This window comes from Pontibacter sp. 13R65 (assembly GCF_047525655.1).
Lineage (GTDB): Bacteria > Bacteroidota > Bacteroidia > Cytophagales > Hymenobacteraceae > Pontibacter.
The window spans coordinates 57672-115342 of the sequence record NZ_JBLIQL010000016.1 but is presented as its reverse complement, the minus strand read 5'-3'; the positions used below and the strand labels follow the sequence as shown (position 1 = coordinate 115342).

Annotated in this window: 52 protein-coding genes and 2 tRNA genes (2 of these 54 cut by a window edge); 38 read left to right on the top strand and 16 right to left on the bottom strand. The window is 46.0% G+C overall.

Translation table 11 applies throughout. From position 1 onward, the window contains the following. Together ACMA1I_RS17175 and ACMA1I_RS17170 are read left to right on the top strand one after the other, a co-directional pair. Positions 1-882: the 3' portion of a glycosyltransferase family 2 protein gene (locus ACMA1I_RS17175; RefSeq protein WP_337069650.1), read on the top strand. 96 nt of this gene lie to the left of the window's left edge; 882 of the gene's 978 nt are visible here — the last part of the coding sequence; the start codon falls outside the window, past its left edge; it ends in the stop codon at positions 880-882. Positions 883-885: 3 nt separating this feature from the next. Beyond that, positions 886-1956 (top strand): glycosyltransferase, encoded by a 1071-nt coding sequence (locus tag ACMA1I_RS17170; protein WP_337069649.1) that lies wholly within the window; start codon positions 886-888, stop codon positions 1954-1956. A 262-nt stretch (positions 1957-2218) separates the two neighbouring features. Here ACMA1I_RS17170 and ACMA1I_RS17165 read toward each other — a convergent pair whose 3' ends face one another. Beyond that, positions 2219-2626, bottom strand: coding sequence for a hypothetical protein (locus tag ACMA1I_RS17165; protein ID WP_337069648.1), 408 nt, complete (start codon positions 2624-2626; stop codon positions 2219-2221). A gap of 384 nt (positions 2627-3010) precedes the next feature. Here ACMA1I_RS17165 and ACMA1I_RS17160 point away from each other — a divergent pair, with 384 nt between their 5' ends. Further along, on the top strand, positions 3011-3694 hold the full coding sequence (locus ACMA1I_RS17160) for a 3-hydroxyacyl-CoA dehydrogenase family protein (RefSeq protein ID WP_337069647.1): 684 nt from the start codon (positions 3011-3013) through the stop codon (positions 3692-3694). Positions 3695-4043: 349 nt separating this feature from the next. On the opposite strand, the gene glmS is transcribed toward ACMA1I_RS17160, so the two are convergent. The 3 genes from glmS to ACMA1I_RS17145 all read right to left on the bottom strand — a co-directional run bounded on the left by glmS (position 4044) and on the right by ACMA1I_RS17145 (position 8113). After that, entirely contained in the window at positions 4044-5879 is a 1836-nt protein-coding gene (gene glmS, locus ACMA1I_RS17155; protein WP_337069646.1) for a glutamine--fructose-6-phosphate transaminase (isomerizing), read from the bottom strand. Positions 5880-5943: 64 nt separating this feature from the next. Further along, the gene (locus ACMA1I_RS17150; RefSeq protein ID WP_337069645.1) at positions 5944-7317 is read right to left on the bottom strand and encodes a DUF4270 family protein; all 1374 of its coding nucleotides are present in this window, start codon (positions 7315-7317) and stop codon (positions 5944-5946) included. Next, a complete protein-coding gene (locus tag ACMA1I_RS17145; RefSeq protein ID WP_337069644.1) occupies positions 7301-8113 on the bottom strand; it encodes a glycogen/starch synthase in 813 nt (270 codons plus the stop codon). Before ACMA1I_RS17145 ends, ACMA1I_RS17150 begins: the two co-directional genes overlap by 17 nt. Before the next feature lie 136 nt (positions 8114-8249). Here ACMA1I_RS17145 and panC point away from each other — a divergent pair, with 136 nt between their 5' ends. The 7 genes from panC (at position 8250) to ACMA1I_RS17110 (ending at position 14229) form a co-directional block, all read left to right on the top strand. Beyond that, positions 8250-9107, top strand: a complete 858-nt coding sequence (gene panC / locus ACMA1I_RS17140) for a pantoate--beta-alanine ligase (RefSeq protein WP_337069643.1) — start codon at positions 8250-8252, stop codon at positions 9105-9107. Between the two features lie 89 nt (positions 9108-9196). Continuing rightward, positions 9197-9544 carry an aspartate 1-decarboxylase gene (panD, locus tag ACMA1I_RS17135; protein ID WP_337069642.1) on the top strand — a complete coding sequence of 116 codons (348 nt, stop codon included), beginning with the start codon at positions 9197-9199 and terminating at the stop codon, positions 9542-9544. Positions 9545-9552: 8 nt separating this feature from the next. Then, positions 9553-10596 carry a lysylphosphatidylglycerol synthase transmembrane domain-containing protein gene (locus ACMA1I_RS17130; protein ID WP_337069641.1) on the top strand — a complete coding sequence of 348 codons (1044 nt, stop codon included), beginning with the start codon at positions 9553-9555 and terminating at the stop codon, positions 10594-10596. Then, a complete protein-coding gene (gene rfaE2, locus ACMA1I_RS17125) occupies positions 10580-11077 on the top strand; it encodes a D-glycero-beta-D-manno-heptose 1-phosphate adenylyltransferase (RefSeq protein ID WP_337069640.1) in 498 nt (165 codons plus the stop codon). The genes ACMA1I_RS17130 and rfaE2 overlap by 17 nt, the downstream gene beginning before the upstream one ends. Before the next feature lie 8 nt (positions 11078-11085). Then, positions 11086-11763, top strand: a complete 678-nt coding sequence (locus ACMA1I_RS17120; protein WP_337069639.1) for a zinc metallopeptidase — start codon at positions 11086-11088, stop codon at positions 11761-11763. 232 nt (positions 11764-11995) lie between these two features. Next, positions 11996-13135 carry an acyl-CoA dehydrogenase gene (locus tag ACMA1I_RS17115; protein ID WP_337069638.1) on the top strand — a complete coding sequence of 380 codons (1140 nt, stop codon included), beginning with the start codon at positions 11996-11998 and terminating at the stop codon, positions 13133-13135. A 170-nt stretch (positions 13136-13305) separates the two neighbouring features. Continuing rightward, positions 13306-14229 (top strand): AraC family transcriptional regulator, encoded by a 924-nt coding sequence (locus tag ACMA1I_RS17110; protein WP_147923157.1) that lies wholly within the window; start codon positions 13306-13308, stop codon positions 14227-14229. On the opposite strand, the gene ACMA1I_RS17105 is transcribed toward ACMA1I_RS17110, so the two are convergent. Genes ACMA1I_RS17105 through ACMA1I_RS17095 form a run of 3 tightly spaced genes read right to left on the bottom strand, consistent with a single transcriptional unit; the run spans position 14212 to position 15921 of the window. Continuing rightward, complete coding sequence (locus ACMA1I_RS17105) at positions 14212-14997, bottom strand: geranylgeranylglyceryl/heptaprenylglyceryl phosphate synthase (RefSeq protein ID WP_414703932.1); 786 nt, start codon at positions 14995-14997, stop codon at positions 14212-14214. The two genes, ACMA1I_RS17110 and ACMA1I_RS17105, sit on opposite strands and share 18 nt — an antisense overlap. Continuing rightward, positions 14969-15544, bottom strand: coding sequence for a hypothetical protein (locus ACMA1I_RS17100; RefSeq protein WP_337069636.1), 576 nt, complete (start codon positions 15542-15544; stop codon positions 14969-14971). The genes ACMA1I_RS17105 and ACMA1I_RS17100 overlap by 29 nt, the downstream gene beginning before the upstream one ends. Next, on the bottom strand, positions 15541-15921 hold the full coding sequence (locus ACMA1I_RS17095) for a phage holin family protein (protein WP_337069635.1): 381 nt from the start codon (positions 15919-15921) through the stop codon (positions 15541-15543). The genes ACMA1I_RS17100 and ACMA1I_RS17095 overlap by 4 nt, the downstream gene beginning before the upstream one ends. Positions 15922-16073: 152 nt before the next feature. Between ACMA1I_RS17095 and ACMA1I_RS17090 the strand changes: the two genes are divergently transcribed. Beyond that, positions 16074-17168 (top strand): J domain-containing protein, encoded by a 1095-nt coding sequence (locus ACMA1I_RS17090; RefSeq protein ID WP_337069634.1) that lies wholly within the window; start codon positions 16074-16076, stop codon positions 17166-17168. A 147-nt stretch (positions 17169-17315) separates the two neighbouring features. Here ACMA1I_RS17090 and ACMA1I_RS17085 read toward each other — a convergent pair whose 3' ends face one another. Both ACMA1I_RS17085 and ACMA1I_RS17080 read right to left on the bottom strand, forming a co-directional pair. Continuing rightward, positions 17316-18458: a putative sensor domain DACNV-containing protein gene (locus tag ACMA1I_RS17085; RefSeq protein WP_337069633.1), complete on the bottom strand. Its 1143-nt coding sequence runs from the start codon at positions 18456-18458 to the stop codon at positions 17316-17318. Positions 18459-18840: 382 nt separating this feature from the next. Beyond that, positions 18841-18913, bottom strand: a tRNA-Phe gene (locus ACMA1I_RS17080). Between the two features lie 167 nt (positions 18914-19080). On the opposite strand from ACMA1I_RS17080, the gene ACMA1I_RS17075 reads away from it, so the two are divergent. The 8 genes from ACMA1I_RS17075 (at position 19081) to ACMA1I_RS17040 (ending at position 27884) form a co-directional block, all read left to right on the top strand. Continuing rightward, complete coding sequence (locus ACMA1I_RS17075; protein ID WP_337069632.1) at positions 19081-20454, top strand: (Fe-S)-binding protein; 1374 nt, start codon at positions 19081-19083, stop codon at positions 20452-20454. Between the two features lie 234 nt (positions 20455-20688). Beyond that, positions 20689-21471 carry a (Fe-S)-binding protein gene (locus tag ACMA1I_RS17070; RefSeq protein WP_337069652.1) on the top strand — a complete coding sequence of 261 codons (783 nt, stop codon included), beginning with the start codon at positions 20689-20691 and terminating at the stop codon, positions 21469-21471. A gap of 362 nt (positions 21472-21833) precedes the next feature. Further along, a complete protein-coding gene (locus tag ACMA1I_RS17065) occupies positions 21834-22316 on the top strand; it encodes a hypothetical protein (protein WP_337069631.1) in 483 nt (160 codons plus the stop codon). Between the two features lie 17 nt (positions 22317-22333). Further along, on the top strand, positions 22334-24283 hold the full coding sequence (locus tag ACMA1I_RS17060; protein WP_337069630.1) for an OmpA family protein: 1950 nt from the start codon (positions 22334-22336) through the stop codon (positions 24281-24283). A gap of 490 nt (positions 24284-24773) precedes the next feature. After that, complete coding sequence (locus tag ACMA1I_RS17055; RefSeq protein WP_337069629.1) at positions 24774-25943, top strand: AIR synthase related protein; 1170 nt, start codon at positions 24774-24776, stop codon at positions 25941-25943. Positions 25944-26117: 174 nt separating this feature from the next. Beyond that, complete coding sequence (locus ACMA1I_RS17050; protein ID WP_337069628.1) at positions 26118-26375, top strand: hypothetical protein; 258 nt, start codon at positions 26118-26120, stop codon at positions 26373-26375. A gap of 75 nt (positions 26376-26450) precedes the next feature. Next, complete coding sequence (locus ACMA1I_RS17045; RefSeq protein ID WP_337069627.1) at positions 26451-26981, top strand: class I SAM-dependent methyltransferase; 531 nt, start codon at positions 26451-26453, stop codon at positions 26979-26981. Positions 26982-27128: 147 nt separating this feature from the next. After that, positions 27129-27884: a DUF4476 domain-containing protein gene (locus tag ACMA1I_RS17040; RefSeq protein WP_337069626.1), complete on the top strand. Its 756-nt coding sequence runs from the start codon at positions 27129-27131 to the stop codon at positions 27882-27884. Positions 27885-28045: 161 nt separating this feature from the next. Here the strand turns inward: ACMA1I_RS17040 and ACMA1I_RS17035 are convergent, their stop codons facing one another. Continuing rightward, complete coding sequence (locus ACMA1I_RS17035) at positions 28046-28546, bottom strand: DUF4293 domain-containing protein (RefSeq protein WP_337069625.1); 501 nt, start codon at positions 28544-28546, stop codon at positions 28046-28048. A gap of 237 nt (positions 28547-28783) precedes the next feature. Here ACMA1I_RS17035 and ACMA1I_RS17030 point away from each other — a divergent pair, with 237 nt between their 5' ends. The 7 genes from ACMA1I_RS17030 to ACMA1I_RS17000 all read left to right on the top strand — a co-directional run bounded on the left by ACMA1I_RS17030 (position 28784) and on the right by ACMA1I_RS17000 (position 38026). After that, positions 28784-29983: an acetyl-CoA C-acyltransferase gene (locus ACMA1I_RS17030; RefSeq protein ID WP_337069651.1), complete on the top strand. Its 1200-nt coding sequence runs from the start codon at positions 28784-28786 to the stop codon at positions 29981-29983. Between the two features lie 209 nt (positions 29984-30192). Then, complete coding sequence (truA, locus tag ACMA1I_RS17025; protein WP_337069624.1) at positions 30193-30942, top strand: tRNA pseudouridine(38-40) synthase TruA; 750 nt, start codon at positions 30193-30195, stop codon at positions 30940-30942. Between the two features lie 982 nt (positions 30943-31924). Next, a complete protein-coding gene (locus ACMA1I_RS17020; protein ID WP_337069623.1) occupies positions 31925-32119 on the top strand; it encodes a hypothetical protein in 195 nt (64 codons plus the stop codon). A gap of 137 nt (positions 32120-32256) precedes the next feature. Then, on the top strand, positions 32257-34440 hold the full coding sequence (locus ACMA1I_RS17015; protein WP_337069622.1) for a T9SS type A sorting domain-containing protein: 2184 nt from the start codon (positions 32257-32259) through the stop codon (positions 34438-34440). A 266-nt stretch (positions 34441-34706) separates the two neighbouring features. Beyond that, complete coding sequence (locus tag ACMA1I_RS17010; RefSeq protein WP_337069621.1) at positions 34707-36476, top strand: ABC transporter ATP-binding protein; 1770 nt, start codon at positions 34707-34709, stop codon at positions 36474-36476. Continuing rightward, positions 36473-36994 carry a GyrI-like domain-containing protein gene (locus ACMA1I_RS17005; RefSeq protein WP_337069620.1) on the top strand — a complete coding sequence of 174 codons (522 nt, stop codon included), beginning with the start codon at positions 36473-36475 and terminating at the stop codon, positions 36992-36994. Before ACMA1I_RS17010 ends, ACMA1I_RS17005 begins: the two co-directional genes overlap by 4 nt. Positions 36995-37336: 342 nt before the next feature. After that, positions 37337-38026 carry a DNA alkylation repair protein gene (locus tag ACMA1I_RS17000; RefSeq protein ID WP_337069619.1) on the top strand — a complete coding sequence of 230 codons (690 nt, stop codon included), beginning with the start codon at positions 37337-37339 and terminating at the stop codon, positions 38024-38026. A gap of 245 nt (positions 38027-38271) precedes the next feature. On the opposite strand, the gene ACMA1I_RS16995 is transcribed toward ACMA1I_RS17000, so the two are convergent. Beyond that, positions 38272-38703 carry a hypothetical protein gene (locus tag ACMA1I_RS16995; protein WP_337069618.1) on the bottom strand — a complete coding sequence of 144 codons (432 nt, stop codon included), beginning with the start codon at positions 38701-38703 and terminating at the stop codon, positions 38272-38274. Positions 38704-38828: 125 nt separating this feature from the next. Next, positions 38829-40613, bottom strand: coding sequence for an ABC transporter ATP-binding protein (locus ACMA1I_RS16990; protein WP_337069617.1), 1785 nt, complete (start codon positions 40611-40613; stop codon positions 38829-38831). A 150-nt stretch (positions 40614-40763) separates the two neighbouring features. Here ACMA1I_RS16990 and ACMA1I_RS16985 point away from each other — a divergent pair, with 150 nt between their 5' ends. The 8 genes from ACMA1I_RS16985 to coaE all read left to right on the top strand — a co-directional run bounded on the left by ACMA1I_RS16985 (position 40764) and on the right by coaE (position 47084). Further along, positions 40764-41864, top strand: a complete 1101-nt coding sequence (locus tag ACMA1I_RS16985) for a Glu/Leu/Phe/Val dehydrogenase (RefSeq protein WP_337069616.1) — start codon at positions 40764-40766, stop codon at positions 41862-41864. A 220-nt stretch (positions 41865-42084) separates the two neighbouring features. Continuing rightward, positions 42085-43227 (top strand): transcription antitermination factor NusB, encoded by a 1143-nt coding sequence (gene nusB / locus ACMA1I_RS16980; protein ID WP_337069615.1) that lies wholly within the window; start codon positions 42085-42087, stop codon positions 43225-43227. 60 nt (positions 43228-43287) lie between these two features. After that, positions 43288-43593, top strand: a complete 306-nt coding sequence (locus tag ACMA1I_RS16975; protein WP_187262831.1) for a YtxH domain-containing protein — start codon at positions 43288-43290, stop codon at positions 43591-43593. A 4-nt stretch (positions 43594-43597) separates the two neighbouring features. Then, the gene (locus ACMA1I_RS16970) at positions 43598-44599 is read left to right on the top strand and encodes an isocitrate/isopropylmalate dehydrogenase family protein (RefSeq protein WP_337069614.1); all 1002 of its coding nucleotides are present in this window, start codon (positions 43598-43600) and stop codon (positions 44597-44599) included. 19 nt (positions 44600-44618) lie between these two features. Next, positions 44619-45158, top strand: coding sequence for a DUF1573 domain-containing protein (locus tag ACMA1I_RS16965; protein WP_337069613.1), 540 nt, complete (start codon positions 44619-44621; stop codon positions 45156-45158). Between the two features lie 36 nt (positions 45159-45194). Beyond that, positions 45195-45494, top strand: coding sequence for a preprotein translocase subunit YajC (gene yajC / locus ACMA1I_RS16960; RefSeq protein ID WP_337069612.1), 300 nt, complete (start codon positions 45195-45197; stop codon positions 45492-45494). A gap of 109 nt (positions 45495-45603) precedes the next feature. Further along, on the top strand, positions 45604-46488 hold the full coding sequence (locus ACMA1I_RS16955) for a hypothetical protein (protein ID WP_337069611.1): 885 nt from the start codon (positions 45604-45606) through the stop codon (positions 46486-46488). Positions 46489-46490: 2 nt separating this feature from the next. After that, positions 46491-47084 carry a dephospho-CoA kinase gene (coaE, locus tag ACMA1I_RS16950; protein WP_337069609.1) on the top strand — a complete coding sequence of 198 codons (594 nt, stop codon included), beginning with the start codon at positions 46491-46493 and terminating at the stop codon, positions 47082-47084. Between the two features lie 520 nt (positions 47085-47604). On the opposite strand, the gene ACMA1I_RS16945 is transcribed toward coaE, so the two are convergent. Beyond that, positions 47605-47679: transfer RNA gene (locus ACMA1I_RS16945), tRNA-Val, on the bottom strand. Positions 47680-47864: 185 nt separating this feature from the next. On the opposite strand from ACMA1I_RS16945, the gene ACMA1I_RS16940 reads away from it, so the two are divergent. Next, positions 47865-50444 carry an AsmA-like C-terminal region-containing protein gene (locus ACMA1I_RS16940; RefSeq protein ID WP_337069608.1) on the top strand — a complete coding sequence of 860 codons (2580 nt, stop codon included), beginning with the start codon at positions 47865-47867 and terminating at the stop codon, positions 50442-50444. Between the two features lie 347 nt (positions 50445-50791). Here ACMA1I_RS16940 and ACMA1I_RS16935 read toward each other — a convergent pair whose 3' ends face one another. Then, positions 50792-51934: a mechanosensitive ion channel family protein gene (locus ACMA1I_RS16935; RefSeq protein WP_337069607.1), complete on the bottom strand. Its 1143-nt coding sequence runs from the start codon at positions 51932-51934 to the stop codon at positions 50792-50794. A 475-nt stretch (positions 51935-52409) separates the two neighbouring features. Further along, entirely contained in the window at positions 52410-53480 is a 1071-nt protein-coding gene (locus ACMA1I_RS16930; RefSeq protein ID WP_337069606.1) for an anhydro-N-acetylmuramic acid kinase, read from the bottom strand. 111 nt (positions 53481-53591) lie between these two features. Between ACMA1I_RS16930 and ACMA1I_RS16925 the strand changes: the two genes are divergently transcribed. After that, the gene (locus ACMA1I_RS16925; protein ID WP_018476478.1) at positions 53592-53900 is read left to right on the top strand and encodes an ArsR/SmtB family transcription factor; all 309 of its coding nucleotides are present in this window, start codon (positions 53592-53594) and stop codon (positions 53898-53900) included. 186 nt (positions 53901-54086) lie between these two features. Here ACMA1I_RS16925 and hemA read toward each other — a convergent pair whose 3' ends face one another. Beyond that, positions 54087-55361, bottom strand: a complete 1275-nt coding sequence (hemA, locus tag ACMA1I_RS16920) for a glutamyl-tRNA reductase (RefSeq protein ID WP_337069604.1) — start codon at positions 55359-55361, stop codon at positions 54087-54089. 114 nt (positions 55362-55475) lie between these two features. Here hemA and ACMA1I_RS16915 point away from each other — a divergent pair, with 114 nt between their 5' ends. After that, positions 55476-56651: a HAMP domain-containing sensor histidine kinase gene (locus ACMA1I_RS16915; RefSeq protein ID WP_337069603.1), complete on the top strand. Its 1176-nt coding sequence runs from the start codon at positions 55476-55478 to the stop codon at positions 56649-56651. Positions 56652-56895: 244 nt separating this feature from the next. Further along, positions 56896-57671, top strand: the 5' portion of a protein-coding gene (locus ACMA1I_RS16910) for a GNAT family N-acetyltransferase (RefSeq protein WP_337069602.1). Its footprint extends 175 nt past the window's final position; only the first 776 of its 951 coding nucleotides appear in the window; the start codon lies at positions 56896-56898; the stop codon falls past the right edge of the window.

The following is a 57671-nucleotide window of genomic DNA, read 5'->3' as shown; positions in this document are numbered from 1 at the left end:
AGCCAGTTCTTGCAGGAGACATTAGAGAGTGTACTTACCCAAGATATACCGGAGCAGCAGATGCAAATAGAAGTGGTAGACGATGCCAGCACAGATACAAACGTAGAAGCAATGGTTTACCGCATTGGTAAGGGACGTATAAAATACTTTAGACAGGAACATAATGTAGGTAGCCTTACAAATTTTAAGACCTGTATAAATCGATCCAAAGGAAGGCTAATACACCTTTTGCACGGTGACGATAGAGTTAATTTGGGCTACTACCAGAAAATAGAGGAGCTTTTTAGCTTATATCCAGAAGCTGGTGCAGCTTTTTGCCGTTACCGCTGCATAAACGAAGAAGGCCAAAAAGTTTATGATAAAAGCCCCGAAATGAAGAAGGATGGAATCTTGCAGAATTGGCTTTTGACAATTGGGGAGCGTCAGCGTATACAGTATGCGGCAATAACCGTGCGTAGAGAAGTTTATGAGAAACTAGGAGCGTTCTATGGTATAGAGTATGGCGAAGATTGGGAGATGTGGGTGCGCATTGCACGCAATTACCCAGTTGCTTACTCACCAGCTATTTTAGCCGATTACAGAAAGCACACAATGTCTATATCTAGCAATAAGTATTTGTCTGGCGAGTACCTGCAGGATCTTCATCGTGCTATGATGCTTATTCAGCAACACCTTCCTGAAGAGAAGAAAAAAACTACATTGCAGAAATCAAGAAGGTATTATGCGCGCTATGGTATTCAGATCGCGGAGCAGCTGTGGCATAAGCTTCATAATAGACAAATCGCAAACACTCAAATAGACCACGCTTTAAGTTTGTATAGGAGCCCAATAATATACTGGATGATTTTAAGACTGCATTTGCAATTTTTTTTGAACAGATAGCTTATGAACTATGGTGTAACAGTAGTCATCTGTACCTATAATGGAGCTACACTTCTTCCTGAAACTATCCGCCACATCGCTCACTTGCGTGTACGGCCCGAGATTGAATGGGAGTTTTTAATCATAGATAATGCTTCCACAGATAACACCTCTGAAATTGCTGCTGCTGAATGGGAAAAGAGTCAATGTAAAGCACCGTTCTCTTTGCTGTATCAGCCCAAACAAGGACTAACATTTGCACGGGAGTTAGCGCTCGAAAAATCCAAATACGAATTCGTGCTGTTCTGTGATGATGATAATTGGCTTAACCCGGATTATATAAATGTAGCTTATGACCTAATGCTGCAATATCCTTCTATTGGAGTACTAGGCGGCTGTGGGGAACTGGTTTTCGAAGTATCGCCTCCTCCATGGGCAGTAAAGTATAACTTGTTTGCTAATGGACCACAAGCATCAAAATCTGGAAAAGTAACTCGTAATGTGGTGTATGGAGCGGGGTGTGTTATGCGAAAGTCAGCTTATAACATTCTGTCAAGAACTGGATTTAAGTCTATGCTCACAGACCGTCTTGGAAAAAGCTTGTGTGCAGGCGGGGATTATGAACTTTGCTATGCCATTGCCCTGGCTGGATATGACATCTGGTATGACCATAAATTAAAGTTTAAGCACTTTATGCCAAAAGAGAGAGTAAGTTGGGATTACCATGTTCGCTTTTTCAGAGATGGAGCAAAGAGCTTTGAAGTATTAGTTCCTTATCGTATCCGAATTAATAAAGGAAGTAAAAGTATGCTGTCCTTCAATATCAAATTTCTTGCTATTCTAATTTCTTATGCAAAGAAACTGCCTTCATTACTTGTAGAGAAGATTAGCTTACCTGAAGGATCTGAGGAAGAGAAAATTAATACGCTAAAACTAATCTCCCTTAAGTCTAAACTTCTCACCTTAACCAAGTATACTATTATGAAAGAGAATTTTTTAAAATTGTTAAAGTACGAACAGGGAGAATTCAATGTGTTTAGAACCCATAAAGAAAACTTAGGTCCTGTTTCTAAAAGAAACACCCAACTAAAATAGCTTATTGACTTCCGCTTATACATTTTATAAAATGCTTCTTTGCCTGCACTTTAATAGTTTGGCCTTTACCGTTACTACATCCGGCTATGAAGCTGGCAGCGATATATTACAACAAAAATAATGCAGAGTACTGTAAAACCTGAGAGTTTAACAATACCCTGCAAAATGTAAATACCTTCTCAGACTAACGTTACTCAAATAATAGCTAATTTTAATGTTGATGCTCCAATTAGACTTGCCGCCACAAGCCTGTCTGGCATCACTATTTTTCTAAGCCTGCTCTTGTCATAGCTTTGATAGCCTGTGGTGTATCTAACCATAAAGAAGCATTGATGGGATAGTTAGCAAAAGCTACCTGTTGCTGTTTATCAAGTATCTTTACAAGTTCATTTTTAAATTCAGATGTGGCTTCTTTAAGTTTAGCTTCTTGCAGTGTTGGGGCATTCTGATATTGTGAATATATTTCCTGTACAGTTAGCATGGTTTTTTCGTTAAGAGTCTTGAGTTTCAAATACTCAGCATCGTACAGGTAAAGATTCTTAGCCATCAATCTGGTTAACTCCAAACATTGTTTTGCAGTTTCGGGAGAGAGGCTTTTAGGTGCATCCTGGGCTACAGAAGCTGTGGTAATGCTAAAAAATAATACAAAAGCGAAGCATAAAATTTTCATAACAAATTAGATTTTAAAAGGTTGGAAGTTTATGATATAAATGCTCATCTAAGAAACCAGCATATTCTGACCTGATATTGTTAAAAAATTATGCCACCTTAAAAGCTTTACTTGTTGGATTAATTAATTTATATTAATGTGTGTCTTTTATAAATAAATACTTGCTATAGTTATTGATGCACACTTTAGGAATGTTCAAGTTTTTACATGATAAGTGCCAATTTGATTCTCTTTTTCCCAAATTGACCAATAGGAAAGTGCTAAGAAATATATAAGTGCTTATAAATCTTAATGATAGCTATCGCCTGATTTTGTATTTACTCTAGATGCACAAACTGTTCAATACATTTTTGATGAATAGCTTTAAACCTTATCCTATCTTCCATGAAAGTATTAGTGCTGTCTACTCCTGAAATGGCGGTAGAATTCAAAGCAAAATTTTCGCAACCATTTTTTGGTCAAGCTCCTCTTTTTATTACGAGTTATAATGATATGGCCATCTGCGTGGAAGGGGTAGATATTGTTTTCGATTTTTTGTTAGCAGGGAATAGGGAGAAGCTAGTGTTCTATACAACAACTCAAAAGTTGGTCGTCTTTTGCCATGCTGTAACAATTCAATTGGCAGAATTGCTGCGGAATTACACTGGGAGTTGCACTTTTATTGGTTTTAATGGGATGCCTTCGCTCTTTAACAGACCTGTGCTAGAGGTAACGCTGCTGCATAAAAATGATGCTGCTGTTTTAAAAAATGTCTGCCAGAAGCTTTTAACTCCTTTTATACTAACAGAGGATCGTGTTGGTATGGCTACACCCCGCATACTTTGTATGATCATCAACGAAGCGTTTTACAGCCTTCAGGAGAAAATAGCTTCAGAACAGGATGTTGATTTGGCTATGAAGCTTGGTACAAATTATCCTGCCGGACCTTTTGAGTGGGGGAGTCGGATAGGTTTAGAAAATGTTTATCAGGTGCTACAGGCGGTGTATTCCGACACAAAAGATGAGCGCTATAAAATATGCCCCCTGCTTAAGACTATGGTGCTTAAGAAAACTTCAGTAGCCATGTAAGGGTTATAGCCTGCCCTAAGCTTAGATAGGCTCTTAAGCGCTCTGGAAGGCTAGTTTCATTAGAATAATTTAGTTGTTGGTGTGCTAGTTGCTGGATTATTAAATTGCTTAACGCTTGGCCATAGATAGCCGCAAAGCTGCATAGCCCTTGCGGGTGCTTAAGAATTCCAATTCCAGAAAAAGTTTAGGGTCTAACATCTAGTTTCTAAAACTAATGAAAAGCCTCAGGAAGGCCATTTTCATTAGAATAATCAATGGAAAGTAATTGCTGTAAGAAATTTTCGGGCTAACGCATAAAAAAAGGATGCTGTAGAGGCATCCTTCTTTTATGCGTTAGTATCTGTGAACCTTATTCAACCGTAACAGATTTCGCTAAGTTACGAGGTTGGTCCACATTGCAACCACGCATTACCGCAATATGGTAAGACAGAAGCTGAAGTGGGATAACAGAAAGTAATGGAGCAAGATGTTCGCTAGTTTCTGGTATCTCAATTACATGATCAGCCATAGAAGGAATGGTGGTGTCACCTTCAGTCACGATAGCAATTACTCTTCCTTTGCGTGCACGAACTTCTTGCACGTTCGATACTATTTTCTCATAAGAGCTGTCTTTGGTGGCGATAACCACAACTGGCATTTGCTCATCTATCAAGGCAATAGGTCCGTGCTTCATTTCAGCTGCCGGATAGCCTTCTGCATGAATATAAGAAATCTCTTTTAGCTTCAGAGCGCCTTCTAGTGCTACCGGATAGTTATAGCCTCGGCCAAGGTAAATAAAGTTGGTCGCGTCTTTAAACTTCTCTGAAATGGCCTGGATCTGCTCATCAAGAGCCAGCGCTTTCTCCACTTTAGCCGGAATGTTTTCCAGTTCAGCCATCAGTTGGTGCAGCTTAGTGGTTTCTAAGGTTCCACGCTTAGCTCCCATTATCATAGCAATAAGGGTAAGCACTGTTACTTGAGCTGTAAACGCTTTTGTACTAGCTACTCCGATTTCTGGGCCAGCGTGTGTATAAGCTCCTGCATCCGTGGTGCGTGCAATAGAAGAGCCTACTACATTACAGATACCAAAAATTGTGGCTCCTTTAGATTTTGCTAATTCTATAGCTGCCAGCGTATCTGCTGTTTCACCAGATTGTGAAATAGCAATTACTATGTCGCTTTCACGGATAATCGGGTTGCGGTAACGGAACTCAGAAGCATACTCCACTTCTACCGGAATCCGGGCAAAGTCTTCTATCAGGTACTCTGCCACTAAGCCTGCATGCCAAGAGGTTCCACAGGCCACAATCAGTATACGCTCTGCGTTTACAAACTTATTCTCAAATTCTCTAAAGCCACTCATCATCAAATGATTGCTTTCAGAGATCATACGTCCGCGCATGCTATCTAAGATAGAGCGTGGTTGCTCAAAGATTTCTTTGAGCATAAAGTGCTCATAACCTCCTTTTTCAATAGACTCAAGGGCCATCTCGAGGCGTTGCACGTAAGGTGTTTGCTTTACGTCTTCCTTAGAGCGTATGTCTAACTCTCCATTTTTGATCACAGCCATTTCGTGATCTTTCAGATACACCACATCATTGGTATACTCAATAATAGGAGTAGCATCAGATGCCAGGAAGTATTCGCCTTTTCCTATGCCTAATACCAAAGGGCTTCCTTTTCTGGCAGCCACTAATTGGTCTGGATCTTCTTTTGAGAGTACTACAATGGCATAGGCTCCTACTACTTCATGCAAGGCAAGCCTTACAGCCTCAGCCAAAGAACAATTGCTGTTCTCTCTAATATCTTCAATCAGGTTTATAAAGACCTCTGAGTCAGTTTCGCTCTCAAATGTATGCCCTTTGCTTAGCAACAATGTTTTAAGAGCCGCATAGTTCTCAATAATACCATTATGGATGATGGCTATTTTTTTTGAGCTCGAAAAGTGTGGGTGCGCGTTTACATCATTAGGCTCACCATGGGTTGCCCAGCGAGTATGTCCCATCCCAATGTTACTGTGAACATCTTTATCTTTCAGGAATGCCTCTAGTTCACTTACTTTGCCCTTCTTTTTGTAAACGCTTAAGGTGCCGTTCATTAAGGCAATGCCAGCACTATCGTACCCGCGGTATTCAAGACGCTTAAGACCTTTGATGACAATAGGGCAAGCTTCTCTATGACCTACGTATGCTACTATTCCACACATGAGTATTTATTTTGTTAATAAAATCAGATCAAATTTACGAGTGCAAATCTGATGTTCAAACTTATTATTGATTAAGTTTTGAATAATAAATCAACAACTTAATAGGTGCCGTGTCAGTATTGCTGATGATGGTTCTAAAAGGACGTGAATCTGGTACAATCTGGCGAGCACCAGTTTGAGGGTCAGGTGGAGTAGTTCTTCCTGTGGTCAGCAACAAGCCATTGTTTTCCTTCTTGCCCAAAAGCAACGCTTGTATATAAGGTGTAATGTTCAGGCTATAGTGCTTTTTGCTTGCATTATAATTTACTGAAGAAGGGGCAGCTGTTGTGGTAAAACTGTAAACGTCCTGAACTGCTAATGGTACACCACTTGCATTTTGTAGAATGCGGTTTGTTTGGTTTGTCTCGTACAATACAAAGCCCGGATGAGCAGGGAAGCTTGTTGAAGACGCATTCTGTATGGGCAGAATAAGTTCCGCTCTGTTGATGATGATATTGCCATGGTGAGTTTTAAACTGCTCCAAATACGGAAATGTGAGTTTGGTGAGCAGTTGCGTGTTCGCCTGTACAAAGCTAACACCATCTGTTTCCTGCGAAGGTAAATAGCCTTCTTTAACAAGAGATGCGATGGCCGTGCCAGACCGATCTGCAGTTACGTTGTAAAAGTTTCTGTTATCGGCACCTCCCAAAGTGAAGCGGTGCTCCTTGATAGCGGTATCAGCATCAACTTTATATTTTAAGGAGAGGCTGGTACTAGCTGAGCTTAAGTTTAATGCTAAAATGCTTGCAGGTTCCACGTTAGGAGATACTATAGCAATGCCCTTCAAAAACTCATCAATAAAATTCTGACGGGTAGATAAAGCACTCGTACCCGATTTTGAAAGAATCTCACGGGCGAAATCTAAAGACATCTCGATTTTAACTACTTCTGCCGAATCTTTTGTTGCAAGCGTGAAGATTCTAGGGCGGAAAGTGCCTGTGCCAATAGGTGTGGCTTCGTAGGGTAGGGTCGTGTTAGAGTAATATGACCCTCTGCTGCTAAAGCCCTCTGTTAACCTGTGCACATTCAGTGTCAGGTCGCTGTCTTTATTTCCGTAGATTAAGGAATAGTCCAGAGTTAAGGTCATAGACACAGGCTGTGGGTTAGAGCCAAACGTAAGGTCAGTACCACCTAGCCCAACTTCAGTAAACGTAGCAGCCCTGGTAGTCCCTAGAACCGGATCAGAATAATATCCTGCCAGAAACGGGGATAGCCTGAAGGTAGAAAGAGAGTCTTCTAAAAGAACTGTTCCGGAATTTATGGTTAAAGTATCTGTAAAATCAGTCCCGATGCGGTTGTTATCCTGCAGCTCAAGCCCAATCTCAGATGGGTCTTCGCAGGCTGTTATAGCAACTAAGGAAAAAAAGAATAGAAGGTACCTCTTAACGGCTAAGTTCATTATACAAGTTAAAGTAAGAGTCTAATAAGTTGTCGTCGGCGCTTATGGTGTTGATGTTTTTGGTAAGCATAAACTCGCTGAACAAAGCATCAATGTTCTCGCTGAAATTTTCGTTTGTTTTAATTACAGAGTCCGCATATTCCATACCTACTTTAATAAAGCTATCTAAATCGCCAGACTGCAGGTTTTTCAGCATGCTGTCGTCAATATCCAGCATTTTTACTTTCTCTAACAGGCTAGTGCTAAACTTGTGCTTATACTCGTGGTTGTAAACCGTAAAGATCGATTTTGCATCCTTGAAGATCGGATCTTTCTTATAAGTTGTTTTCAGGTACATCGGGATCAAGCCTGTCATCCAATCGTTGCAATGCACGATGTCTGGCTGCCAACCAAGTTTCTTCACTGTTTCAAGCACACCTTTGCAGAAGAAAATAGCTCTCTCGTCGTTATCTTGGTGGAATTTATTGTTTTTATCAACGAAAACGGACTTTCTATGAAAATAGTCTTCGTTGTCAATAAAATAAACTTGTAATTTGGCATTCGGAATAGAGGCGACCTTAATTACAAGTGGTTTTTCGTCGTCTCCGACAGCGATGTTGATGCCAGAAAGGCGTACTACCTCATGCAAGCGGTTTTTGCGCTCATTAATAATGCCGAACCTAGGAACAAAAATGCGGATTTCCATTCCCCGCTCCTGCATACCTTGTGGCAGTGTCTCTAAAAACTCTGCTACTTTAGTGGTTTGCAAAAAAGGAAGGATTTCTGTGGCGGCGTATAATATTCGCAATTTAGACATGAGTATGTTATTAAAAATTATTAAGCAAGAGAAATGGGACGTGCAAAATTAGTAATTTTTATTCTAATTTTCAATTTTATCTGTTGCAACTTACTTTTGCAGTCTTTTATATTTTTAAAGTATAATACTATTTTATATGCAAGTTATAGAGCAGGGTAGTGCTATTCGCTCAATAGTACAGGCACTGCGGTGCAGCGGGAAGAGTATAGGCTTTGTGCCTACCATGGGAGCCCTGCACGAAGGACACCTGCAACTGGTTCGTGCCGCAGCCCTGCAAAACGATGTTACCATTTGTAGCATCTTCGTAAATCCAACTCAATTTAATAACCCGGACGATTATAAGTTGTATCCACGCTCGCTGGAGCAAGATACAGCGGCGCTAGCGGAGGCAGGTTGCCACTACCTTTTTGCGCCTTCCACCTCGGATATGTATCCAGAACAATCGGTGCTTCGGTTTAGTTTCGGAGTGTTGGAGGAGGTAATGGAGGGGGCTCACCGCCCGGGTCACTTTAATGGTGTTGCCACGGTTGTTAGTAAGCTCTTTCATTTGGTGCAGCCTCACAGGGCTTACTTCGGTCAAAAAGATCTGCAGCAAGTGGCGGTGGTGCGGCAGTTGGTTATAGGGCTTGGGTTCGACCTGGAAGTTGTTTGTTACCCTACTATCCGTGAAGCAAGCGGACTAGCCATGTCCTCACGCAACAAGCGGCTCAATTCTGAGCAGCGGGAGCAGGCTGCGCAGCTGCACCAGGCCTTATTGCGGGCGCAAGTGCAAATCAAAAACAAGTCGGCTGCTGCCATTCAGGATGACATAGCAGCTTATTTGGCTGAAGTGCCACAACTGCAGCTAGAGTATTTTGAAATAGCTGACCCAGCTACACTACAGCCTGTGCCAAACCCTGGGGCAGCAGCAGAAGTGGCATTATGTATTGCGGCCTATATAGGCCCGGTTCGCCTAATTGATAACATGATCGTGAAGCCTGGGCAAGTAATTTAAAAAACTCCACAGAGACATATCAGGTAGTTTGCGCGGATAGTAATTTTCCAGCATAATACATACCTTTGTTTTTTATTAAATACAAAGCCATGCAAATTGAGGTTTTAAAGTCTAAAATCCACCGTTGTAGGGTTACACAGGCCGAACTGCACTACGTAGGCAGTATCACAGTAGATGAAGACCTGATGGATGCCGCCAATATTGTGGAAAATGAAAAAGTGCAAATCGTAAATATTAACAACGGGGAGCGCTTTGAAACTTATGTTATAAGAGGGGAGAGAGGCACAGGCACTATTTGTTTAAATGGGCCTGCCGCCCGCAAAGTACAAGTAGGTGATATTGTCATTATCATATCTTACTGCTCTATAAACTTTGCTGATGCTAAGGCTCACAAGCCTACATTAGTATTCCCTGACCAGCACAACCGCATTGTTTAACCATTCCCATGAAAAGGGTATCATCCATCTTAAAGTACAGCTCTTTTCTAGGTTTATCCGTCTTCCTGATGTGGTATGCACTGCGGGAGTTGGACTTTGAGAGAATGTGGGTAGAATTGCAGCAGGCAAATTACATCTGGATAGCCTTATCTATGGCCATGGGAGCAGCTGCTTATGCCAGCCGCGCTTACCGCTGGAAAATGCAGATAATGCCGACAGGTATCCTTCCGTCTTTTGCCAACACCTACAATGCTATGATGGTTGGCTACCTGGCCAATCTCGTGTTACCGAGGATGGGGGAAGTAGTACGCTGCAGCATACTAAAAAGAACCGATAATCTGCCAGTAAACAAGGCATTCGGTACAGTAATAGCGGAGCGGTTCATCGACATGATCATGCTGTTGTTTTGTATAGGACTAACCTTCCTTTTCGAGTTTGATCAAGTTCTTAATTATTTTTTGGGCCTTTTCTCTGATCAGTATAACAGCCTGGAGAAAAGCTTTAGCTCCCTCTATTTGCTGGGTATATTCTTGTTAATTGGCATAGGCGTTTTGGTGGGTATTGGGGTGTTGTTTTTGAGCAAACTTAGAAATAACGCCTACTTTAAGAGGGTTGTGTTGTTTGTAAAAGGCATGCTGCAAGGTATCTTTAGTGTAACTAAAGTAAAAAATCAAACTGCTTTCTGGGGCCATACCATTTTTATCTGGCTATTATATTTTGGAACTACATTAGTTGTTTTCTATGCCTTGCCGGCAACCTCGGGGCTTCCGGCTACAGCAGGCTTAACTGTGTTGGTGGCAGGTACCTTAGGAATGGCGGCTCCTGTACAGGGCGGTGTGGGTACTTACCATCTGGCTGTACAGGCTACTCTTGTGCTATATGGTGTTCCAAAGGAGGCAGGTATGGCCTATGCCTTATTAGCACATACCTCCCAAACACTTTTGGTTGTTATAATGGGAGTGCTTAGTTTTATAGTCACTATGCTACGGCCGGTAAAACCGGTGGCAATGACAAGCGAAACTAATGCACCGATTCATGAACTCGAGCGATAAAATAGTTACCCTATCTCAACTGCAAGACCTATTGCAAACCTGGCGAAGCCAGAGCCAAAAAGTTGTTTTCACTAACGGCTGCTTCGATATCCTACACCTTGGCCACGTTGATTATTTGGAAAAAGCCAGACAACTTGGCGATAAAATGGTGCTGGGTCTTAATACAGATGCCTCAATTTGCCGTATAAAAGGGCCTAGCCGCCCATTGCAAGACGAAATGTCACGGGCACGCGTTATGGCATCCTTATTGTTTATCGATGCTGTAGTGCTTTTCGACGATGATACACCGCTTAAGCTTATTGAGGCTGTGCAGCCGGATATATTAGTGAAAGGCGATGATTATAGCGTCGAAAATATAGTGGGGCATGAGGTCGTTATAGCCAGGGGAGGAGCCGTAAAAACTGTTCCACTGGTAAAAGGATACTCTACCACCAACATCGTAAAAAAAATAGAGGGTCAAGTAAAAGTAAATAAAGGTTAAGTAGAATTATGGGAATATATGTTATTGTAATTGTCTTTATGCTAGCCAGTATGTGGGTTAGCTGGCGTTTAAAAAGTAAGTTCAAGAAGTATTCTGAAATTCCGTTGCAGTCTGGTTACACAGGCCGAGAGATTGCTGAAATGATGCTGGCGGACCACGGTATTACAGATGTGCGTGTAATATCAGTGGCGGGCCGCCTTACAGACCATTACAATCCTGCCGATAAAACTGTGAACTTGAGCGAGTATGTATACGAAGCGCGTAGCGCCGCCGCTGCGGCTGTGTCGGCACATGAGTGCGGCCATGCCGTGCAACATGCTAAAGCCTATAGCTTCCTGAAGTTCCGCTCTGCCATGGTGCCTGCACTCAGTATTGCCTCCAGGTACATGCAATGGATTATCCTGATAGGTATTTTTATGCTGCAGACAACACCTATTCCGTTGGCGATTGGTGTAGGGCTGTTCGCTCTAACCACACTTTTTAGTTTTGTAACCTTGCCAGTAGAGTTTGATGCTAGTAAACGGGCTCTGGCCTGGATCGGTACCAACAATATTGTAAACAAGCAGGAGTATGCCATGTCAAAAGACGCGCTCAAGTGGGCTGCTATGACCTATGTGGTAGCTGCTCTCGGATCTTTGGCAACTTTGCTGTATTACGCGTCGCTGCTTCTAGGCCGCCGCGATTAGCAGATTAAATTCTTAGCTTTTTAAGTAAGCGCCTTCTGCCCTGGAGCAGAAGGCGCTTTTTTTGTGTGAGTGCAAAAAACTGAAGCCTGTAATTACGTATGCAAGCATATAATTTTATATCTTTAAATTGTTCGGCTTGCATAACAAATTGTGCTTATATAGTGTATGCTGCTACAATATGTACTTTAATTTGCCTCCTAAAAAATAATGGTAGTTAACTAGTTATACAGGTATGGACTTTCAACTAACAGAAGAGCATCTGGCAGTACAGGCTGCTGCCCGTGAATTTGCACAAACAGAATTGCTGCCAGGCGTTATTGAGCGGGATGAGCATCAGAAATTTCCAGCCGAGCAGATCCGGAAAATGGGAGAGCTTGGTTTTCTTGGCATGATGGTAGACCCTCAGTACAACGGCGGTGGCATGGACACCATTTCATATGTGCTGGCTATGGAGGAGATATCGAAAGTAGATGCTTCTGCCTCTGTAGTAATGTCGGTAAATAACTCTTTGGTGTGCTGGGGCATAGAGCACTACGGAACGGAGGAGCAGAAGCAAAAGTACCTCCCGCGGCTAGCAACGGGCGAGATAATAGGTGCCTTTTGCCTTTCAGAACCAGAGGCCGGCTCCGATGCCACTTCGCAGCACACAACTGCTGAGGATATGGGTGACCATTACCTCCTGAATGGCACCAAGAACTGGATCACAAATGGCAGCACCGCCTCCGTATACTTGGTGATAGCTCAGACTCACCCTGAGAAAAAGCACCGGGGTATCAATGCCTTGATAGTGGAGCGCGGAATGGAAGGCTTTGTGGTTGGCAATAAGGAGAACAAGCTAGGTATTCGCGGGTCCGACACGCATTCTCTTATGTTTACTGATGTTAAAGTGCCAAAAGAGAACCGCATAGGCGACGATGGCTTTGGCTTTAAGTTTGCCATGTCTACGCTTGCCGGAGGCCGAATTGGTATTGCCGCACAGGCACTGGGTATTGCGTCCGGCGCATACGAACTGGCGCTGAAATACTCGAAAGAACGGAAGGCGTTTGGAGTAGAAATTGCGAAACACCAGGCCATACAGTTCAAACTCGCCGATATGGCCACAAACATTGAGGCTGCCCGGCTGTTATGCCTAAAAGCTGCCTACCATAAAGACACGCATCAGGATTACAGCATGTCCGGAGCCATGGCAAAGCTGTTTGCATCTAAGGTTGCTATGGAGACAACAGTTGAGGCAGTGCAGGTGCATGGGGGATATGGTTTCGTAAAAGAGTACCATGTAGAGCGGTTAATGCGCGATGCTAAAATTACACAAATTTATGAGGGCACCTCTGAGATACAGAAAATAGTAATTTCAAGAGAATTGCTAAAATAGAGATAACCTTAAAACAACGCTCAACGCATATTTTGCCCCTAAATATAGTTTTCTGAATTTAAATTTATTTTTAAAAAATAATAAAAATAATTTTGAATTTTATAAAGATTAACCTTAGCTTTACCCCATAATTTAAGGGTTTATAGTATTTAAGTTAGTTGGTAACACACATGGAAGATTACAATAAAATTATTGAATCGCTTGGGGTGCGATTTATTAAAGCTAAGAATCTGGTGTTGCAGCAGCCTTTCACGGTCCGCAACGCCTACGATGTCGGCAACAATTTAATATTACTTCACAAAGGAAGTATCTTTTTTGGCAATGAGGAACAAATGGTAGAAGAGGGGGAACTACTATTTATTCCGGGAGGCCGTAGCACAAGAGTAACGTATGGCTCTACTGATGGGCGTACGATCTCTAACGACGACCTAATTACAAACAGAGAAAAATTCTTTAAAAGTAATAACGATCTGGACCTGATCGGTGATGCCGAAGAGAGCCACAGCTATGTTAGCTTCGAGGCGAAAGTGTTCGACTCTGTTAACTTCTTTGCGTCTTTAGACGTGCCGGCTTTCCTGATCTCTAATAACAACAAGTTAGCCAACCTGGTTATCAAAGTGGTGGAAGAGAATATGCAGGATCTGCCAGGCAAAGAAAGATTGATCAACATCTACACTGAGAATATTGTAGTGGAGATTATCCGCCATATTCTGCGTAACAAGATGTTTGTGGAGCAACTGGCAACTAACAGCACCTACTTCAAAGATCCACGCCTGATAGACCTGTTTAACTACATTAAAGAAAACCTGGGAGGAGATCTCTCCAACAAGGTGCTTTCTAATGTGGCAAACGTATCAGAGGATTATGTAGGGCAGTACTTTAAGATGCTGACGGGCATTAACCCGCAGGATTACATAGAGTACCAGCGTATGGAGCGTGCTGTGTTCCTGTTGCGCACTACGAAGAAGAGCATCCGCGAAATAGGCAAAGACGTAGGCTACAAAGACACTGCGTACTTCTGCCGTCGCTTTAAAATGATGTTCGGTATACCTGCAGGTAAGATGCGTAGACGTGAATCAGCGATGAGCGTTTAAGGCAAGCTTGTTATAAGTAGCAACAACTTCAGAAACCTCGGCCAAAAAGCCGGGGTTTTTTTCTATGTAATTTCCTACCACCAAAACATCGGCACCAGCAGCTAGGGCAATCTGTGCCTTTTCGATTGTATTGATGCCACCACCTACAATAATAGGAACACTTACGGCCTCCCGCACAGCAGCTATCATGGCAGCGCTAACCGGTTTGTGCGCACCGCTTCCGCCATCCAGATAAATGTACTGCAGGCCCAACATTTCGCCGGCCATGGCCGTGCAGGCTGCAATAGCAGGCTTATCGTATGGGAGTGGGGTAGTACCACTCATGTAAGAGGCTGTGGTCTGGCGGCCGGTATCTACCAGCATGTAGCCAGTAGGGTATATCTGTAGTTGGCTGGCTTTTAGAATAGGGGCCGACAAAATGTGCTGGCCTATCAGAAAGTCGGGATTACGGCCAGAAATAAGCGAGAGTAGCAGAATGCCATCTGCCTGCTGATCTATGTGAAGGCTATTACTTGGGAAAAGAATAACCGGAATGGTGCTGTTCTCCTTTATAAGCCGGATAAGGGCAGCCTGATTCTGGGTAGTAACAAGGCTGCCGCCCATAAAAAAGTAATCGACCCGGTTGGCTTCGCTTAAAGCCAGTAGCTGCAGGCAAGAGGCCTCGTCCAGGTTATCAGGGTCGAGAAGCACTGCAAAGTGCTTTCTCCCCGACTCAATTTGTTGTGCTTTCTGAAGTTTCTCAAAGGGCATCCTCTTCCGGATAAACATACTCAGTAGTTTCGATCTCTGTTACCTCGATGGGTTTAACCGCAATATCGTTATTTTTAGATACACTACTTAAGTATTCTTCAACCTTTTTAGAGATATAAATCATGAGCAGCACCGCTAATTGCTGCGTAATTACCTGCATCAGTTCAGAACTCATAAAAGATTTGGCAACTCCGGTATTGGGTTGCGCAGCGGGTTGTGCCTGAAACATGGGCTGCGAAGGCATGTTGTTGTAAATATCTGCCTCGCCGGGAGGTGCTGCCTGAGGGCCTGGAAGTACGGGAGCAGGGGTAGGGTAAGCGGGGTAAGGAGTGGTATGATTGCCTTTTATCTTTTTAGTTTTTTTTTTACCGCCGCCACTAAACATACGTCTCAGCAGAAGGCCAGCTACTAACACGCCGCCTGCGAGGGCAACTTTTTTTCCTATCTCCTGCGACTGTGTTTTAATCTGATCGACGTCTCCCATCAGGGCATTTTTATACTCTTCCTTCTGCCGCTCCAAAAGCTCCCGCTCACTCTTAAACAATGGATTGCTTGATTCGCTCATATCGAATTTTCTCTTTTATCAGTTTTGTAAATGGTGTTGTCAAATGTTTTGTCGGCTATGTTGTTGAACACTTTCTTGTCGAGGCCAATAAGAAGTACTACCAGTATGATAATATAAAAAAGCGCTACAATGCCAAAGCCCCAGAAAGAACTGTTGAGCAAGTGGTTTAGGAGCAGGCCCAGGAAAATGTTTACGAAAATAAGGCTCATAAATCCAGCAAAACCTATTAGCACAGCGTGTAGTAAACCTACAAAAGAGGCTTTTAGCTTTTCCTGTATCTCCAGCTTAATTATATCGATTCTGGTATCGATATAACCCATTAAGTTTTCGATGAGGTTTGGATTTTTTTCTTTTGTGCCGTTGTCTTTATTAATCATAGTTTCAGGCTGTTTTTAATGCTGTATCAGTATACGCGTATAGATTTAAAAATTTTCCGTAAAAATTAGATAGTTTGATTGTAGTACGGAAATTGCGGTATATTGACCGAATATATTGAATTTAAGATTAAACTTTTTCAAGCCGAATTTCTTTGGACTTTAACTTATATACGGTTTTAGAGGTGAGCCCAGGTGCTACAAGCCAGGAAATAAAACTGGCTTATAAGCGGCTGGCTGTGCTCTACCATCCGGATAAAAATCCAGGAAATACGCAAGCCGAAGAACGTTTTAAATTAATAAACGCGGCTTATCAAACGCTCTCTAACCCTACCAAGCGTGCTCGGTACGACCAGCGTCTGCAATACCAACGCGACCAGGAACGCATGGCGCAACAGCAGCAGCCCTATTATAACCCACGCTACCATACCACCCGGCCCCCTGCTTCGGTGTCGGAACGGCACTACCATGCGAGGCCGGTGCACAGTAAGCGGTTTTCGCGCAAAGATCTTTATATTACTATTACGTTTACGACTTGTATTTTGCTTTTTAGCCTGTTGCTGAAAGTAGTCATGGACCATGTAACCGGCGAAGACAAATATAAAACAGCCCTAAGCTATATAGAAGGAGGGAAGTATAGTAGCGCCCACAGCTTGCTGACGGATGCTATTCATTTCTTGCCCAAGCACGCTGATGCCTACTTGACCAGGGCCAGCCTCGAGATGAATGTATATGAAAACTACGCGGCGGCGGTACGGGATATTAATCGGGCCATTATTTTTCAGGAAGACGTAAAAGCCGAGACACTGTATATGCGGGGCAAGTGCCACCTGAAGCTGGAGAACTACGAGCAAGCAGAAGCCGACCTGCAGCAGGCCCTGAAAATGGACAGTACCTTGTATGCGCCTCACCTAGAGCTCGGGGAGGTGAGGCTATTTTATCTGAATGAGCCACAAATAGCCATAAAAGATTTTAATGCTTTTCTGAACTATAGCAACGGTGGCGAGAAGTGGGTGACAGCCCTTACGTACCGTGGCTTTGGGTACTACAAGTTGGGCAACTACCAGGCCTCTGAAGCCGATTACCGGGAGGTGCTGCAAACAGACCAAAGCAACGGACGCGTTTTTTACCTGCTTGGCCGAACTGAAATAGTACAGCAACAACAAGACTCCGCTTGTGTGCATTTTAACAAGGCCTACCGCTTAGGCTACTCCGCCGCATTGCTCGAACTGCGGGCAAACTGCCTGTAATGCAAAAGCCGGGTGGAGCGCCCAAAGTCTTTTATTTATAAAAACACCTCCGGAAGAGTAAAACCATTAGAATAATTTGCTGTGCGTAGAGTAAGCTCTTGCACCTTAGGAATACCACTAGCTGATAGACCAACCCTGATTGGGCTACTACAGCAAGAGCGAATCTATACGATGGGCGTGTACCATGTTCTCGCAGGGCGACCAGGCAAAAATGGTAAAGCGGCCATCCTGTGAGGCTACTAGTGCCAGTGCATCGCGCTGGTCGTGTACAAACTGGGCCGCCGATAAATGCCGTGTGCCGCCATGTAGGGCAGGATTTGTTACCACTGCCTCGCCGCCAACAATGGGCTCTGTCATGGTAATCTGGCTCACTGGTGCACTCCCCTCCGGCCGACCTATTTTGGCCCCGAAAGCGAGCAGCTCGTAAGAGTCGCTGATAATGGTAGCGCCATCTACTGCTGTTAAGCCGGCTACGCCATCTATAGCTCGGCGTAACGTATCTTGCCAGGCACTCCCTTTCCTGTCACTTTTTTCCTGGCGCATCAGGTCGGTAAGAGCAGCATAAGCAGGAGCGACCGAATAAGTAATGGGGTGCATAATAGATTTGCGCCAGGCAGTGGTGCCGGCAGGAACAACCAGCAGAGTGCCGCCACGGCCATGGTCGCGCATAGAAATGGCGAGCTGCACCAGCACGTTTACTGAATCGCTCCACGATGCCGCCGTAGAAAGGCCCAGCAACGAGGAGAGCAGGTTAGGGCAATCAGGTTGGCTGCCGCTATTTTCGTCTACTATCTTTACCTCTTCTCCACGCAGCACGGCTACATTTACAAATTTTCCCAGTCCATCGAGCCGCCGATGCTTTACAACTAATAGCCCCGGCTCTATTACCTCCAGCACAAAACAAAGGCTTGGAATAAGGCGGGTAGCTCCCCACAGTTGCAGTTTATCACCGTTTTGCCACACGCCCAAATGGATGCCTGGCCGCTCTACGGCTGGTGCCAGTTTGGTGAGGATGCCAGGTGTAAGTGTAAAAGGTTTTTCGAATAGTAAAGGCTGCGGACTCTGCTCCGGCGAAAGATAAGCAATTGATATTTTGGGAGATAGGCCTTCCTCATGCAATAGGCTTGCCCAGAACGCTGCGTTGGCTAGTGCCTCTATTACCTCTGCCTGCGGGCCGTGCGCCAAGTCCTGCGCATCTTGTTGCCTGGCCTCCTCTAATAGACTTGCAAAGTGCTGCTCTATGGCAGGTGCCACTGCCCGGGCAGCCTGGTATGTTGTTCTGTGGCTCATGCTCCTGGTTTTGCTTTTTTCAAAGTAGCAAGTTCTGTGCTGTATCCAAAAGTAATCAGAATAAAATTATTCTAATGGTTTTGCCCTTCTGGAGGTGTTTTTGCCTGAAAAAGCATAAGGGCTGCTTGGAGCAAATTAAAAAACGAAAGCTGATTGAAAAGAAATTAAACTTGTATAGCAGGATGTACAGATAGGCCGCTTCCGCAAATATTTGCTGTTTTTTGGGTAAGACAACCACTCACACAGTGGCTGCGTTAGAATGGTGCGAGCAGGAGCTGAGGTACTTACTTGCGGTTTTATTTCTGAAGTGTCATGAGGCTGTTTCAGTGTCTAAAACAGTTTAAAAACAAAAAACCCTTGCCATTTCTGACAAGGGTCTCTGTGGTGATGATTGGAATCGAACCAACGACACAAGGATTTTCAGTCCTTTGCTCTACCAACTGAGCTACATCACCAGCTCTTGTTGTGTCCCCCTTTTCCGTAAGGGTATGCAAAAGTAGCAAGGAACTTTTAAGATGCAAACAATCGGCCAAAAAAATTTTAAAAAAAGTGGATTGCCAGTTTATTCCGAGGTTTAGGTTATATTTATTTTTAAATTAGTATGCATAACGAATAATTTGCCGTGTTTACAATAGAGAGCATCATCTTCATTATTATAGCAGGCTTAGGGATAGGGCTGTTTATATGGCAGATCCGGAAGATCCGCAAAAATATTTTGCTGGGCCGCGATACTGATTTGGCCGATAATCCATCGGAGCGCATCAACAAAACTTTGCTGGTGGCGTTCGGGCAGCAGAAAATGTTCAAGCGCATGCTGCCGGCTGTGTTGCACCTGTTTGTTTACGTCGGTTTTCTTGTCATTAACATCGAGGTAATCGAAATTCTGATAGATGGCGTTTTTGGTACACACCGGGCATTTGGTTTTCTGGGTGGGCTCTACAGTGCGCTCATGTTCATAAACGAGATACTGGCGGCGCTGGTAATTGTGGCCTGCGTTATGTTTCTGTGGCGACGCAACGTTACTAAAGTTCCCCGGCTGGCGAGTGGAGTAGAAATGCGGGCCTGGCCAAAAATGGATGCCAATGCCATTCTTGTAATAGAAATCGTGCTGATGCTGGCGCTGTTTACCTTCAACATTGCCGGCCTGAAGCTGGTGCAGCTGGAGGGAGGCGAAGTGGCAGGCAGTTACCCGATCAGCCAGTTGTTTGTAAATATTTTCGGGAGCAATCCGGAGTCGCTGCACGTGATTGAGCGCGTAGGCTGGTGGTTCCATATTATCGGCATACTAGCCTTTATGAACTACCTGCCTAGTTCCAAGCACTTCCACATTATCATGGCTTTCCCGAATGTGTACTACTCCAAGCTGCTGCCTAAAGGTAAGTTTACCACCAATGCTGCCATTACGCACGAAATTAAGGCTATGCTAGACCCTAGCTACCAGTCCCCAGCCCCGGAAGTAGATGCTGAAGGTAACCCCGTTATACAGCGGTTCGGTGCCAAAGATGTGGAGGACCTGACCTGGAAGCAGCTTATGGACGCCTACACCTGTACTGAGTGCGGCCGCTGTACATCCGTGTGCCCTGCTAACATTACAGGTAAGCTGCTCTCGCCTCGCAAAATCGTGATGGATACCCGCGACCGCATGGAGGAGAAAGGGGAGTCGCCGGTAATTTTTGATCCGGCCAAATACGGCAAAGATGCCGGTACAGAGCGCGTAAAAGCTGCTGAAGAGGAGCGAACACTGCTGCGAGGCTACATCACCCCCGAAGAACTTTGGGCCTGTACTACCTGCAATGCCTGCACCGAGTCGTGCCCTGTGAACATAGATCAGGTGTCTACCATTATGGACCTGCGCCGCTACCTGGTGCTCGAAGAGTCTGCCGCGCCAGCCTCTCTCAACGCCATGTTCACCAACATCGAAAACAACGGTGCCCCCTGGGCCTTCTCCCCATCCGACAGGTTTAACTGGGCCGAAGAGTTATATGTGCCTAATTAGATGGAAGATGCTAGATAATAGATACTAGATTTTTGTCTGAGTCTGTTGCAGTATAATTGTCAATGTAAGGTCGCCGTTCTGTTTGCAGCTTTAGGCTTAAAGGATGTAAAGAACCAGGAAGAAAATTTCAAAAAGTGAAAGTTAATGCCAGATAGGATGAATGTCTATTATCTACAATCTAGCATCTAACATCTCAAGAAAATGGAAAATAAAAGACTAGTAAAAGTGCCTACTATGGCCGAGATGGCTGCTAATGGAGAAGAACCGGAGATTTTATTTTGGGTAGGATGTGCAGGTGCTTTCGACGATCGCTATAAGCGCGTAACCCGTGCTTTTGTGCAGATACTGGAGCATGTGGGCATTAAATACGCTGTGCTGGGTACCGAGGAGAGCTGCACCGGCGACCCGGCCAAGCGTGCCGGTAACGAATTTCTGTTCCAGATGCAGGCGCTGACTAACATCGAGGTCCTGAATGCTTACAATGTGAAGAAGATTGTGACAGCCTGCCCACACTGCTTCAACACGCTCAAAAACGAGTACCCCGACCTGGGCGGAAACTACGAGGTAATTCACCACTCCACTTACCTGCAGCAGCTCATAAACGAAGGCAAAGTGCGCGTGGCAAACGGAGAGGCGTTTCAAGGTCGCCGCATTACCTTCCACGACTCCTGTTACCTGGGCCGTGCCAACGATATTTACGAAGCGCCCCGCGAGGTGCTGGCCGCTCTCGATGCCGACCTGGTAGAAATGAAGCGCAGCCGCGCCAACGGTTTATGCTGTGGTGCCGGTGGTGCCCAGATGTTTAAAGAGCCAGAGCCCGGCAAAAAAGACGTAAACATAGAGCGCACCGAAGAGGCACTGGCTGTGTTAGGCACCGGAGACAGCGTAATCGCCACCGCATGTCCTTTCTGCATGGTTATGATGACGGATGGAGTGAAGAACAAGGAGCAGGAAGAAAAAGTAAAGGTGTTTGACATTGCCGAACTTATTGCACAGGCAGAAGGCCTAAGCCGCTAAGTAAAGGCCTGGCTAGAGCATTTTATGCTCCGGAAGGCCTGTTTCATTACAATAATTTACAGCTGGTTTTTAATTGAAAGTTGTTCTTAGCTAGTTGGTTTATTGGGCAATGACCGACCTGAAGTAGAACAGGCAAGACCTTGCAGCGTGCGTAGCTCCCGCAAGCGTCTGGGCAAAGCAGCTAAAAGGGAAAGATTCTTTTAGCTGGTACCTAGTAGCTATCTATATAATCATCAGAAAAAGGGGCTTTCAACAGACGCAGCTTAGTTAATAATTCGTTAATTAAGATAACACAAAACAAAATCAGATACCTGTTGTAAATTTGCAACAGGTATTTCTATATAGTAGTATAAGCACGTAATATGTATATCCCATTCGATCAACTGCCAACCCATGCCCGCCTCTGGATCTACCAGGCCAACAGGCCATTTACAGAAAAGGAGCAGGCTGAAATAAAACCAATGTTGCAACGTTTTGCTACTGAGTGGAGTAGCCATGGAACAGGCTTGGAAGCCTCGGCCACATTGCTGCACAACCAGTTCCTGGTGCTGGCCAATAACGAGAGCGCTACCTCCGCCAGCGGATGCTCCATTGATAAGTCGGTAAACTTTGTGCGCGAAATGGAAGGGCATTTTCAGGTTTCGCTTTTTGACCGTACGCAACTTGCCTTTCTACAGGAAGGGGAGGTGCAGTTAGTGCCGCTTAGCGCAATAAAAGACAAAGTATCTGCTGGCGAGATAAACGAAAATTCATTATACTTCGATACTTTAGTGAATAATTTAGGAGAGCTTCAAGCTGCCTGGCCACGGCCTGCTGGTAGCAGTTGGCTTTCCAGGTATTTTTAATCCAAACGTACTTGTTCATGCTTCAAATACAATCATCTAAATTACCTGCTTCCTACCTGAAGCAAATGAGCGTTTTTGTGCTGCTGTTGCTTTTGCTTGGTGCCTGCGGTACCGGCCGCTACCTAAGCCAGGGCGACAAGCGCTTTGAGCAGGAACAGTATGAGCGGGCCATCTCCTATTACAAACAAGGCCTGGACAAAACCGACCGCAAAGGAGAGATCAATTATAAAATAGCTGAATCGTACCGTTTATCGAATAGGCTGGAGCAGGCGGAGCCGTTTTACAGGGCCGCGCTTAGTGCCAATTTCCGCAAGGAAGACCTGTATTACCATTACGGCATGTCGCTCAAGTCTAACGGCAAATACGAGGAGTCGCAGCGGCAACTGCAGGAGTATGTAAAAGTAGCCCGTAACCCCACTTTAAAAGCGCTGGCCACCCGCGAGGTAGAAAACTTTGCTTCCTTGTCTGATATTCTGAAAAAGCACCCTGAGTTTGAAATTCAGCACCTGGAGACCCTGAACACCGAAGGCTCAGAATTTGCGCCGCTTATTTTAAATAACGAGTTAATATTTTCTTCTACAAGAGGTGCCGGTAAGGTATACATGGGCAACGGCGAAGGCTTTATTGATATTTATGCCGCTAACCTGAGCGACTCTTTAGCGAATATTGGAACCACGGTCCGGAAGTTTGAAGGCGTAAACCTCGATGGCATGCACGATGCCTTGCCTGCGTTTACTGCCGATGGGCAGATTATGGTGTTTGCCAGAAGCAACGAAGGCACGCGCAAAGGTCGCCAAAACGTGAACCTCTTTACCTCCACCTTCCGGTCTGGTGCCTGGTCAGAACCCAAAATTCTCAGCATAAACGACTCCCGTGCCTGGGACTCATCTCCGGCTTTCTCTCCCGATGGTAAAACCATGTACTTCTCTTCGAGCCGTAGAGGAGGCCAGGGCGGTACTGATATTTACAAAACCACTCTTGACGACAAAGGCCGTTTTTCTGCGCCTGTTAATCTGGGGCCGGAAATAAACACGCCCGGTAACGAAAGTTTTGTTCACGTAGGCCCCGACGGAACGCTGTATATTGCTTCCGATGGATTGCCCGGCCTGGGTGGCCTAGATTTGTTCCGAATAGTAGATGGCAAGCCTGTGAACCTAGGCGCTCCCATTAACTCAACTGGCGACGATTTTGGCATTGTTTTCAAAGATGTAGAGAATGGCTTTTTTACCTCCAACCGTACTGGTGGTAAAGGTGGCGACGATATATACGCTTTCAGCAGGTCAGTTAAGAAGCAGGTGAATTTCTTTGTAGATGGCACCCTGTTCCAGCGCCGCGAAGGAGCCCGCCAGCAGGTGCCAGTGCCCGATAATATTGTAGTGCTGCAGGATGAAAATGGCCAGAGGCTCAGCGAAACAAGTACCGATGCAGCCGGTAAATTCACCTTCTCACTCGATAGTGCCTCTACATACTCCCTGGTAGCTGAAAAATCTGGTTTCTTTACAGCCCGCCAGCGCATTACCACCGTAGGCAAAATGCTACCACAAAGCGAGCTGACAGAGGAGGTGAATGAAGTGCGCCTTACTGCAACCCTGGTACTGAACGAAATTGTGCGCGAAAAGCCAATTGTGCTCGAAAACATCTATTATGACTTAGATAGAGCCGAAATCAGAGAGGATGCAGCCCTGGAGCTGGACAAGCTGGTGCAGATCCTGATAGACAATCCACGCATCTCTATTGAGCTAAGCTCACACACCGACGTTCGTGGCTCCGATGCTTACAACATGGACCTGTCGCAGCGCAGGGCAGAGTCTGCAGTAGCCTACATCGTTTCTAAAGGCATCGATGCAGAACGCTTAACTGCCAAAGGCTATGGCGAGAGCCGCCTCATTATAAAGAATGCCACCAACGAGGAGCAGCACCAGCGTAACCGCCGCACCGAGTTTAAAGTAATTCGGATAGCGGAGTAAGAATAAAGAGACTTTATAAGCAAAAAGCCCTGGTAACTGCATGAACTGCTGGTTGCCAGGGCTTATTGTTTGTAGCCTGACGAGGCAGCCCTGAGCCTCCGAAGCCGTGAAACACCTCCGGAAAGCTCTTTTCATTAGAAGAATTTGAACCTAAGAGAAGGTACTCTTTTCAGGCCGTGAGTCCTTTTTTGTAGTTGCTAGGTAAAGAAGCTATGGAGCAATAAGTAACTCTGCAGTCCGGATCAGGCAGCTAAATTATTCTAATGAAAAAGGCCTTCCAGAGACCTTTTAACTATGTTTAGCTAAAGGCTTTAGCGATTATTGCCTGCTTGGTTTACGTATAATCACCAGGGACAGCAGAAAAGATGTTTCGTTAGTAAGAATAAGCTTCAGTTGATCCTACTGAAGCGCACTTGTTCCTAACTTTTTAACTTAATTTCCTGTCTCCTGCAAAGGATTTGTTAAATTTACAGGCAAACCATCCAGCACTATGGAAAATAGATATTTGCGTCGTGGCGTCTCTGCTTCTAAGGAAGATGTTCACAACGCCATCAAAAACATCGATAAGGGCCTTTTTCCAAAGGCGTTCTGTAAAATTATACCTGATATTCTTACCGGCGACCCAGAGTATTGCGCCATTATGCACGCCGACGGCGCTGGCACCAAATCGTCGCTGGCCTACATGTACTGGAAAGAAACCGGCGACCTGAGTGTTTGGAAAGGCATTGCACAAGATGCCGTGGTCATGAACACCGATGACCTGCTCTGTGTAGGCGCAACCGACAACATTCTGCTTTCTTCTACCATCGGCCGTAACAAAAACCTGATTCCAGGCGAAGTAATAGCCGCCATTATAAACGGCACCGAAGAAGTACTGCAGATGCTCCGCGACAACGGCATCGGCATTTACAGCACAGGTGGCGAAACAGCCGATGTAGGCGACCTGGTGCGCACCATTATCGTAGACAGCACCGTTACAGCCCGCATGCGCCGCGATGAAGTTATCTCGAACCACAACGTTCAGGCAGGCGATGTAATAGTAGGTTTCGCCTCTTATGGTAAGGCCAACTACGAAGACGAGTACAACGGAGGCATGGGCAGCAACGGCCTCACCTCGGCCCGACACGATGTGTTCCACAGGTATCTTTCTAAGTCGTACCCCGAGAGCTACGATCCGGAGCTGCCGGTAGACCTGGTGTACTCGGGCAATTACCGTCTGACGGATGTAAACGAAGAAACCGGCCTGGAAATTGGCAAGCTGGTGCTATCGCCAACCCGTACCTACGCACCTATTGTGAGGGAGATTCTGAAAGGATACCGGCAGCACATACACGGCATGGTACACTGCAGCGGCGGCGCCCAGACCAAAGTGCTGCACTTTACTGAAAACGTACACATTATAAAAGACAATCTCTTTGCCACGCCACCGCTTTTCCGCCTCATTCAGGAGCAAAGCCACACCGACTGGAAAGAAATGTACAAGGTCTTTAACATGGGCCACCGCCTGGAGGTATACCTGCCGGAGCAGTATGCTAATGACCTGATTGCCATCGCCCGCTCGTTTGGCGTGGAGGCGCAGGTGATTGGCCACGTAGAGGGCAGCAACACCAACGAACTCACCATTAGGAGCAGCCACGGCGAGTTTTATTACAAGGGCTAATATTATTCTATTTAATTATTTATTTAAATGTTTAATCAGCGTAAAAGCCTGTGGGCGTCTATGCTGATTAAACATTTAATTTTGTCTCCACTAATTAAAACATCTACCTGCAGACCATAGATTTTTTCATTAATCTTTACCTTGGGCAAATTAACAAAACTATTGATAAAGAGAATGACCTGTCGGATTTGCAGAAATTCAGAAAATAACACCACCTATCAGGCCCGTGAAATGATGTTTGGTCTGCGGACCACCTTTACTTATTTCCAGTGTGCCGCTTGCAAGTGCCTACAGATCGCAGAAATACCCGCTGACATTGCTCCATACAATCCTCAGGATTACAATGGCCACGTAAGACCTAAAAATGACTATTACAGTGGTGTAGAAGGTAAGTTCAGAAAAATACGCTTCCTGGCCACTCTATTTACATAGAATTCCTCTAACCAAGCATTTAAAACCTCGTTCCCGGCCAGTCAGTACAAGGTGCTTGGGATGCTCTCTATGCATATGCAAACCAGGTTGTTAGATATGGGGTGTGGTATCGGAGGCTATACTTACCCGCTATATGAGCTCGGCATGAAAAAGGTAATGGGGGCCGATCCGTTTATTCCCGCAACCATAGTATACCCTAATGGCTTTAAAGTTCAGAAAAGCTATATTAGCGACATAGAAGGCCAGTGGGATGTAATTATTTATAACCATTCTTTTGAACACGTACCCGACCCACTCGAGAATCTGCTGGCAGTGGAGCAGCTTTTAGCTCCTGATGGTACCTGTGTGATACGGATTCCTACTGTTTCGTCTTACGCTTGGGAGCACTACAGCACCGACTGGTTTCAGCTTGATGCTCCCCGGCATTTCTTTCTACATTCCATTGAAAGCATGAACGTGCTAGCTGGGAAAGCAGGTCTGGAGGTAGTAGATGTGGTGTATGATTCTACGGCCGCACAATTCATTCATAGTGAGAAATACAGGCAGGATATTCCACTTCAGGAGAAGCAGCCCCGCACTTTCTCTACCTTTTTTAAGCGGAAATAAAATAAAATACAGCAGGCTAGCCAATAAATTAAATGCCGAAAATCAGGGTGACCAGGCAGCTTTTCTGCTGAAGCGGAAGAAGTAGCCAAGGCAAATTTGGCATAATATTAGCCATATCAAGAAGTATAAGTAAAGACTTATACTTCCATGAAAAAGCTTTTACTACCGTTTTTGCTTGTGCTGCTGGCGTGGCCGGTATGGGCACAGGCTTCTGCTCTCACTTTTAGTACCCGGAGAGGAGAACCGTTCCAGATGTACCTGAATGGCAGGCTGGTAAACCCGGTGGCGCAGAACGTGGTGCGGGTAGCTAACCTGCAGCCAGGGCAGCATTTAGTAGAGTTCCGAATAAGAGGGCGCTACGGCATTTACAGAACCGGCGCTACGGTGTTGCTGCCTACAGGCTACGAGTCTACCTTTGAGCTGGTAGTAGGTAGGCGAAGTGGGCGGGTGCGGGTGCAAAAGTTAGGCGATGTGCCGCTAAGGCCGCCTATAGCCAGCCCTGTGCCTCCGTCGCAAGGTCGGCCAGGAGGTAACCCTGGCGATTATAATACTCCTCAGCTCCCACAGGAGCCAGAGCCACCCCTCCAGAACCAGGACGAGGACTATTGCCAAAATGTAATAACCCGCTACGATTTCGATAAGCTGTTGGAATCGATAAAGGCTAGAGAGCAGGAGAGTACTAAACTCACTATTGCGCGCGCCGCCATAAGAAGCAACAGCATTACAGCGGAAGACTTAAAAGAACTGCTCGACCAATTCGGCTACGAAGGCTCACGGGTAGAGTTTGCCAAGTTTGCCTACGACTCTGTCTGCGACAAGGAACGGTTTTATTATGTATACGATGCCTTTGAATTCGATACCAGCATTCAGGAAATGGAACGCTATATCAATAGCAGAAGGTAGGCCTATAGCCCTCTTAAACAAGCAAGGCCCCGGCTCAACTGCCGGGGCCTTGCTTGTTTAAGAGGGCTGGTCTTTGGCATTTTAGAACAGTAATGCTTTCGGAAGGGCAAAAACATTAGAATAATTTAAAAGAAGCCCTTAACTTATTTGGCTCTAATCAGTTAGCGAAGCCTGTCTACAGAGCGTACCAGATCTTCGTCTCTTTTTATAAACCTGTTGGCTAATGCGTTTAGCAGCAGAGCCAGCACCGGCATATAAAAACCAGGTTCGTAAGTGCCCGCAACATCAGACGCTACCAAGTCGTTTGCGATATAGTTAGCCTGGTAAAAGGTAGTGCCAAACAGCGCCACCAGCACCAACGTATTAAAGAGCCCAAGTTTCATTTGGGTCAGGCGGTTCTTAAACTGGAAAATCTCGTATAGTGCAATGACAGCGGCTATTATAGCTAAAAGTCCGATAGCAATGCTTCCCTGCGAGGGTGTGGCGCCTGTGTTGGTAGTCTCACCCTGATCATTGAGGAAATGGGTGTCGAGCGAAAAAGCACTGAGAACAACAGTTTGGCCAGAAGTTGTGTCTGTTTTAGACCAGATATCAATAAAAAACATCGAAACCATGGCCAGCACCAATAAAAATAGAAATACGGATTGAATTCTTTGGATCATAAAGGCGTAAATTAACTTGCAAATTCACGCAAAAGTAGGTAAAAATCTAATGAAGGTCTTCAACTGATTATAAAATTACTGGATATATAAGCAAAAGAGTCCGTTCATTAAAGGTTGCTCAGTTGGTAAAAGTTTAATTTCAAAATTAGAACGCGGTTACCAGGGTTTTAATAGCCTATCTGCTTTGGGAGTGAGCACATTCATCTTGTACCGTACTACCTTTATTCTTGTATGAAAATGAAAACGGCTTATATTGTAGATGCAGTACGCACACCTATTGGTAGATTTGCAGGTGCCCTTAGCGCTGTTCGGCCCGATGACCTGGCAGCGCATGTGCTTAATCAATTGCTGCTGCGGAACCCGCAACTAAGCCCCGAACTGCTCGAAGATGTGATATTGGGAGCCGCTAACCAGGCCGGAGAAGACAACCGCAATGTGGCCCGCATGGCGCTGCTGCTGGCCGGACTTCCACAGGAGGTCGGTGGCTTAACCGTAAACCGGCTATGCGCTTCCGGGTTGCAGGCAATTATGGATGCTTCGCGGGCTATAGCCTGCGGCGATGGCGAAGCGTATATAGCCGGTGGCGTAGAAAGCATGACACGCGCTCCGTTTGTAATGGCGAAAGCAGCCACTCCTTATGCACGAACGGCCGAAATATACGACACCACCATCGGCTGGCGCTTTACCAACTCCAGCCTCTCAGCGCTGCACTACCCGTACAGTATGGGCGAAACTGCCGAAAACGTAGCCGATAAATACAACATTTCACGTGAAACTCAGGATGAGTTCGCCTACAATTCCCAGCTAAAATACCAGCAGGCGGCACAGGCCGGTAAGTTCAGCAGTGAGATTGTACCCGTTCGGGTACCACAACCCAAGGCAGAACCCCAGTTATTCAGTCTAGATGAGCATCCCAGGCTGGCCCCTCTCGAAAAGCTGGCTTCGCTGGCACCTGCCTTCAAAGAAGGAGGAACTGTTACCGCCGGTAACTCATCTGGCATAAACGATGGTGCCGCCGCAGCACTGCTTGTAAATGAGGACCTGGTAAAACGCCTGCACCTGAAGCCCCTGGCACGTGTAGTAGCCATGGCAGTAGCTGGCGTAGACCCAGCCTGCATGGGTATGGGGCCAGTGCCTGCTGTAACCAAAGCTCTAAAAAGGGCTGGCCTAACCATCCCAGACATTGATTTAGTGGAGCTGAATGAGGCCTTTGCCTCACAGGCAGTAGCTTGTATGCAGCAACTGGAGCTAAATCCCGACAACGTAAATGTAAACGGAGGTGCTATTGCGCTGGGCCATCCCTTGGGTGCAAGCGGCACCCGCATTACCGCCACCCTGCTCCACGAGCTGCACAAGCGCCCCCAAGCCCGCTATGGCCTCGCCACCATGTGTGTAGGAGTAGGGCAGGGAGCAGCCGTTATTTTTGAAAAGGTTTAAAACCCTAGGCCTTTAACAAACCAAATCACCTCCGGAAGGCCTTTTTCATTAGAAGAATTTAGTTTGTTACTTGCTCGTAGTAGTTATAAGGTTAAGTTATTTAATGGTTTAGGAGAAGACGGGATATCAGAAACTTAGTTTAGCGATAAATAACTTCTAACTCAGAACCCTAAACTATAAACTACACAAAGTCTTCTTACCTTTGCCCCATGCGGTACTTCCTGGAAATGGCCTATAACGGCACCCGATACCATGGCTGGCAGGTGCAGCCAAATGCGCACACGGTGCAACAAGTGCTTGACGATTGCCTGAGCAAGGTGCTGCGTCATCCGATTAGCTCTGTGGGCAGTGGGAGAACCGATACTGGCGTGCACGCCAGTCAGCAGTTCGTGCACTTTGATGTACCGGAGCCGCTGGATGTGGAACAGGCCTGCTACCGCTTAAACCGCATCTTACCACCCGACATAGCAGCAAAACATCTGTATGCCGTGTCAGACGAGGCGCATGCCCGTTTCGATGCCTTTGCCCGCACCTATCATTACCGCATTACACTCAATAAAGATCCGTTTCTGACAGAATACGCTTATTATCTGAGTCGCCAGCCCCAGGTGCAGCTAATGAACGAGGCGGCTGCCATTCTGCTGCGCTACGAAGATTTTACCACCTTCTCTAAAGTAAAAGGCGATACCAAACACTACAATTGCAATATGTATGAAGCCGTGTGGGGGCAGTACGAAAATCAACTGCTCTTTACTATTCGGGCTAATCGTTTTCTGCGGGGTATGGTAAGGCTGGTGGTGGGCACACTGCTCGATGTAGGGAAAGGAAAGCTAACAGTGGCTGAGTTTGAAGAAGCCATTGCCAGCCGCGACCGACGAAATGCTAGTGGAGCAGCGCCAGCTCAAGGCCTATATCTGGCAAAAGTAGAATACCCGCCACACCTGTTCCTTCCTTCCTGAATCAGCTCAGCTAGCTTCTGCAGCGGTAGCTAGCTGATGCAATGCAGCAGCTTTCACTCGTTTAATAGTCCCGCCAATTGTTGTACTCTTGCAATAAAGCAATTGGGTTTGTGTGCCAACAAAATAATCAGAGAGTAAAGCAATGTTATTTTGCTATAACACACGAATAGAGGCTAAAACAGGTCCTGTAAGGCATACCTAGAATCAGGTATGTTTAGCAACATAAAATTTACCCTAAAATAATTTTTATATATATAATAAATTTTATATTTACGAATAAATGAGCAAAGTGCATTAAAATTAGGACAAAATGGATGTGTTATATAATTTTACTTATTTAATGCATAAATGCCATTTGTAATTATAATAGATGTAGCTATACTTGCTGTAACATAGGACTTTCGCAAATTGGCTAGTTGGAAGCTATTATAATTAATGTATCTGTTGCTGATCTCTGCTCTGTTATAGTATTAGTAAAAAATATAGTAATCAATACTCCAATAAGGGCTTAGAGATGTTTTATTTTAAGTTAAATAACTGATTTTCTTTGAAGATGTAAGCAACTTTACACTGTTTCTGCCCTGCATTTTTACGTTGGAGGCTTGTATGAGCTTGCCAGCATTACGCAAAATATTATAACATAAAATCTTCTGCTGCTTCTTGAGCAGCACTATAACTGCGCTTTGCCCAGTACTTAATGTATAAGCTTTGTACAAGCATAGTATTCTTACACATAGTTCCTGTGGTACCTATGCCCCGGGCACTATTCCGATTACATAGTCTATTGGTTATCTCGTTATTACCCAACCTTTCTATATGAATTATAAGGGAGAGTCAAGGAAAACTGTGCTTGCTATTTTGCCCTCGCCTTCTGCAAAAAAGCTTTTCAGCTTTTTGCTTTTGCTGGGCTTTTTGGTTGCTGGAGCCATTACAGGCTTTGCCCAGCCGTCTAACAACGGTTGGACCTTACACAGTACGCAAAGTGCGTGTAAGCATTTACTACAATTCTGCCAAGTGTGAGCAGCAGGATGTGATTTTAATTAAACTGAATAACTCAGGAAGATTGGGGGTAGAAGCTACCTGGAAAGAGTGTTTTATCTTGAGCGGGAAAGAAGTGTACGTGAACGAAGGACAAGCTAAAAGCATGCCCTTAGCAGTAGGCGAGGCTATGATATAAGACTGCACCTTATCCGATAACCCCGATGCACTTCAAACGCCAGCTTACCAATACGTGTCGCTGCTTAGAAAAGGCATAACCAGCTTCGGTATCTAAGATTTTATAATTACTTCTAAATAATACTAAGCAATTTTTATATGAGGACAATTTTACGTTTTTTACTATTCCTAACTTTTGTAACAGGCAGCCTGACAGCGTTTGCCCAAGGCAAAGTTTACATCCGTACCAATACCTGCGGTGCCTTCTGGGAGCTAAGCGGCAACGAAGTAGCCATGGATGCGGTTTTTGGAGCTGGTAATTGGCAGCAGCAACATTTCGAAACAACTAACACAACCACACTATTCTCTGCCAGCAACGACTTTATTTTTATAGAAGGCAGTAACTGCGGCACCGAAGAAATGATTGAGTTTATTGAGGCTAACAGAACTGCTATAGAAGCCTGGGTAAGCAAGGGCGGTAAACTGCTTCTTAACGCTGCCCCAAGCGAGGGCCCTTATATTATTGAAATAGGTTTTGATGATGTGCAGTTAACCTGGGCCGAAGATGGTTCTTATGGCTTTTATGGAGAGAAAGCGAATGCAAAACACCCTATTTTCAGAGGACCGCTAAAAACAGTGGGTGCAGAGTGGAGTGGTAGTGCATTTGCACACCACAAAATACTTGGCTCTGGCCTTACAAGCATTATTAAAGACCTGGAGTCGGACGAAGTGTATCTGGCCGAGAAAAAGTGGGGGAACGGCACCGTTCTTTTTGGTGGCTTGACCCTAGCTTTCTTCCAGGGCGATTACGGCGACTGGGCTCCGGCTGACGAGGTTGCCAACATTCATAGAAACCTGCTATCTTACTTAGGTACCAATGACCTTGAATTTGGTACCTCCGGATCTATTGCGTACTGCCATGGCTCAGAGCTGAAGGTGCCTTTTAACGCTGTTGGGTTCTACAAGCCTGGCACAACGTTTATATTACAGCTTTCTGATGCTACCGGCAGCTTTAGCGCACCTGTTACCATCGCCACTTTTACAGACGCAACCGCAGAAGAAATAACGGCTTCGGTACCAGCGAACATACCAGCAGGAACAGGCTACAAAATCAGGTTGGTGGTAAACGACTATGGTCTTGTATCGCCTCCTGTTGATCTGGTGATAAACACTTTGCCAACCTTTACCAGCACCAAAACCGATGTGAGCTGTGTTGGAGGCAATAACGGTTCTATTACTTTACATGCTAATAGCAGCGGTTACTTGTTTGCCATTAACGGAGGCGCTTACAGCACTCACAATGTATTCCGAAATTTAGAGGCCGGTACTTACACGCTGCGTGCTAAGGCTGCTACAGGTTGCGAATCTGTAGCACATACGGTAACCATCGAAACAACGCCAGACACTACCTTGCCTACCATTACAGCGCCTGCCGCTATCACAGTAAATGGTGCCGCCTCTTGTGGTGCTGTTAACGTAGCCTTAGGCACCCCTGTTACGAGCGATAACTGCGGAGTGGCCAGTGTGGTAAACGACGCGCCAGCAACTTTCCCTGCCGGCACCACAACCGTTACCTGGACCGTAACCGACAAGGCTGGTAACAGAGCTACTGCCACGCAAACAGTAACTGTAACCGGTGTAACATCTGCTTTGGCCGTGTCTGCTTCAGGTGGAGCTGGAGCCAATACCATAGTGCTAGGCTCCGAGTCGCAGAGTATTACACTTACGGCTGCCAACGGTGCCAGAAACTATGTGTGGTCTGGAGCAGCTGCAGGCTTAGCCAAAAGTACCGGTGCTACTACCGTGTTTACACCAAGTGCTGCGGGTACTTATACTATTGCTGTTACAGCCACTACAGCCCAAGGCTGTGCAGTTGCCGGTTCAGCAACCATTCATGTAATAGATGCGCGCTGTGGCAACAAAAATGACAAAGTGCTTGTTTGCCACAATGGCCAAGAGATTTGTATAGCAGAAAGTGCTGTAAAAGCGCATCTTGCCCACGGCTGCACCTTGGGCTCCTGCAATACTGCTGCCATAGCTTCTGTTTCTAAAGAGAAAAAAGCATTATCAGTTGAGGCAGAGGATAACAGCCTGGTGGCTTACCCGAACCCGTTCGGCGAATCAACTCAGATCAGCTTTACACTAAAACAAACTGGCGACTACCGCCTGGAGCTTTTCGATTCTAAAGGTTTGTTGGTTAATACGTTGGCGGCAGGCGAAGGCGTGGCTGGTGCAACGCATGCTTATCAGTTAAATGGCAGCCAACTGGCTAAAGGCGTTTACATTGCCCGTTTTGTAACGGCTGGTGAAGTTAAAACCTTAAAAATTGTGCTGAATAAATAGCATTTCAAGTTCTTCGGTTCCTGCACTTTAGCGGGAGCAGGGACACTCTAAAAAAGCAACGCCCCGGCTGAAACAGCCGGGGCGTTGCTTTTTTAGAGTGTCGAGATGGCAGAAGCAATTAACCCACAGGCAAAATCCGGAAGAGGACGGGAGCAATATCCCACCTAAAAATCTTAACTTTACAATCTGTTAGCATCAGGAGCACGTACAGTAGAGACTGATTTTGCGTTAGCTTTAGATCTGACTACAACAAAGATTTCTCTATTTTGGAAAATACACCCAAAGCAACAGGTAAAGCATTTGACTCTGATGTGCTGAAGCGGCTATTCACCTTTGTGAAGCCATACATCAAGACATTTAACTTTATCGTTTTCTTAACATTTGCCTCTGCCGTGCTCTCGGCAGTGCGTCCTTTCCTGATCCAGTACACCGTAGACCACGATATTCTGGAGAATGACTGGGAAGGCCTTAACCGCATGTTCGTAATACTGGCGGTGCTGCTGGTGGTGCATGCCATTGTGCAGTACCTGCACACATATTTTGCCGGATGGCTGGGGCAGCACGTGGTGCGCGACATTAGGATAAAGCTCTACCGGCACATTCTGAACCTGCGCCTCAAGTTTTTCGACCGCACCCCCATTGGCACGCTTGTAACCCGCAACGTGTCGGACGTAGAAACGCTCTCCGATGTGTTTAGCGAAGGTCTGGCCGCCATGATCGGCGACATTCTGCAGTTAGTTTTTATTGTAGGGTTCATGTTTTACATCGATGTGAAACTGACACTGGTGAGCCTTTCTACCTTCCCGCTGATGCTGATCAGTACCTACATATTCAAGGAGAAAATTAAGGGTACTTTCCAGGAGGTGCGCACGGCGGTGGCAAGGCTCAATTCCTTTGTGCAGGAGCATATTACGGGTATGAGCATTGTGCAGATCTTCAACAACGAAGAGCGGGAGATGGAGAAGTTCCGGGAAATAAACAAAGAGCATACGCGCGCCAACATACGCTCCGTACTGTACTATTCCATTTACTTTCCAGTAGCAGAGATTATTGCCGCAGCGGGTCTGGGACTGCTGGTGTGGTATGGTGCCTACGGTGTGCTCGACGATAGCATTACGCTGGGCACGCTCATGGCCTTTATCATGTACATTCAAATGTTCTTCCGGCCAATACGGCAGATCGCCGACCGCTTTAACACGCTGCAGTTGGGGGTGGTGAGCACAGAGCGCCTCATGCGCCTGCTCGACAGCAAAGAAATGATTGCCGATACCGGGTCTTTCTCGCCTGCCACCATCAGAGGCGACATCTCCTTCCAGAATGTTTGGTTTGCCTACCAGGACGAGGAGTGGGTGCTGCGCAATATTTCGTTCGACATGAAAGCTGGCGAAACAGTGGCCTTTGTAGGGGCTACAGGTGCCGGCAAAACATCGGTTATCAACCTGCTCAACCGCTTCTACGAGATCAATAGCGGGCATATTTTTATAGATGGGCACGACCTGAAAGAATATGACCTGGGTGCTTTGCGGCATCACATTGGGGTGGTGCTGCAGGATGTGTTCCTATTCTCCGGCACCATTGCCGATAACATTAGCCTGGGCAACAAAAACATTACGGAGGAGCAGATGTGGCAGGCGGCCGACCTGGTGGGAGCCCGTAAGTTCATAGAGCGTTTGCCTGGTGGCTTGCACTACCCGGTAATGGAACGCGGCGCCACGCTTTCAGGGGGGCAGCGGCAGCTTATTTCTTTTGTGCGGGCCATGGTGTACAACCCGCAGATCATTATCCTGGACGAAGCCACCTCCAGCGTAGACTCCGAAACCGAAGAACTGATACAGTACGCTATTGAGCAGCTCATGCGCGGCAGAACTTCCATTGTAATTGCCCACCGCCTCTCCACCATTCAAAAGGCCGATAAAATTATTGTAATGGACAGAGGCGAGATAAAAGAGACAGGCAACCACGAGGAGCTGCTCCGGCACAACGGCTTTTATGCACAGCTGTACCAGATGCAGTACAAGAACATGATTAACTTATGAACAAAAAATTTTTAGGAATTATGCTGCTCCTGATTGCAGCAGGAACTGGTCTTTTTGCCTGGCTGGGGGGCTTTAGCGGAACAACTGTTACCAGCACCAACTCACAGGACCTTATTATAGCGGGCAAGGCCTTTAAGGGGCACACCAAAGACCAGGCATTGGGCAATACATTCAGGCAGGTAGCGCAGGTGCTCGACCAAAAGGAGCTGGAGGGGGTGCCTGCTAATATTTATTACAATAACCCCGACGAGGCCAGCGATACCATCAGTGCTTTTATCGGGGTGCTGCTGCCCGACACAACACAGCGTTTGCCTGCAGATTTTGAACTGCGCACTGTGCCCGGTGGCCGTAAGGTGCTGCGGGCAGAGGTAAATGCCCACTACATGCTGGCGCCTAATAAACTCTACGAAGCCCTCTTTGACTACGCAGAAAAGCAGAACCTGAAGCTGGAGCCATTTTATGTGGAGTGGTTCCCGGAAAATAAGAAGGGGGTGGTAGAGGTGCCGGTGCTGGAGTAGTTTATAAGTTTTGCTCCTGATGAGCAGCAGCAGGTGCAATAGCCTCCGGTACTCATCTTGCAGGGAAAAATAAATGGTTTAGTTTCCTGTCTATTCCGCTAGTGCGAGGTTGCAGCTCGTACTTTTATCCAATGACTTTTCAGAATGGGCCATAATAGGTTGTTTTGGATTGACGCTTATAATGCCGTAGCCTTAAGAAACATAAGGTACGAGCTACAAGCTCGCACCAGCAACCAGCAAGCTGCTTTTCCCTACAAGATAACCCTACAGCGGCTCTCCTGTTGCTCCTTCGAATTTACTGGGCATAAAATCAACCGTCATTAATTTTCTCAAGAATCTCCTATGAACACAGCCGCTATTCTCGCTCAGTTAGAGTCGTTGGGTAACCCCGCCAACAGGGAGGGCATGGGCCGGTTTGGAATTTCAGTTGAAAATGCGCTAGGCATAAAGATGCCGGTTATTCAAAAGCTGGCCAGGGAACTGAAACGAAATCACCCGCTGGCACTGGAACTGTGGCAGACTAAGGTGCATGAGGCAAGGCTGCTAGCAGTGTACATCGCAGACCCAATGCAGGTAAGCGAGGCGTTAATGGAACAATGGGTAAAGGATTTTAACTCCTGGGACTTGTGCGACCAAACCTGTGGCGTGCTGTTCGATAAAACACCTTTTGCAGTGAGTAAAGCAAAGGAGTGGGCGCAGCGGGAGCAGGAGTACCAAAAGCGTGCAGGCTTTGCCATGATGGCCACCCTTGCCATACACGACAAAAAAGCACCCGACGAACAGTTTCTGCAGTTCTTCCCGCTCATAATAGCCCAAGCGGGCGATGAGCGCAATTTTGTGAAAAAAGCCATCAACTGGGCGCTTCGGCAAATCGGCAAGCGCAGCCTTATGCTGAACCAGGCCGCTATAGTAGCGGCGGAAGAAATAAAGCAACAGGCCTCAAAAAGTGCCCGTTGGATTGCGGCAGATGCCCTTCGGGAGCTGCAAACCCCAGTGCTGGCGGAGCGGCTACGGATTAAAGCTTCAAAGTGAAAATCTCACTCTATGCGCAGTACTGCGAGCTATGGAATAACCACAATTAACCAGACTACCCCTGAGGCTCATAAAGGCAAAAATACCTCCGGAAGGCCTCTTTCATTAGAAGAATTAGTCAACTTATCTGCTTTTAGCTGGCTTACTGTTCGCAAGGTTTATCCATATCGGCGGGTGCTAAAACAGGAAAAGCCGGCAATTCTTTCAAATGCCAGCTTTCTATTTTCTGTTACTGTACCAAGTTGTTATTCTGCAGCTGCTGCCGTGCTTGTGCCGTCTTTCAGCTCCACAATTTTTGCCCTTAGGGCATCCAGATCGGGCTTATGGCCTTTTGCTACCTCTGCTGCATCGAGCTCCATTAGCATCTCCTGCATCTGTTTCAGGTATTGCGCTTTGTCTTTTTTCAGGCAGTCTTTTTTAAGGTCGTGGCAGTTGCCGTTTTCGTCCATAGGCTTAAACATACTACCTTCACCATATATCAGCCACTTCGAGTTCAAATCAGGGAAGTGCTTGATAATCGCGACGAGTTCATCTAACATGTAATCTTGTCCGCAGATAATATTTTCCAGCACTTGGGTGTCGCTACCCGTTATCTTCTGAATTTCTGGAATTTCAAGCTCTTTCAGGTGTGTGTAAAACCTAAACCTTTTCCCTATTTGTTGTAAATCGATGGCCATAAATCGGAATTTTTTTAGATATTCAGATAACTATACGTATCTATAACAGAATCCGTCATAAAAAATTCCAGACCAACCGTTGTTATTACTTAACCCGGTAAAAGTATATGCAAAAATAGCTTGTATTAGTCCAGTTCTTCTGTTTGTAACTGCCTTTCATACAGTTCTTTATAAAGCCCCTGCTCCCGAATCAGGACTTCGTGTGTGCCGTGCTGCACAATCTCCCCATCTTCCAGCACCAGAATGCGGTCTGCCAGCTTTACCGACGACACCCGGTGCGAGATAATAATGGAAGTTCGGTTAGCCATAATGCGCTGCAAACTGTTCAGAATAGCATTTTCTGTCTTTGTATCTACTGCCGAGAGAGAGTCATCGAGAATGAGGATGCTAGGCTCACGCACCAGTGCCCGGGCAATAGACACCCGCTGCTTCTGCCCACCTGACAAGGTAATGCCCCGTTCGCCTAGTTTTGTCTCGAACTGCTCCGGAAACCGGATAATATTTTCGTACACGTCGGCATCTTTAGCTGCCTGCACCATTTGCTCCTCCTGTATATCTGGTAAACCAAAGCCAATGTTGTTACTGATGGTGTCGGAGAACAGGAAAACATCCTGCGGCACATAGCCAATCTGGCTGCGCAGGTTTTTGAGGTTATAGTCGCGCACGTCTATGCCATCTATTAGGATGCGGCCGCTGGTTACATCGAACATGCGGGGCAGCAGGGTGGCAATGGTGCTCTTGCCAGAGCCCGTGTTCCCGATTACGGCCAGCGTTTCGCCATGCTGAATCCGGAACGATACATTCTTCAGCGCATGGATGTTAGTGTCCGGGTAAACAAAGTTCACATCTTCGAACACAATATCGCCTTCTATCTGCTTGCTGATGTTGTTGCGGGAGATAATAGTGGTTTTAGTATTTAGGAACTCGTTGATACGCTCCTGCGAGGCAGCGGCTCGCTGCACCAGGCTAGCCGTCCAGCCAAGGGCGGTTACGGGCCAGGTAAGCATGTTTACGTAAATCACAAACTCGGCAATGTTACCTGTGGTGATGCTGCCGTTCATCACTTCCTGTCCGCCAATGTAAATGGTAATAATCGTGCTCAAACCCACCAAAAAAAGAATGAGCGGGAAAAAGAGCGAGTTTACAAAGTTCAGGTCCAGCGATTTATCTTTGTAGGTGTTGCTGGCGGTAGTAAAGTTATTGTGCGAATCATCTTCGCGCACAAACGATTTGAGCACCCTGATACCTGAAAAAGCCTCCTGTACAAAGGTAGTGATGCCGGAGAGGCTGCGCTGGATCTCATCAGACTTTCGCTGGATAATGTTATTTACATAATAAATACTGATGGCCAGGATCGGCAAGGGCAGCAACGTATAGAGCGTGAGCTTTACGTTAACCGAGAGCATATACGGTATTACCATCATAAACAGCACCACCAGGTTGAGGCCGTACATAATGGCCGGCCCCAGGTACATGCGCACCCGGCTAACATCTTCGGAGATGCGGGCCATCAGGTCGCCGGTGTTGTTTTTGCGGTAAAAGCTGAGCGGCAGGCTCTGGTAGTGTTCGTAAATCTCGTTTTTCAGGTCGTTCTCGATCAGGCGGCTCATTACGATAAGGGTTTGGCGCACAAAGAACAGAAACAGACCGCGCAGCAGCGCCATAGCTAAAATCACTATGCCATAAACTAATATGCTCTTTGCGAAAGTATCGTAGATGGTCGCCTGCTGGGTCATACCCTCGTAGAGCTGGTGCAGGTTTATGCCTTCTTTAATCAGATCAAAGGCATAGCGCACCACCTGCGCCGGCAGAATCTGAAAATAATTGGAGATAATAGTAAATACGAGCCCCCAGAAGAGCCTCGATTTATATTTTAAAAGATATTTATTTAAGTAGCTTAACGATTTCACAGTTTTATAGCTTCAGGCACCTTGGCTTTTACGTAGACTTACAAAGTACAAATTGAATTCTTAAAAAAAAGAAGTAATTTTGCGCTCGCAAACGGCAGGCTGTATCACCCACTCTGTACAAAGATAAGCAACCCTTAATCAATTGCATTGATGGTAAAGACGAAAGAAGTAAAACAGCAGCAGGAAATGTCGGTATTTAGTCAGCTCGCAGAGCACAACCACGAGAAGGTTGTTTTCTGCCACGACCACGACACCGGTCTTAAAGCCATTATAGCTATACACAATACTGTGTTGGGGCCTGCTCTGGGTGGTACGCGCATGTGGGCCTACACTTCAGAGGCTGAGGCACTGGAAGATGTACTGCGCCTATCGCGGAGCATGACCTATAAGGCCGCCATTTCAGGCCTCAATGTAGGAGGGGGCAAGGCTGTCATTATAGGCGATGCCGCCAAAGACAAGTCTGAAGCGCTTTTCCGGAAATTTGGTCGCTTTATCAAAAACCTGAATGGCGCCTTTATAACGGTAGAAGACATCGGTACTACTTCTAAAGACATGGAGTACATCCGTATGGAGACAGAGAGCGTGGCAGGTATGCCTGAGACAATGGGCGGAGGCGGAGACCCATCTCCAGTGATGGCCTACGGCACCTACATGGGCATAAAGGCAGCTACAAAAAAGGCTTTTGGAACAGACTCACTGGATGGGAAAAAGATAGCTGTGCAGGGTGTGGGAAACGCCGGAGTTTTTCTGGTGGAGCTGCTAACCAAGGAAAATACAAAAGTCTTTATTACCGATATCTATGCAGACCGCCTGCGCGATGTTTCGGCTAAATACGGGGCACAGGTAGTCGGCATGAACGAAATATATGATCTGGATGTAGATATATTTTCGCCCTGCGGGCTTGGCGGCACTATAAACGATAAAACTATAGACCGGCTCAGGTGCAGGATTATAGCAGGAAGCGCCAACAACCAACTCCGCGATGAGCAGGTGCAGGGGCAGGCCTTACAGGAACGGGGCATTTTTTATGCGCCGGATTTTCTAATAAATGCCGGAGGCCTTATAAACGTGTATTCCGAGATAGTGGGCTATAACAGAGAGAGAGCCTACGCACAGGCCGAGCGCATTTATGGCTATACGCTCGAGATTTTTGAAAAAGCCGAAGAAGAAGGCATTTCTACCCAGCAGGCTGCCATTCAGATTGCTGAAAAGCGCATTGCAGATATTGGGAAGGTAAGGTCATCTTATTAGAAATGAGTACCGGGAAGGTTTGAGAAGAAGAGTGCTGCACTACCTGCGGCACTTTTGTGTTAGGTGGCATATGCTCACGGAACAAAATAAAAGTTAGTAGTGTAAGTCAATAGCTTTGTTCCAAGTACGGCCTGGTGCTCCTAATTAAGTACTAGTATACAACACAACGTTCTTTATATTTAACATTATGCTCAACCGCAGAACATTACGAATCAAGGCGATGCAAGCAATCTATGCCTATACGCAGGCCGAAGGTTCAGATTATCTGCTGGCGTTAGACCAGATAGGCGAGGATTTCGCACCAGATCTTAACTCGATGGAGGTGCAGGACAAAAAGCTGCTAGAAGGCAAGAAGCAGATCGCCACGCTCCTCTTTAAAGAGTGGCACGAAACAAAGAAATTCGAAACCGACGAAACAGATAAAGAAATAATCGGTGCGGTAAACAGAGCCATCGGTTGGTATCAGAACCAGCTTAAGAAAGATTATAGTGCCTATGCAAACCAGATGGTGGGTGCTGTAGAGCGTATTTACGATCATTACCTGGCTACCCTGCAAATACTGCAACTGCTGGTAAGCCTGATAGAGGAGGAGGAAGAGAAAAAGGAGAAACGTTTTACGGAATCTAAAGGTCCGAATGTAAAGCAGTTTTTGCGCAACACGGTGGTGCAGCGCATTCTGGCAAACAAATCTTACCAGGAGCACATTATCCGCAGAAGCATTAGCTGGGGCTCCGATATAAGCGAAATAAGGCTGGCTTACAAGAATGTGCTGAAGCAGGATGAAGCCTTTCTGAACTACTTGGCATTGCCTGAACCCACTCCTGAAGACGACCTGGAGATCACCAAACATATTTTTAAAAACATTATTTTTAAAGAAAAAAACTTACAATCTTTGTTTGAAGAGCAGGATTTGAACTGGTTCGAGAACAAGGCCATTGTAAAAAGCCTCGTGAACAAAACGGTGAAATTGTTTGGCGAGGAAACAGCCGGAGAAGACCTGAAACTGCTTGACCTGTCTGCCAACTGGGAAGACGACAAGGCCTTTTTTGAGGAGCTTTACCACCAGACCCTCCAGGACGATGAAAAATACGAAGCCCTTATTTCCGGCAGTGTAAAGAACTGGGATGTGGAGCGCGTGGCCTCCCTTGATAAGATAATCCTGAAAATGGCGCTTTGCGAAATGCACATCTTCCGGAGTATACCCGTAAAAGTAACTATTAACGAGTATATAGAAATATCTAAGCTATACAGTACACCAAAAAGCAAACAGTTCGTTAATGGTGTATTGGATAAAATGGCGCAGGAGCTTTCTACCAAGGGAGATATCCGTAAGTCAGGCAGAGGCTTGATAGACAACAAGTAGCCTTCTGGTAATATCGTAAAAGAGAAAAACACGTACGCGACTATATAATTTGGAATAACTATGAGTAAGACGACAACAGCCTTAGTAGCCTTTGTATCAGGTGCTGCCGTTGGAGCCGCAGTTGGCATTCTGTTCGCCCCCGAAAAAGGTATAGAAACCCGCAGCTGGTTTAGCTATCGCCTGGAGAAATACCGCGATACGCTTTCTGACCTTCTGGAGCAACTGATGCTGAACCGCGACATGATGCCATCTACTGCTAAATCGGAAGGACAGCGAGTAATTCAGGATGCCAAAGAAAAAGCTGAAAAGCTATTAGGAGATGTAGACTCACTGATCAACGAAATAAACAGTAGAAAAGAAATCTAGAAGAATGACACAGATAACACTTATACCTGGCGATGGCATTGGACCTGAAATTACAGAAGCTGTAAAAGCCATTTTCAGCGCTGCCAATGTACCTGTAACCTGGGAAGAGGAGAATGCTGGCCAGACAACCTTTGATGCCATGGGAGAGCTTTTACCAGCCTCTCTCCTTGCGTCGCTGGAGAAAAACAAAGTAGCCTTAAAAGGTCCTATTACCACACCGGTAGGTAAAGGATTTAAAAGTGTAAATGTGCAGTTGCGCCAAATGTACGACCTGTACGCTAACGTAAGACCTGCCAAAACCACACCCGGTATTACCTCCCGGTTTAGTAATGTAAACCTGGTGCTGTTCCGCGAAAACACCGAGGGCCTTTACTCCGGCCTCGAGATTTTTGACGAGCGCCTGCAAATTGCCGACTCCATTTCGCGTGTAACGAAACTTGGTTGCGAGAAAATAGTTCGTGCCGCTTTTGCCTATGCTGATAAGCATGGTTGCAAAAAAGTAACGGTAGCGCACAAAGCCAATATTCTGAAGCACGCCGGCGCCATGCTGCTGAACGTTTCTAAAGAGATTGCGAAAGACTACCCGCACATTCAGATGGAAGACAAGATCATCGACAACATGTGTATGCAGCTGGTAATGAAGCCGGAGCAGTTCGATGTGGTGGTTACAACTAACCTTTTCGGCGATATTCTTTCTGATTTGTGTGCCGGTCTGGTAGGTGGATTAGGCGTAGTGTCTGGTGCCAACATAGGCGATAACATGGCTATATTTGAAGCCGTGCACGGCTCTGCCCCAGATATTGCCGGCAAAGGCCTTGCAAACCCGACAGCACTGTTGCGCTCTGCTATTATGATGCTGCACCACATTGAGTTGAAGGACTATGCCTATAAAATAGAGAAGGCTCTCGACGCAACCTTAGGCCAAAAAGAAGAGTGTACCGGTGACCTTGGCGGCAGCGCCAGCACCATGCAGTTCGCTCAGAACATTATTGCCAAGTTAGGCTAAATCTGAATTTAAATTTGCCATGAAAAAGAATCTGTTTTTTTCGTTAAGTCTGGCTGTTGCCCTGCTGGCAACAAGCTGCGACCAAAACAATACCTCCAATAACACAACAGCCGGAGAAGCAGCTGCTAACACCGAGCAGGCCTCTGCCACCATCGATAACCCTAACGTAGTTTCTTCTGATAACGAGACGGCAACTACAGGCAACGGTGCGGTAATAGCCTTTGAGGAGAAGGAGTATAATTTCGGCACTATTAACCAAGGCGAAGTGGTTAGCCATACGTTCAAATTTACCAACACAGGCAGCACGCCGCTGGTAATCGAAAGTGCATCTGCCACCTGTGGTTGCACAGTGCCTCAGCCGCCTAAAGACCCCATTGCACCAGGCCAGAGCGGCGAAATAAAAGTGCAGTTTAACAGCACAGGCAAGTCTGGGCAGCAGCAGCCGATTATTACGGTAAGAGCCAACACAGAGCCAAACATTGTGCAACTGTCGCTAAAAGGCACAGTGCAGGGTACTTATCCTACGGCAGGTGCCCAAGGTCCGGTAAGACAAAATTAAAATTTAAATTCCGCGTTAAAGAATATCAAAAACAATATGCAGACTATATTTCTTCAGGCCGCATCCGAGGGCTTCCCGGTGCAGTTGGTTATGTTCGGAGCCATTATTCTGGTAGCTTACTTTTTTATGATCCGACCACAACAGAAAAAAGTGAAGGAGCAGAAGAAGTTTCGTGATGAGCTCACAAAGGGTATGGACGTGATCACGATAGGTGGCCTGCACGGAAAAATAGTGGCAGTAGACACAGACACTGTGCTGCTGGAAGTAGACAAAGGTATCCGTTTAACTTTTGATAAGGCTTCTATTTCTATGGAAGCTACTACCAAAGTGAAATAAAGCACGAGCAGCTTTGCCATTTGAGAAACTCAAAAATATAGTTCTATGGGCATTCAGGCCCTTTAGACCACAAACAAAGCAATACTGGAGAATAGTATTGCTTTGTTTTATGGCAGCCTCTACTTTCTGGCTGCTCAATGCTTTAAACAAAAGCTATTCTACACAAACAACATACCCGATTAAGTTTGTGTACCCTGAGTCGCGGCTGGTGCCCGTAAAGCCGCTGCCGGAAGAAGTAATTATAAACGTGACTGGTAAAGGGTGGAAACTGCTTCGCAAATCGCTGAAGGTAGATGTGAAGCCTGCTGAAATCCAGGTAGCCACTTTGCCCCGAAACAACTATGTGCTTGGCTCTTCGCTGCGGCCGGCTCTCGTTAATTCCTTAGATGGATTAGTGCTGAACTTTGTGGTGACAGACACCATCTACTTCGACATTGATGAGAAAATAAGGCGCCGTATTCCCTTACGCCTCGACCCGAAGCAGAAAATAACAGATGACCGCTTCTCTGTAGTAGGACCCGTTACCATAGAGCCAGATTCCATTACTTTTGTAGGGCCTTCTACCATGGTGAGCACCCTGCCAGATCCTTTTTTGCTACGGCTGCCAAACACACTTACTGCCCCTGCCAAATTAGAAGTCCCTATTAACTTCGATAACAAGCCTCTTGTAAAGTCCAATGTTGCACAGGCTACTGTGTCTGTTAATGTAAAAGGGCTCGTGCAGGAGGAGCGCCAGATCATTCCGGAAATAGTAAACGCACCGCCCGGACGTAAGCTTAACTTACGCCCTGCTTATGTAATGGTGCGGTATCAGCTGCTGGAAGACTCTGTGGCCATTATAAACCGCGATACCTTTAGGGCAGTGCTGGACTTTGCCAAATACAACTCCCGCGACTCTACGCTGGTGCCGGAGCTAATTCAGAAACCTTTGGGTGCCCGCCGCGCAAGGCTTTGGCCGGAACGTGTAAAAGCAGTTGTAGAAACAGACAGGTAGCTATGCGCAAAATAGGTATAACGGGAGGTATAGGAGCCGGCAAGACAATAGTATGTCGTGTATTTCAGCTGCTCGGCGTACCTGTTTACGACTCCGATGCCAGAGCCAAATGGGTAATGCAGCACGATGCAGTACTGAAGGATAACTTAACAGCTGCCTTTGGACCAGCTGCATACACACCTTCCGGAGAGCTTAACCGCCCTCACATTGCCAGTATAGTATTTAATAACCCGGAGCAGCTCGCCCGGCTCAACAGCTTGGTACACCCCCGCGTAGCCATCGACTTTGAGTCATGGGCGCTTGCACAGGCTCCCGCACCCTATGTGCTGAAAGAAGCAGCGCTTATGTTTGAGTCGCAGGCCTGGAAGCAGATGGATGAGATCATTACTGTATTTGCCCCCTTGGATGTTCGTATGAAGCGCCTGCTCGCACGGGACCCGCACCGTACAGAGGCTGACATCAGAGCCATTATAGAAAAGCAGCTTCGGGAAGAAGAAAAAATGGCTCGTGCCGATTATATTATTTATAACGACGATCAGCAACTCCTCCTCCCGCAGATTACAGCCCTTCACAAGCATTTTCTCGCCCCACAGTAATCCTTCGCATCAGCAAGTTATCAAAGCCTCTGGAAGGCCATTTTCATTAGCAGAATTGTTGTTTGCCAGCTAAACTATTCCTTTTCATTTATGCCTTATAAATTGTGAGGCAAGAGATAACAGCAGTAGCAACTAGCGCAGTAGTTTGTATAAGCATAGACCCTCCTCTGGCTGTGACAACGGCATTGAATGGCCTTGTGGCAGGTGCTTCATCTAAGTCTAAGCTTCTCGTAGCTTAAAAAGGCTCCGGAAGGGTTATTTCATTAGAATAATTTCGAAGTTATTGAGCAGTTGCCAATTTGGGTATGGCTAAGCTAGCAAGAATTGCTGCAGGAGAGTTTTAGCAAGTTTGTTTTCTACGCTTTAAATTTTGCCTGGTAAGGATGCCCTAATATTTATTGACCTGATAAGCCGTTACCTATTCAAAAATGGTGAAGGAAGCGGATAAAAAGCTTAGAAAAAGAGCTGATACTGAGAAGGGTAGAAATAAAAAAAGGACAACTTTGCAGTTGTCCTTCTGTGGGGCGTACTGGATTCGAACCAGTGACCCCCTGCTTGTAAGGCAGGTGCTCTGAACCAGCTGAGCTAACACCCCGATTTTTTGTTTTGGTGACCTTTTGTCCCCGTTTGATGATGCAAATATGGGGCATATTTTTGTAACTGCAAAACATTTGCAAAAAAAATGTAAAAATTTTTTTTGTGGCCCCAGGCCCCTTTGTACCCCTTTATTAAAACTGTACCTTTATGTTTTTATAAGGTGCTTTAAACCTGATATTTCCATTGAAGAAAAGAGGTGTTGTTAAAAAAGTGCTATTCTATACTGCCCTTATAATTGTGGCAGTTATAGGCATTGTGCTTGGGGCTGTGTATACTTACCAGGATAAAATTATCGGCATGTTTGTGACCGAAGCGAACAAGCATATCCGCACAAAGGTGGAAGTTGAGAAAATTTCGCTTTCGCTTTACGAGAAGTTCCCGCATGTGGCTGTGGCACTCGACAAGGTAAACGTGCTGGAGAGCGTGCCGGAAAGTAAGTCGTCGTTGGGGCGGGCCGAGAAGCTTTATTTTACCTTTAGCCTATTTGACCTGGTACGCGGCAAGTATAACCTGCGGCAGGTGTATGTAGAGCAGGGCGAACTGCACGTGCGGGTGCTAAAATCGGGAGAGGTGAACTACGAGATTTTTACCCGCGATACCACGGCCACTGTATCCTCAGAAGACTCGGAGAAGCGGGAGTTTTCTTTCAACCTGGATAAAGTGGACCTGCGTAAAGTTGGAGTGAGTTACACCGACGAGCGACTAAACCATATTTTCGAGGCCTATGCCGATCAAATGACTGCTTCGCTTACCCTGGCTGCCGACACCATACAGATGCAGACGGCAGGTAGTGCTAAAGTAAACAGAATAGCTATAGGCAGCAGGGAGTACTTCAAAGAAAAGAATGTAGACCTGCAGACGCTGCTAACGATTCACCGGCAGAACAAAACAATAACCTTACAACCCTCTGTCGTTAAAATTGAGGAAGCAGCCTACCAAGTTGGCGGCACCATCGGTTACGGCGGCGCCACCAAGTTCGACCTGAAACTGGAAGGTAAAAACACAAACGTACAGTCGCTGTTGTCGTTGCTGCCCCAGGATGTTACCCGCAATTATAACCAGTACCGCAGCGAAGGCGATGTATATTTCGATGGGCTGGTGCAGGGCGAGCTGTCTGAAAAGCAAACGCCGGGCATCTCCTTTAACTTTGGGTGCCGCAATGCTTCTTTTTATCACCCGAATATAAAGCAAAAGGTAGAGAAGGTAAGTTTTTCGGGCTCCTTTACCAACGGCAGCAGGCACAATGCTACCACCTCTGCCATAGAACTGAAAAACCTGACCGGCAGACTGAACGGCAGAGCCATTTCGGGTAATCTGAGTTACCTGAACTTTGAGAACCCGACCATTGCCTTTGATGTTAAAGGTGTGCTGGATGTAGGCTTTTTGCTCACCATGGCCAAGTTAAGCGAGATAAGGGGAGGAAGTGGCCTGGCAGATGTTAAGCTTTCTTACAAGGGCAACCTCGATGCCTTTAAAAAGAGCCCGGCCAGCGGTGCTATTAACACGTCTGGCGATGTTACCCTGCACCAGGTGTCGCTTTCGCTAAAGGAGCTGCCACTGCCGCTAACAAACCTGAGCGGCAACTTTATGTTTAAGCGTAGCGATGTGGCCGTATCTGACTTTAAAGGCAAGCTGGGTAAGTCTGACTTTGTGCTGAATGGCATGTTCCGGAATATTATTGCCTGGTTGCTGGTAGATAAACAGCGGCTCCTGGTAGAGGCGAACCTGAACAGCAGGCTGCTGGACCTGGATCAATTGCTGAGCGAAAAGTTTAACACACCGGAGGAAGCGCGTGCAGGAGAGGGGAGTGTGGTGAAAGTGGCAGCTGCCCCCAAAGCAAGCCGCGGAGAAGCCTATAAGTTTGTGGTTTCGCCGCATGTAGCCTTCGACCTAAGCGCCGACATCCGCAACGTAAAATTCAGGCGTTTTAAGGGCAGTAACATAAAAGGCAGAGTAGAACTGCGGAACAAGGTTATTTCTTCACCTAATATCTCTTTTAATGCTATTGGTGGCAGCTTTGCTGTGCGTGGTGCTCTGGATGCCCGCCAGCGCGACCACCTGAAGGTAACTACCGAAACCAAGCTGACGAATATGCAGGTAGATAGCCTCTTTTTCGTGTTCGAAAACTTTGGGCAGCAGTTTGTACAAGACCATCACCTACGAGGCCGTCTGACGGCTAAAATCGCCTCAGAACTATACTTCGATAGCCACCTCAATTCTAAAACGGACCTGATGCAGGCCGAGATTGCCGCTACTGTGCGCGATGGGCAGTTAATTAACTTCGCCCCCATGCAGAAAATGTCGGTTTTTGTAAACCGCTCCGAACTGGCCAACATGCGCTTTTCGGAGCTGCACAACAACTTCTGGATACAAAAACGCACCATTTACATACCTGAGATGGACATTAGCTCTAACCTGTCTTCGGTGCCTGTTGTATCGGTTTCCGGTACGCACACCTTCGACCAGGACATGGACTACAAGATAAAGCTACCCCTGCTGCAAAAGCGGAAGGCAGATAAGGATGCCGTATACGGTGTAGTGGCAGCAGACCCCAACGCAGGAAACAGCATGCTCTTTTTAAGGCTGAAGGGGAAAGAAGACAACTTTAAGATAAGTTATGATGAGGCGAGGGTGCGCGAAAAAATAAAAACCGACATAAAAGAAGAGAAGCAGCAACTACGCGACCTCCTGAAAGGTAAAAAGCCGAAGCAGAAAGAAGAGAAAAAGGTAGAGTTGCAGCAAGGAGAATATTTTGACTTTTAAGGCCGAAACAGCAAGGCTGACTTTTTTTCTCCTGCCTGTTTACCAGAAGCCACATCGATGCTTCACCATTCATTTACTCAGTTTCACCTGATGTTATTATCCAAAAATCAAAAAAATATGGTTTGGACATAACTACCTGTATTATATCCCGTTAAAAATTCAAAACAGGCAAAGAAACTGAAGGATTTGCCACTGCATTTATAATCCGCAAAGGGTATGATGCAGGGGGTAAAAAGAAAATAAAGTAATACAAGACATAAGGGTGAAAAAAAGAGCCGGAGCTTCTCCGGCTCTTTTATGTTATAAAGAGTTTTTTGTTCTCTCTGCTGCACTGGTAGAAGCAGGGATTATTTTTGATCCTGAGTCTGGATAATGGAGGCGTCGGGCTCAGACTGCTGCAGGTAAACTGTACTGGTCGGAAAAGCGAATTCGCCCCCGTTACGCTCCACAATCTCCACAATTTTATAAGTTATTTCTTCCCTGATGTCAATAAACTCATTAAAGTCGGTTGTGTCTACAAAGTATAGCACCATTACATCTTTAGAGTGCGCTCCTAACTGATGAAACTTGATGCGCCCGTCCTGGTTGGTGCGCGGGTGTTGGTCTATAAAATCCTGCAGTTCTGCTACAATGGCTTTTATTTGTGCGGAAGTGGTGTTGTAGGTCAGGTTGATATCAATAGACACCCGTCTGAACGTGCGCAGCGTCAGGTTGTTGAGAGGTTTATCAATCATAGATTTGTTTGGCACCGTTACAAATGTTTTCTCAAGTGTGCGGATGCGGGTGCTCCTGAAACCAATTTTCTCGATAGAGCCGGTAATGCCGCCTGCCTCTACTAAGTCGCCCACGGCAAAAGGCTTATCCAGAAAAATAGTGAAAGAAGCCAGCAGGTTCTCCAGGCTTTCTTTAGCAGCAAAGGCTAATGCCAGACCACCCACACCCAAACCAGCCACCAGGCCAGTTACATCTACGGCAAACACAGAGCCCAACATGACCAGAAATGCGAAAATCGAGACCAGTACCTTTATGAAATCTTTGAAGAAGGGCACCAGCTGGTCGTCGAGCTTCGATTTTGTTTTCTCAGCTCGGCGCGAGAACAGCAGACCTATAAAGTCTATAAAGCGTAGCAGCACCCAGTTAGTTGCCACTATTACAAAGATCTGGTACAGGCGGCGCACCACCACTTTTAACATAGGATCGGTTTCTCGAACTTCAGAGGGGTCGAGCGGGTACTTAAGTACCTGAAAGGCAAAGAAGAGCATGATCAGGAAAAGCAGCACTTCAAGGGGCTGCACCAAAAGCCGTTTAAGGGCCTTTTCGTCTTCTTCTCCGTTTTTTGATAATTTGCCTACCAGCCGGAACATGAAGCGCGATAGCAGCTTTGATAGAACTGTTTTAAAAATATAGCCCAGCAGCAAAATGCCTGTAAATATCAGGTAATTGCTTACAGTGTTTCCAAGAAACGTGTAGTTTAAAAATTCTCTGTTCATAAGTCTGTCAGCACAAAAATAAATATTAGATGCTAGACCTTTACAAGGTAAGAGTTTAAAGTTATGAGTTGAAAACAGGCGCCTGTACTGTCAGGTCAACCATTCAAACAACAAGATCCAAGACACAGGACATAAGACATTGAAGTTTTGCCTGTATCTGTCTGCATCAGGATGTACAGGAGTAGAAGTTTTACAGGATGTTAAAAAATAAAATTCATGCTCTTGCTCAGTGTTTCTCCAAATCTACTATTTGGCAAGCAGCAATTATTCTAATAAAAATGCTCTTCCTGAGACTTTTTGTTGACTTAAGGCAGAGGGCGTATCTGTGGTGTAGGCTCCTCTCTCAAAGCTTTCATGATTTTTAATTTTGAATTAGGTGCAACGCAGCCACACCAATTATTCTAATGAAAATACCCTTAAAGAGGAAGTAGAGGGAATTTTTGGTCTAGGGTTAAGTGGGTCTTGTTTAAGTGCCTCAGCAGAGGTAAATGGCGCCTCCTATATTATCTTTGGCGGCTCCGGTTACCGTTTGTAGACAATTAATTTGACCTTGCCAGCGCAGCACACCCAGAAAAGCAAAAATAAGCGCCTCTTTGTAAGATACTACCTCCGGCTCTGGCACCTCTACCTTTATCTGTTCCCCCAGGTACTGCTGTAGGAGGCTCGTAAGGAACTTGTTAAAGGCCCCGCCGCCAGTTAGCAACAGCCGGTGCTGGCCATGGTGCAAAGCAGGCAAGGCTTTTTTAATTTGAAAGGCAATGTGGTGGCAGGTTGTGTGCAATTTATCGGGCAGGGGAGCGGCAGAGGCTTCTAAAGTAGCCAGGCTATGCGCCAGCACCCATTCCTTCCCCAGCGACTTAGGGTAAGCCTGCGAAAAATAAGCCGGTGCGTTTAACTCCTCCAGGAGATCCTGCTGCAAAGTGCCTCTACTCGCCATGTCTCCGTCTTTGTCGTAAGACTTGCCTACGGTATTTGCCAGGGCGTTTAACAGCATGTTGCAGGCTCCTATATCAAAAGCGACACGCTGTCCGTTATTAGAAAAAGACACATTGGAGATGCCTCCCAGGTTCAGGCAATAATCATATTCTTTAAAAAGGAGTTCATCTCCGATAGGTACAAGCGGTGCGCCCTGTCCTCCTAAAGCTATATCAAAGGTGCGGAAATCGCAAACGACTGGCAGGCCCGCATGCGCCGCCAAGTAGGCTCCATGGCCCAACTGCAGTGATGTGTGCTGATCTGGCTGATGAAAGATGGTATGGCCATGTGAGGCCACAAAATCAGCCTTGATTTTATGCTGCTCCACAAACGCCCTTACCTGTTGGCCGAGGTGCTTGCCGTATTCATGGTCAAGTGCAATTAACTTTCGGCCGGTGCAGGTTTCGCAATCACGGAGGGAGTCAATCCAATAATCATCATATAGTAATGTAGTAGCATTAAGTATATTATATATCCAATTCTGGTTTTCGTACGTAAACCTACATAGTACTATGTCAAGTCCGTCGAGAGAAGTGCCTGACATTAGCCCGATTACATTGTATGAGTTCATAAAATAATTGAAATGCTTTAACCGGCGTATAGCCAAATATTGTAAGTGCCGTATAAATGTGACAAGGAATGTTAAATGTATGTAGAAACTGTTTAGGTATTATTTTAAATTATGAAAAGTTTGTTGTCTAGAATTGAATCTAAGAAAATAGATAAAGCGGCTGCCATGCTGAAAGTACTGGCGCACCCGAAAAGATTAGCGATTGTAGATCTGCTGGGGAAGGAGGAGAAAATGACGGTTACAGAGATTTACAAGTATCTGGATCTGCCTCAGGCAATTGCTTCTCAGCACCTTATAACGCTAAAAGATAAAGGGGTTTTATCTTCTTTCAAAGTAGGAACAAAAATTTACTACTCTCTCTCGATCCCTAAATTAATAGATGTGATCGATTGTCTGGAAGAATGCTGCATAGATATTTAAGAAAATATGGATGGTAGTTGCCCCAAGAGCTTGAGCATTATGAAAAGTTAAAAGGCTCCCCGAAGTACAGATATCACTTCAGGGAGCCTTTTAACATTTTCTTTTACTAAGAAAATGTGGCCGTTTACTTAAATTTTTGCAGTCACTTTTCCTGTTGACTTTAGCTGCTTTTTAAGCCGTTATTCTTTATATTTCTGAATTCACAGACTTATTCTCTAAATCAAACAGGTCATTCAATACATCTATCAGCGTTTCGGCTTCGCCACGTTTGCAGGCGGCCTTCAGTTGCAGCACAGGTAGCTTTATAATTTTCTGCATCATAGACTTGGTAATACTGTCGAGGCGCTTGGTTTCTTCAGGGCTCAGTTTCTTCAGGTAACGTGCCATCTCCTCCTGCCGAATGCTTTCCAGCGCATTCTTTAGTTTGTTAATGGTTGGCGACACCACCATCTCCTTCGACCAGTCGTTAAACTGCTCAATAGACTCCAGAATAATCTCCTTTACCTTTGGCACAGAGTTTATACGCTGCTGCAGTGCCTCAGAAGCTTTGTTTTGTATGGTATCTATGTTGTAAACCAGCACGCCCGGAATACTCTCTACCTCCGTCTCCACGCTGCGGGGAACCGACAAGTCGATAAAGAACTTGAAAGTAAGCACGTTCAGGCGCTTGATCATTTCTTTGGTGAAGAAAGGCGTCTCGCGGGCAACAGAAGAGATAATGACGTCTGCCTCTTTAAGTCCCTGAACTATTTCTTCAAACGGCAACACGTCCATCTCGCATTCATCAGCCAGTATTTTAGCTTTGCTCAGGGTGCGGTTCGTTATTTTTACGTTCTTAAAGCCTTTGTCTTTCAGGTTGCGGCAAACGTCTGCGCCGATCTCTCCCAGGCCAACAACTAAAATGTTAGGTTCTGTAATCTCTGCTGTAAGGTCTTCTATCAGTTCAATGGCGGCATAAGAGGTAGAGGCAGCGCCATCGCGGAAGGCAGTTTCCTGCACCACGCGCTTGTTGGTAAAAAAGATAGTGTGCATCAGGCGGTGCAGAAAAGGACCTGCCGTTTCGTTATCGGCAGCCCACTGGTAGGCCTGCTTTACCTGGTTGGTAATCTGCATATCGCCCACCACCTGCGACTCCAGACCCATCGAAACCTCGAACAGGTGCTGCACAGCATCGTCGTGCTCGTTCAGAATAGTAAAGTAATCAAAATACTTGCTGATGTTCTCGATGCCTTTTGTAATGCCCAAAAGCTTTACAATTTCGGTACTATAATCGGTATCGGAATTATAATAAACTTCGGTGCGGTTGCAGGTAGAGAGCACCAGAATATCGGAGGCCTGAATAAAGCCTTTCAGTGTTTGAAGGTATTGCCTACACGATATCTCATCTAAGGCAATCAGTTCCCTGATATCCAGCGGTGCTTTCTTGTAAGAGAGGCTGATTGCTTTGAAATTCTGAAGCATAGTTATGAGGTAAATACTAGAACGCAAATTTACGCGCTGATTTTTTAAAATGAAAGTTACTTGCCCTTAATAAGTAAATTATACTAATTTCAGATAATTTTCGTCTTACTCTGCATGATACTCATCTATTCTCAGAAGAACAGGATAAAGCTCCTGGTTGTTGTTATTGCGCTTATTATCGGTGCTGCCACCATTACCTATACCAACATACTGGTAAGTAAATTATCTGAAAGTGAACGCGAACTGGTGCAGTTGTATGCAAAAGGTCTGCGCTACATGATTAATGCTCCTAGCGATGATAATATTGTATTTATTGAGCAGGAAATCCTTTCTTCTAACCATACGGTGCCTGTTATTCTAACAGACGAATATGAGAATATACTAGATACAAAGAACATTAATTTTCCGGAAAACATTTCAGAGGACAGAAAAAATCAGCTGTTGCAGCGCCAGATCCTGAAAATGAAGGAGCAGCACGACCCGATTGTGGTGCCCTGGGCAGAAGGCTCGGTTAACTATGTGTTTTATAAAGATTCTGATTTGCTCTCGCAGCTCCGGTACTACCCCTATGTGCAGTTGGTGGTTATCGCCTGCTTTGCCCTTATTGCTTACTTCGCCTTTAGCTACTCCCGCAGGGCCGAGCAGAACCGTGTGTGGGTAGGGCTTGCCAAAGAAACGGCTCACCAGCTGGGCACGCCGCTCTCCTCGCTCATGGCCTGGTACGAGTACATGAAATCCAGCCCGAAGTTTGAGAAAGAGCCTATTGTGGCTGAACTCTGGAAAGACATCAGGCGCCTGGAAGTGATAACCGAGCGTTTTTCTAACATCGGGTCTGTGCCTTTACTCCGCGACGAGAACATACTGCAGGTAACACAAAACGCCATTAATTACCTGCAAAACCGCATTTCCAGCAAAGTGGCTTTTAGTATAGAGGCAGATTTCCCACCGGAAATTACAGCAAAAGTAAACGTGCCGCTCTTCGATTGGGTAATAGAGAACATCTGTAAAAACGCCGTAGATGCCATGGAAGGTCGCGGAAGTATTGCGCTGCAACTCTCCTTGCTTGGTAAAAGTTATATTGCCCTCGACATTGCCGATACTGGCAAAGGCATACCTAAAAGCAAGGTAGACTCTGTTTTCCTGCCTGGCTATACCACCAAAAAACGCGGCTGGGGCCTCGGCCTGGCCCTTGCCAAACGCATTATCGACAACTACCACCAAGGTAAGCTCTCTGTTAAGTCATCGGAAGTTGGTAAAGGCACCACCTTCCGGATAGTGCTGAACAGGTGATTTTTCGGGAGTTAGAAAGGTAAGGAGGTGCAAGTACTTGCTTAGGTAGTATGACCCTTGACCTTAAAACAGCCTCCAAGGCTTTGGAAGGGTGTTTTCATTAGAATAATTTGGGTACTGATTATTAATTGGTTTAATGGCTACATGGTTGATGTGATAAATCATTTGAAGACTTATAAATTTCAGGATTAGAGATTCAAACAAAATCTAGCATCTAATATCTAAGGTCTAACATCTAAGAAAGGTGGATTCAGTAGCAAGCGTACATATAGAACGGTATAAGCCCGAGCACAAAGAGGCTTGGGATGCTTTTGTGACCGGATCAAAAAATGGCACCTTCCTGCTGCACCGCAACTACATGGAGTACCATGCTGATAGGTTCGTAGACCACTCCCTGCTGTTTTTCCGGAAGAATAAGCTTATAGCCTTGTTACCAGCAAATGAGGTGGGCAATGCCGTTCATTCCCATGGAGGCCTTACGTATGGGGGCATCATCAGCGGCAGTAGCATGAAAGTGGCGCTGATGCTGGAGGTGTTTGAGGCAATGCTGAGCTACTTCAGAGCCAAAGGTTTCAGGAAGCTGCTATACAAAGCTATTCCGCACCTGTACCACCGCCTGCCAGCCGAAGAAGATTTGTATGCGCTGTTCCGGCACCAGGCCGTGCTTTACCGCCGCGATGTAGGGTCTGCTATAGAACTGCAACAGCAAATAGGCTATACCAGAACCAGGAGGTGGCAAATAGCAAAAGCTTCTAAATCGGGTATTAATGTTGCTCCGTCAAGCGATTTTGACACTTTTATGCAAATGGAGCAGCAACTGCTGGAAAGCAAGTACAACACCAGGCCCGTGCATTCGGCAGCAGAACTACAAAAGCTGAGGAGCTTCTTTCCTGACAACATCCGGCTATATACGGCTCATGCAGGTGGGGATATGGTGGCAGGAGTTGTGGTATACGAAACCGAGCAGGTAGCACACTGCCAGTACATTGCCACTACTCCGGCAGGTCGTGCTCTATATGC

Coding starts and splice junctions, on each gene's coding strand:
- panC (WP_337069643.1), top strand. CDS start 8,250: ATGCAAGTTATAGAGCAGGGTAGTGCTATTCGCTCAATAGTACAGGCA.
- ACMA1I_RS17160 (WP_337069647.1), top strand. CDS start 3,011: ATGAAAGTATTAGTGCTGTCTACTCCTGAAATGGCGGTAGAATTCAAA.
- ACMA1I_RS17015 (WP_337069622.1), top strand. CDS start 32,257: ATGAGGACAATTTTACGTTTTTTACTATTCCTAACTTTTGTAACAGGC.
- panD (WP_337069642.1), top strand. CDS start 9,197: ATGCAAATTGAGGTTTTAAAGTCTAAAATCCACCGTTGTAGGGTTACA.
- ACMA1I_RS17055 (WP_337069629.1), top strand. CDS start 24,774: ATGGAAAATAGATATTTGCGTCGTGGCGTCTCTGCTTCTAAGGAAGAT.
- ACMA1I_RS16965 (WP_337069613.1), top strand. CDS start 44,619: ATGAAAAAGAATCTGTTTTTTTCGTTAAGTCTGGCTGTTGCCCTGCTG.
- ACMA1I_RS17105 (WP_414703932.1), bottom strand. CDS start 14,997: ATGTTTATCCGGAAGAGGATGCCCTTTGAGAAACTTCAGAAAGCACAA.
- ACMA1I_RS17150 (WP_337069645.1), bottom strand. CDS start 7,317: ATGAACTTAGCCGTTAAGAGGTACCTTCTATTCTTTTTTTCCTTAGTT.
- ACMA1I_RS17085 (WP_337069633.1), bottom strand. CDS start 18,458: ATGAGCCACAGAACAACATACCAGGCTGCCCGGGCAGTGGCACCTGCC.
- ACMA1I_RS17065 (WP_337069631.1), top strand. CDS start 21,834: ATGTATATCCCATTCGATCAACTGCCAACCCATGCCCGCCTCTGGATC.
- ACMA1I_RS17030 (WP_337069651.1), top strand. CDS start 28,784: ATGAAAACGGCTTATATTGTAGATGCAGTACGCACACCTATTGGTAGA.
- ACMA1I_RS17095 (WP_337069635.1), bottom strand. CDS start 15,921: ATGATTAATAAAGACAACGGCACAAAAGAAAAAAATCCAAACCTCATC.
- hemA (WP_337069604.1), bottom strand. CDS start 55,361: ATGCTTCAGAATTTCAAAGCAATCAGCCTCTCTTACAAGAAAGCACCG.
- ACMA1I_RS16995 (WP_337069618.1), bottom strand. CDS start 38,703: ATGGCCATCGATTTACAACAAATAGGGAAAAGGTTTAGGTTTTACACA.
- yajC (WP_337069612.1), top strand. CDS start 45,195: ATGCAGACTATATTTCTTCAGGCCGCATCCGAGGGCTTCCCGGTGCAG.
- truA (WP_337069624.1), top strand. CDS start 30,193: ATGCGGTACTTCCTGGAAATGGCCTATAACGGCACCCGATACCATGGC.
- ACMA1I_RS16925 (WP_018476478.1), top strand. CDS start 53,592: ATGAAAAGTTTGTTGTCTAGAATTGAATCTAAGAAAATAGATAAAGCG.
- ACMA1I_RS16935 (WP_337069607.1), bottom strand. CDS start 51,934: ATGAACAGAGAATTTTTAAACTACACGTTTCTTGGAAACACTGTAAGC.
- ACMA1I_RS16915 (WP_337069603.1), top strand. CDS start 55,476: ATGATACTCATCTATTCTCAGAAGAACAGGATAAAGCTCCTGGTTGTT.
- ACMA1I_RS17045 (WP_337069627.1), top strand. CDS start 26,451: ATGCAAACCAGGTTGTTAGATATGGGGTGTGGTATCGGAGGCTATACT.
- ACMA1I_RS16985 (WP_337069616.1), top strand. CDS start 40,764: ATGGTAAAGACGAAAGAAGTAAAACAGCAGCAGGAAATGTCGGTATTT.
- ACMA1I_RS17040 (WP_337069626.1), top strand. CDS start 27,129: ATGAAAAAGCTTTTACTACCGTTTTTGCTTGTGCTGCTGGCGTGGCCG.
- ACMA1I_RS17070 (WP_337069652.1), top strand. CDS start 20,689: ATGGCCGAGATGGCTGCTAATGGAGAAGAACCGGAGATTTTATTTTGG.
- coaE (WP_337069609.1), top strand. CDS start 46,491: ATGCGCAAAATAGGTATAACGGGAGGTATAGGAGCCGGCAAGACAATA.
- ACMA1I_RS17120 (WP_337069639.1), top strand. CDS start 11,086: ATGGGAATATATGTTATTGTAATTGTCTTTATGCTAGCCAGTATGTGG.
- ACMA1I_RS16955 (WP_337069611.1), top strand. CDS start 45,604: ATGGCAGCCTCTACTTTCTGGCTGCTCAATGCTTTAAACAAAAGCTAT.
- ACMA1I_RS17050 (WP_337069628.1), top strand. CDS start 26,118: ATGACCTGTCGGATTTGCAGAAATTCAGAAAATAACACCACCTATCAG.
- glmS (WP_337069646.1), bottom strand. CDS start 5,879: ATGTGTGGAATAGTAGCATACGTAGGTCATAGAGAAGCTTGCCCTATT.
- ACMA1I_RS17115 (WP_337069638.1), top strand. CDS start 11,996: ATGGACTTTCAACTAACAGAAGAGCATCTGGCAGTACAGGCTGCTGCC.
- ACMA1I_RS17005 (WP_337069620.1), top strand. CDS start 36,473: ATGAACAAAAAATTTTTAGGAATTATGCTGCTCCTGATTGCAGCAGGA.
- rfaE2 (WP_337069640.1), top strand. CDS start 10,580: ATGAACTCGAGCGATAAAATAGTTACCCTATCTCAACTGCAAGACCTA.
- ACMA1I_RS17110 (WP_147923157.1), top strand. CDS start 13,306: ATGGAAGATTACAATAAAATTATTGAATCGCTTGGGGTGCGATTTATT.
- ACMA1I_RS17165 (WP_337069648.1), bottom strand. CDS start 2,626: ATGAAAATTTTATGCTTCGCTTTTGTATTATTTTTTAGCATTACCACA.
- ACMA1I_RS16975 (WP_187262831.1), top strand. CDS start 43,288: ATGAGTAAGACGACAACAGCCTTAGTAGCCTTTGTATCAGGTGCTGCC.
- ACMA1I_RS17060 (WP_337069630.1), top strand. CDS start 22,334: ATGCTTCAAATACAATCATCTAAATTACCTGCTTCCTACCTGAAGCAA.
- ACMA1I_RS17000 (WP_337069619.1), top strand. CDS start 37,337: ATGAACACAGCCGCTATTCTCGCTCAGTTAGAGTCGTTGGGTAACCCC.
- ACMA1I_RS17100 (WP_337069636.1), bottom strand. CDS start 15,544: ATGAGCGAATCAAGCAATCCATTGTTTAAGAGTGAGCGGGAGCTTTTG.
- ACMA1I_RS16930 (WP_337069606.1), bottom strand. CDS start 53,480: ATGAACTCATACAATGTAATCGGGCTAATGTCAGGCACTTCTCTCGAC.
- nusB (WP_337069615.1), top strand. CDS start 42,085: ATGCAAGCAATCTATGCCTATACGCAGGCCGAAGGTTCAGATTATCTG.
- ACMA1I_RS16970 (WP_337069614.1), top strand. CDS start 43,598: ATGACACAGATAACACTTATACCTGGCGATGGCATTGGACCTGAAATT.
- ACMA1I_RS17035 (WP_337069625.1), bottom strand. CDS start 28,546: ATGATCCAAAGAATTCAATCCGTATTTCTATTTTTATTGGTGCTGGCC.
- ACMA1I_RS17170 (WP_337069649.1), top strand. CDS start 886: ATGAACTATGGTGTAACAGTAGTCATCTGTACCTATAATGGAGCTACA.
- ACMA1I_RS17145 (WP_337069644.1), bottom strand. CDS start 8,113: ATGTCTAAATTGCGAATATTATACGCCGCCACAGAAATCCTTCCTTTT.
- ACMA1I_RS17130 (WP_337069641.1), top strand. CDS start 9,553: ATGAAAAGGGTATCATCCATCTTAAAGTACAGCTCTTTTCTAGGTTTA.